Origin of the sequence: Streptomyces sp. NPDC058239 (assembly GCF_042882185.1) — a bacterium.
GTDB lineage: Bacteria > Actinomycetota > Actinomycetes > Streptomycetales > Streptomycetaceae > Streptomyces.
Map to the genome: position 1 here is coordinate 1 of NZ_JBHVWS010000059.1, position 55,447 is coordinate 55,447.

Here is a 55,447-nt window from a genome sequence, read left to right on the forward strand (position 1 = left end):
GGTTCAGGTGTGTAGGTGGACCCGCCACCAACTACTGCGAGCTTCATAATCAGCCCTTCACTCCGGTCAGTGTGACGCCTTCCACGAAGGCCTTTTGTGCGAAGAAGAAAACGATGACGACCGGCGCCATGACGAGGAGCGTCGCGGCCATGGTCAGGTTCCAGTTGACGCTGTGGGCGCTCTTGAAGGACTCCAGGCCATAACTGAGGGTCCAGGATGCCGGGTTCTGCGCGGCGTAGATCTGCGGCCCGAAGTAGTCGTTCCAGCAGTAGAAGAACTGGAACAACGCGATGGCGGCGATGCCCGGTTTCGCCATCGGCACGATGATCGTCAGCAGGGTGCGCAGCTCGCCGCAGCCGTCGACGCGTGCCGACTCGATGTACTCCTTGGGAATGGTCAGCAGGAACTGGCGCAGCAGGAAGATCGAGTAGGCGTCGCCGAACGCCATTGGGATGATCAGCGGCCACAGCGTGCCCGAGAGGTGGAACTGCTGGGCCCACACCAGGTACATGGGGATCACGATGACCTGCGGCGGCAGCATCATCGTCGAGATCACGAGGATCATCAGCGACCGCCTGCCGCGGAAACGGAACTTGGCGAGCGCGTAGGCGACGGGAATGGTCGAGCACACCGTGAAAAGCGTGCCGAGCCCCGCGTACATCAGCGAGTTCTTCCACCAGCCGAGGAAACCCTCGGTCCGGAAGACGGCCGTGTAGTTCTCCCAGTGCCAGGAGTCGGGCCACAGGTCGCCGCTCATGGCCTGGGCGTCGCTCATCACGGACGTCAGGAACACGAAGACGAACGGCAGGATGAACAACAGCGCGACGGCGAGGGCCACGCTGTGCACGGCGATCCAGTTCAGAAGGCGTTTACGGCGGGCGCGCGAGGCCTCCGGGCCGCGCTCGCGCGGGGTGGAGGCGGCCGAGGGTGCGGCCGGGGCCTTGATGGTCGTAGTGGTCACCGGAATCAGTCCTCCGCCGAGAGCAGGCCCGAGCGCTTGCGCATGAGCAGCATGGTTACGGCCATCGCGATGGCGAACAGCACGAGCGACAGGACGCACGCCGCGCCGGTGTTGAAGTTCTGGAAGCCCATCGAGTAGACGAGTTGAGGGACGGTGAGGGTCGAGTGGTCCGGGTAGCCGGGCTGGATGACCGAGCCCGGTCCGATGGAGACACCGGAGGCGAGCTTCCCGGCCACCAGCGCCTGCGTGTAGTACTGCATCGTCTGCACGACACCGGTGACCACCGCGAACATCACAATGGGTGTGATGGACGGCCAGGTGACGTAGCGGAACCTGGCCCAGGCCCCGGCGCCGTCGAGCTCGGCCGCCTCGTACTGCTCCTTCGGTACGTCCAGCAGCGCGGCCATGAAGATCACCATCAGATCGCCGATGCCCCACAGCGAGAGCATGACCAGCGACGGCTTTGCCCAGGCCGGGTCGTTGAACCAGTTCGGACCGTCCAGGCCGACAGCCGAGAGGATGCCGTTGACCGGGCCCGTCGCCGGATTGAGGAGGAAGACGAAGGCGACGGTCGCGGCGACCGGAGGCGCCAGGTACGGCAGGTAGAAGGCGGTGCGGAAGAGGCCCGGCCCCGACTTGATCTTCGTGATCAGCAGCCCGAGAGACAGGCCGAAGACCACCCGCAGAGCCACCATGACGACCACGAGCCACAGCGTGTTCCACAGGGCCGGTCCGAACAGCGGCATCTGCTCGAAGACATAACGCCAGTTCCGCAGGCCCACGAAGGTCGGCCGCTGGATCTGGTTGTAGTGCATGAAGGAGAAGTAGACGGTGGCGATCAGCGGATAGCCGAAGAAGACACTGAAGCCGATCAGCCACGGGGAGAGGAAGCCGAGCGTGCGAAGTCTGCGCCGCGCGGGTGTGGAAAGAGTCATTGCCATGGTGTGCTGCTCCCGCGTCCGTCAGCTCTTCGACTGGAGGGTGTCGGCGTCGATCTGTTCATCCAGCGTGCGCAGGCCCTTGCGCAGGTCATGGGCCCGTCCTGCCTCGGCTGAGTACGCGAAGTCCTGCAGCGAGGTGATGTACATGCCGCCGTTGGTGGACTGAGGCATGGATTGGCTGTACTTGTTCTGCGCGATGTCGATGAACGCCTTGAACGTCGGGTCGGCGTCCAGGTCGGGCGACTTCAAGGCCGCGTAGGTCGAGGGAACGTTGTGGATCGCGTTGGCGAAGGACACCACCTGCCGGGTGTCCGTCGTCAGGAACTTCACCAGCTCCCATGCCGCGTTCTGATGCCTGCTGCTGTGGGCGATGCCGGTGACCGTGCCGGTCAGATAGCCGCGCCCGTAGGTCTCGGCCTGGTCGTCGGGTACCGGGAGCGGCGCGACGCCCCAGTCGAAGCCGGCCTTGGCATCGTTCAGCATCAATCCTCGCCACTCGCCGTCCAGATGCATGGCGAGCTTGCCGGTGAGGAACGCGTTCTGCGCCGACATCTCGTCGCCGAACGAGGTGCGGAACCTCTCCAGTGCGTCGTAACCGCCCTGTGCGTCGGCGAGTTGGCCGGTCACTCGGAAGAAGTCGTATGTGGCCTGCTGCTTCGCGAGGACCGAGTTGCCCTTGCTGTCGAAGTAGGTGGGTCCCCACTGGCCGAACAGCCGGTCCGGACTGTTCTGGTAGAGACGGAAGTTGGGCATGAAGCCGACCCGCTTGTAGGAGCCCTTCCCGGAGCGCACGGTCAGCTTCTTCGCATCGCGCACGAACTCCGACATGGTCCGCGGCGGCCGCGAGATGCCTGCCTCCTCGAAGGCGTCCTTGTTGTAGTACATCCCGAACGCGTCGGCGAGCAGGGGCAGCGCGCACTGCTTGCCCTCGAAACTCGTGTACTGCAGAAGGCTCTTGGGGAAGACCTTCGACTTGTCGACGCCGGTTTTGCGCAGGAACGGATCGAGGTCTGCCCACATCCCGGAGTCGCAGTACTGGCCCACGTTGTTGGTGGTGAACGAAGTGATCACATCGGGGGCGCCGCCACCGCCGGCCCGCAGCGCCTGGTTGATCGTGGCGTCGGTGACATTGCCGGTCGAGGCAACGTGGATGTTCGGGTGGAGCTTCTCGAAACGGGCTATGGAGTCATTGATGGCCTTGACTTCGCCGGGCGCCGACCAGCCGTGCCAGAACTTCAGTGTGACGGGTGCGGTTGCATCGTCCTCGGCACTGCCGACGCCCGGGTTGGCGCAGCCGGACAGGAGCAGTCCGGCCGTGGCGAGCGCCGCGGACACGCAGGTGCGTATGCGCCATCGCTGCATGGCGGCTTCCTTTGCGGTGAACTCCCTCACGGGGGAGTGCGGGACAGGGGCAAGGGGTCAAGCAGAGGTGTCGAAGATGGTGTGGCGCGCCTGAGTGAGGGCGCGGTGCAGGGCTCCGATGAGGATGGGATCGCCATCCAGGTCACTGATGCGGAGCTCGGGACGTGGCAGCGCGAGACCGGTCATCTCCCGCTCCACACGGGCACACAATGTTTCGCCGCCGGCCTGGGCGACCTGGCCCGACAGCACGATGAGGTCGGGGTCGACGACGGCGACGACCGAGGCGAGACCGGTGGCCAGTCGGCGGGCGAGTTCCTTCAGGACTGCCTCGTCGCCGAGTGCCTCCTCCAGTGAGGCGGCACCGCCGGCCAGCCGGCGTACGGCGGATGCGGCGACGAGGGTCTGGAAACCGCCGCCGGTGTCCTTCCCGGCACTGGTGCTGTCCTCGCCGCGCGCGAGGGGTGCACCGGGCAGCGGCATGTAGCCGATTTCGCCCGCACCGCCCGTGGCGCCGCGCAGCAGCGTTCCGCCCAGGACGATGGCGGCACCGACACCCTCGTCGATCCAGGCCAGCACATAGTTGTCCCGGCCCTGCGCGACACCGTCGTGCTGTTCGGCGATCGCGGCGAGGTTGACGTCGTTCTCGATTTCCACCGGGGTGCCCAGCACCTCGGCGAGTTCGGCACGCAGCGTGCGGGAGTGCCAGCCCGGCAGATGCGGGGCGTAGCGGAGCTGTCCGCTGCGGGGGTCGATGGCCCCCGGGGTGCCGATGACAGTGGCCTTGAGGCTGTCATGGCCGAGCCCGGCCTGGTGCAGCGCACCGTCGACGGCCTCGGCGACGAGCTGAGCTGTGCGGTGGCGTACATCTTCGGCGACGGCGCTTGCTGCGAGACGGCAGCGGCCCACTTCGTGCCCGGCGATGTCGGCGACGACTGCCGTGATCCCAGCCGGGTCGGCGGACAGGGCCGCGACATGCCCGGCGGAGGGTTCCACCTCGTAGAGCAGCGCGTTCGGTCCGGGACCGCCGGTCTGCGCGCCGGTCGCCCGCACGAGTCCGGCGCTCTGCAGGCGGTCCAGCATCTGCGAGATGGTCGCCTTGGACAGGCCGGTGAGCTCCCCGATGCGCGCCCGCGTCAGTGAACCGTGCGTCACGAGGAGGTCCAGCGTCGCGCGGTCGTTCATCGCACGCAGGACGCGCGGGGTACCGGGGGTTCCCGTAACCGAAGCGGCCATGGCGTGACTCCTCGTTGAATAGTTCGGATACTTTCCGATCTATTCGGGGAACCTACGTCCGCGTGAGGGAGGCGTCAATGGGCGAACGGGCGCAGAGACCAAAGATTTACAGCGCCTCCCTGAACTCCGCGACGCCCGGCTCACGTGCGACGGGAGCAAGGGCGCGGTCGAGGCGGTCGAGCCGGCTGACGATGCGCGCGGAGCCGGTCTCGGCGGCGATCCCGACCTGGCATCGGAGGGCTGGATCGGCTGTCCGTCCGGGCACGGGCCGAATGGTGTCCAGCCCTCCGCGCGGTGGAGGCGATCGGCGGTACTGCCGGCCTCGGTGTCCCGGATCACCGACTTGAGTCCGGCGTCGGCGGCATGCCCATTCGTGTCCGCTCACGGGCGCAGTTCGGGCATCCTGACGCCGCGAAGCGGGCAGCGCTGTGCAGCCCGGAAGCCGACAAAGGCTGGACAACCAGCATCGATGGCATCCGGGAAACGGGCACGAACGGGCACAGCGCATGCCGTGAAGAAGCTGGTCGAGCGGCCGCTCTTGCTTGTACAAACTACGCAAGGGTCCGAACGGACGTGGGCCCGCAGCGAGTTCGCACCTCAAGCAGGGAAGTGTGCCGTGGACACCGAGGAACGCCGACGGGGAATCCTCGAGACGGCCCGACGGGACGGGGCCGTCGACGTCAACCGGCTTGCCGACCTGTTTCAGGTGGCCAAGGAGACCATCAGGCGGGATCTGCGCGCGATCGAGGAACACGGTCTGGTCCGGCGGACGCACGGCGGGGCGTACCCCGTGGAGAGCGCCGGCTTCGAGACCACGCTCGCGACGCGGACCACCCGCCATGTGCCGCAGAAGTCGCGGATCGCTGCGGCGGCCGCAGATCTTCTCGGTGACGCGGAGACGGTCTTCGTCGATGAGGGCTTCACCCCGCAGCTCATCGCCGAAGCTCTCCCGCAGGACCGGCCCCTGACCGTGGTCACCGCGTCCCTGGCGGTGGCGACCGTCCTCGCGGACGCGGAGAAGATCGTCGTGCTTCTGCTCGGGGGGCGCGTCCGTGGCGGCACCATGGCCACGGTCGACCACTGGGCCACCCGCATGCTCGCGGACTTCGTCATCGATCTGGCGTATGTCGGTGCGAACGGCATCTCCCGCGAGTACGGACTGACCACGCCCGACCCGGCGGTCGGCGACGTCAAGGCGCAGGCCATGCGCAGCGCACGCCGCCGGGTGTTCACCGGTGTCCATACGAAGTTCGGCGCGGTGAGCTTCTGTCGTTTCGCCGACGTCGGCGACTTCGAGGCCATCGTGACCGACACCGGACTCCCTTCGGCCGAGGCCCAGCGTTACTCCCTCCTCGGCCCGCAGGTCATCCGCGTCTGAGCAACTCCTTACGCCCTCTGCCCCAGCCAGGACGGCCAGGAGGCACGGTCGCCATGCCCGGATACACAGAACACACCGCATACGAAACGCCGAAACACGAGCGCAGAGCACTGGACACGAGCCGCTACAACCGATCAGGAGAACCTATGCCCCACCAACAACGACGGCGCGGCATCCGCGTGCGTGCGGTCGCGGGCACGGCAGCGATGACACTCCTCGCAGGGTGCGCCGGAGCCGGCGGCACCTCCTTCGGAGGGGGTGACGCACTGAACGTACTCATGGTGAACAACCCGCAGATGGTCGAGCTGCAGAAACTCACCGCGGAGCACTTCACGAAAGATACCGGCATCGAGGTCAACTTCACCGTGCTCCCGGAGAACGATGTCCGCGACAAGATCAGTCAGGACTTCTCCAACCAGGCGGGCCAGTACGACGTCGCCACCATCAGCAACTTCGAGGTGCCGTTCTTCGCGAAGAACGGCTGGCTGCACGCCCTCGACGAGTACGCGGAGCAGGACCCCGTCTTCGATCAGGACGACATCCTCGAACCCCTGCGGGAATCCCTCACCGCCAAGGGGAAGCTCTACGCCGAGCCGTTCTACGGCGAGTCGTCCTTCCTGATGTACCGCAAGGATGTTTTCGCCGCGAAGGGGCTGAAAATGCCGGCAAAACCCACGTGGCGGCAGGTCGCCGGCCTCGCGGCACAGGCGGACGGCGCCGAGCGTGCGATGAAAGGCATCTGTCTGCGCGGGCTCCCCGGCTGGGGCGAGGTCATCGCCCCACTCACGACCGTCGTCAACACCATGGGCGGCACCTGGTTCACCGAGGACTGGAAGCCACGGCTGACCTCCCCGGAGTTCAAGAAGGCGACCCGGTTCTATGTCGATCTCGTCCGCGAACACGGTGAGTTGGGCGCCCCTCAGTCAGGGTACGCCGAGTGCCTCAACAACATGACGCAGGGCAAGACCGCCATGTGGTACGACGCCACCGCGGGCGCCGGATCGCTGGAGGCGGCAGGGTCCCCGGTGAAGGGAAGGATCGGATACGTCCCCGCGCCGGTGGAGCGGACCAAGAGTTCGGGCTGGCTCTACACCTGGGCCTGGGGCCTGCAGAATGCTTCCAAGAAGCCCGACAAGGCGTGGAAGTTCATCTCCTGGGCCTCGGGCAAGGAGTACGAGGCGCTCGTCGGGGAGAAGAGCGGCTGGGCCAATGTGCCTGCGGGCAAGCGGGCCTCCACCTACGCCAACCCCCACTACCGCGAAGCTGCGGGAGCCTTCGCGGACGTCACCGAGCGGGCCATCGCCGGCGCCGACCCGTTGAATCCGGGCACTCAGCCGCGCCCCACGGCCGGTATCCAGTTCGTCGGCATCCCCGAGTTCACCGATCTCGGCACCAAGGTGGCGCAGGAGATCAGCGCAGCCATCGCCGGCCGCCAGTCCGTCGACAAGGCCTTGGCCGCTTCCCAGAAGCTGGCCGAGAAGGTAGCGAAGGAGTACCGATGAGCACAGTTGTCAGTACCCAGCCACTGTCCCCTCCGACGGCCTCCAAGCCCGCCCGCCGCAAGGGAGGAGCGCGTGCCTGGGCGACCCGGGCCCCGCTCCTGCCCGCCCTGGTCTTCCTGATCGCGGTCACCCAACTGCCGTTCGTGGCGACCCTGGTGATCTCCCTCTTCGACTGGAACTCCCTCAATCCCGACAAGCGCAGCTTCAACGGGCTCGCCAACTACGCCTCCGTCTTCACCGACGCAGCGCTGCGCGACTCGGTCCTCACGACGATCGCGATTACCGCGAGCGTCGTCGTCGCCACGGTGGTGCTCGGGCTGGCACTCGCCCTGCTGCTCGACCGCACGTTCTTCGGCCGGGGCTTGGTGCGCACCCTGCTCATCACCCCGTTCCTGATCGTCCCCGTCTCGGCCGCGCTGCTGTGGAAGCACGCGCTCTACAACCCGGAGTACGGACTGCTCAACGGTGCGCTGACCTGGGTCGGCGAGCTGTTCGGTGATACGTCCCCGAGCCAGCCGGACTGGATCTCGGGGATGCCGCTTCTCGCGGTCGAGGCCGCCCTCGTCTGGCAGTGGACGCCGTTCATGATGCTGATCCTGCTCGCCGGGCTGCAGAGCCGGCCCGCCGAGATCACGGAGGCTGCGCGCCTCGACGGTGCGAGTACGTGGCAGACCTTCCGCCACCTGACACTGCCGCATCTGCGCCGGTACCTCGAACTGGGCGTCCTGCTCGGCTCCGTGTACATCGTGCAGAACTTTGACGCGGTGTTCACGATCACCTCCGGAGGGCTCGGCACCGCCAACCTTCCCTACACGATCTATCAGACCTTCTACCAGGCTCACGAATACGGGCTGGCGTCCGCCGCGGGAGTCGTCGTCGTGATCGGGACCATGGTCATCGCGACGTTCGCGCTCCGGGTCGTCTCGTCCCTCTTCCGTGAGGAGGCGAACCGCGCATGACCGCTCCCACCGTCCCCGCCGCCCCCGCTCCCCGGGCCGCCCGTCCGGGCACTGTTCCGCTCGCTGCGAAACGGGCCGCGCGACGCTCGGCCGCGCTGGGTCTGCTGGCCTGGGTGGCTGGACTCGGCTTCTGTCTGCCCGCCATGTGGATGCTGCTGACCTCCCTGCACTCCGAGGCGGATGCGGCGACCAATCCGCCCTCCCTCACCGCACCGCTGACGCTCGACAGCTATCGGGAGTTCTTCGGCGCGGGCAGCGGCGCGAGCCCCTGGCCACCCCTGATCAACTCGCTCGGCGCTTCGGTCTTCTCCACCCTGCTGGTGCTCGTCCTGGCCCTCCCCGCCGCGTACGCACTCTCCATCCGGCGCGTACGCAAGTGGACGAACGTGATGTTCTTCTTCCTGTCCACCAAGATGCTCCCGGTCGTCGCCGGACTGCTGCCCGTCTACCTGTTCGCCAAGAACGTCGGGATGCTGGACAACATCTGGCTCCTCGTTCTCCTCTACACCTCGATGAATCTTCCGATCGCGGTGTGGATGATGCAGTCCTTCCTCGCGGACGTGCCGGTCTCGATCATCGAGGCCGCCCAGGTGGATGGCGCCCGACTGCCGACCGTCCTCCTTCGGGTGGTCGCGCCGGTGGCCGGCCCCGGAATCGCGGCAACCGCACTGATCTGCTTCATCTTCAGCTGGAACGAGTTGCTCTTCGCACGGGTCCTCACCGGTGTCGTCGCCCAGACCGCACCCGTCTTCCTGACCGGATTCGTCACCAGTCAGGGGCTCTTCCTCGCCCAGCTGTGCGCCGCGTCCGTCGTTGTGTCCCTGCCGGTGCTCGCCGCCGGCTACGCCGCCCAGGACAAGCTTGTCCAGGGCCTCTCCCTTGGAGCTGTGAAGTGAAGGAAGCGATCGTCGAAGCCCCCGGCAAGGTCTCCGTCACGACAGTCCCCGATCCCACCCCGGGACCCCGGGAGGTCGTCGTAGCTGTTGCCTCGTGCGGGCTCTGCGGCACCGATCTGCACATCCTGGAGGGCGAGTTCGCGCCCACCCTGCCGATCGTGCCCGGACATGAATTCGCCGGAGAGATCGTGGGCATCGGCCGTGACGTCACGGAGCTGCAGGTGGGCGACCGGGTCGCCGTCGATCCGTCCCTGCACTGTCACGAGTGCCGTTACTGCCGCAGCGGGCGCGGCAACCTCTGCGACCGGTGGGCCGCCATCGGCGTCACCGTCCCAGGCGGCGCGGCGGAATATGCTGTGGCGCCCGTCGCCAACTGCGTACGCCTGCCCGAGCAGATCGATGTGAAGGACGCGGCGCTGATCGAGCCACTGTCCTGCGCGGTCCGCGGCTACGACGTACTGAGCAGCACCCTCGGTGCCCAGGTCCTGATCTACGGCTCCGGAACAATGGGCCTGATGATGCTGGAGCTTGCCAAACGCACCGGCGCAGCGGGGGTGGACGTCCTCGACGTCAATCCGGAACGCCTCGCCACGGCCGGTCTGCTCGGCTGCTCCCGCTCGGCAGCCAGGGCGGAGGAACTGGACCGCCCGGACGGCTGGGACGTCGTCATCGACGCGACCGGCAACGCGGGCGCCATCCAGGACGGCATCGGCCGGGTCGCGAAGGGAGGCACGTTCCTCCAGTTCGGAGTCGCCGACTACGCGACGACGGCAGTCATCGAGCCCTACCGCATCTACAACCAGGAGATCACCATCACCGGTTCCATGGCGGTGCTGCACAGCTACGAGCGCGCCGCCGCGCTCTTCGCCACCGGGGTGCTCGACCCGTCCGTCTTCATCAGTGACCGGCTGCCGCTGGAGCAGTACCCGCAGGCCATCGACCGGTTCAAGGCGGGCCTGGGGCGCAAGATCGTGGTGGAGCCGTGACAGGCAGTTCGCTCCTGTCTGATCCCAAGGTGCGCCCGCCCACCCCCGTTTGTGCCCTGAAAACTTGTCGCACTCGACGGTGCCACCGAAACACGACGCGACAGCGCCCGTATCCCGGCGATCTGTCCGATGCCCGCCGGAACTTGATCGGGCCCATCCTGCCAGCCTGGCGAACCGAGCGCGGAGGCAAAAGCCTGGACAACGGGCGCTCACCCCAGCATGATCTGCGCCGGATCACGGAGGCCATCCTGTACGTCGACGGACCGGGATCCCGTGGTGCGCTACCTTCAGGTCACGGGTGCATCAGCCCGGTTTGCGGTCGGCAGAGGTAGAACAGCTCGGGGTCGCCCTCATCGAGGCCGTGGAGAAGGCCGACCGGGCTCCAACCGGCTCGTTGGAGCAGTCGCTGCATCGGCTGGTTGGAGACGTTGGTCGAGGTAAAGAGCTTTGGGGCCGTGCACGAAGCGGCCACGGCGTCCAGCAATCGATGACCAACGCCCTTGCCGCGGGCCGATGGGGCAACCATCAGCATCGTGACAAAGCCCTGCTCGAAGAACGTGTACTCGACCACGCAGTAGCCAAGCAGGCCAGACGCGTCCTCCGCTACGACCACCAGGCCCTGCCGGCACCACCTTCGAATGCTCGCCTGTCGCCCGACATCACCTTCGACCGCGACCGTATCGATCCCAACCAGCGCGTCCGACTCTGACTCACTCGCGCGGCGCACAACCAACGCGTCGAGGTCCATTGCATCGTTCATGAGCCCATGCTGTCAGTTCGCACCGGAAGCCCGTCCTGCTCCCGGTCCTCTGTCGCGGATCAGGTCATAAGCGGAGTCGAGCACGGCATGCCCTGATCGCTGCCATCACTTGCGACCACATGCAGTCCCTCTTGGAGGCGACCGGCAGCCTCCGCCGCGATGCTGCCGACGCGCGGGAATGGGAAGAGGTGAAGGCCGGTCAGCAGGCGTACCAGGCGGAGGTGCGGCGCGCGGCAGAGCAGAAGCCCTTGGAGGACTGCGGGCTCTTCACGATGGAACCCCGTCGGGAACGCGACGGCCCCATGTCTCATGAGACATACCGAAGTCTGGAGAATGACGGCTACCGCGCACTGCCGTTCACCCCGGCCCGCCGCCCGCCCGCCGGCCGACGCAGGCGGGCAGATGGCGGCAGTGAGCCGGGCACCCTGCACGACCTGGCCAACTCCCTGGAACCCAACAATCGCCTGACCGTCCGAGTCCGCCGGCTGGGTGACCCGGCTCTCGCAGTTCCTGGGAGAAGCGGTCTGGGCCGAATCAGGTCTCGGACCACCCCCCGACATCGCCAGCTCCAACGCCGCATCACCACGCTGGAGCAGCAGCTCGCAGACAAGCGGGGAGCCCTGGATGAACGAACAGAGGAACTCGACGCATCCCGAGCAGCCAACCGCGAGCTGACCCGGTGCTTGAATCAACTCGGCTGAGAGGGCTGTGGCCTCCGCATACCACCTGGTGAAGGTGTCTGTGGGCCCGATCTTCCTGCGGCTGCGGGCGGCGATGGCGGCCGACTGGGGACAAGCTGCCGACTCATCCGGCACAGTGAGGCGCACATCGCCTGGTCCACGATCGCCCCCATGACCAGACGACTGACCAAGCCCGTCAAACAAGGCACTGCCCTTCCCCCGCCTCCACGTGAACCGGCGCCCCGGACGGTGCGCATCCGCGCCCGATCCGAGGGGATCCGGCTGGCGCCAGAACCGCTTCGCTGACCGTCACCCCGACGGCAGCCGGATCAAATCATGCCCTTCGGATGATCCAGGGGCGTCAGAATGGTGCGATGAACCATCACTTCGTAGGCATCCCAGAGTTGACCGGCGTTCCCCGTGTTGCTGTCGTCATCGACGTCATGCGCGCCTTCACCGTGGCTGCCTGGGCCTTCTCGCGTGGCGTCGAGAGGATCGTCCTGGCCTCAACGGAGAGTGAGGCACTTGCCTTGAAGGAGAGCCACTCGGGTTGGCTGGCTTTGAAGGACGGAGCTCCAGCAGCGGGCTTCGACGCGGTGAACTCACCTGGCTTGCTCAGGTCATGCGATTTCGCCGGCCGCACGCTGGTGCAGAAGACGACGGCAGGCACCGTGGGCGCGCTGGCCGTCGCGAACGCACCGCTGGTCTTGTGCGCGAGCTTCGTGGTGGCCGGCCCGACCGCGCGGTTCCTGCAGACCAAGGATTCCGGCCCGGTGACGTTCGTTGTCACCGGCGAGGGAGGACAGGCCGACGAGGACCTGGCCTGCGCTGAATACATCGGTCAATCCATTGCCGGTGGCGATGTCGAGGCGGCCCCGTATCTCCACCGCGCGAGGACTTCTCGTGCTGCGGCCGATCTTGCCGGTGGGCTGCGGAGCGGATACCACCCAGACGATGTCGATCTCTGCTTGGAAATCGACAGGTTCCCCTTTGCGATGATGGCTCGCCAGGAAGAGTCTCTGACGGTGCTCCGTCCCGTTGCAGTGCCTGACATCCCGTCCGGTATCCGCTGACCTGCTGGCACTTTGGACTTTTCAGGCGGCAGAGCTCACCCGATCAGGGCGGACTCTGCCGCCCGCGCCCCTGGGCCGTCACGCTTGTAGGCCAGCCCAAGGTTTCTGGTCGCGGCACCGCAGCGGGTGGGCGGGATTTCAGGCGGCAGCACGCGCGAACCCGCGCCTCGCTGCGGGCCGGCACCATCAACCCGCTGAAGGACCTGACCGATACGGCAGACTTCACGCGCCGCGGGTCGAGTGCCCCGGGTTCACTGCCACCGGCCCGGGGCGTGAACTCCCCCTCGCCGGCCCCCTGGAAAAGGTCCTCACCGTGCTGAACATCGGCAACCTCCGGCGCGGGGCCGACATCATCGTGCAGCTCGCGACCGGCCCCGAGTTTGCCGGCAGCACCGGTGGCTACTTCGCCGCCGAGACCGCCAAGCCCCTGCAGTGCCCTGAAATCGGGCGAGGCGCAGCTGTTCAGCGTTCTCTGTGGGAGGCCACGGACGAGCTCCTCCGCGACATCCGGCGGCCGCACAGCGCCTGAACGACACCGCTCGCCCCACCCCAGTCACGACCAGCCCGACGCGGTGGCCCTTCAGCTGCCTATTGCCTGAACAACGTCACAGTCAACCGTCTGTCTCAACAAACCGGCTCCATTCCGTTGAGACAGAACAGCCCCACCAACTTTATCCACGGTTCGCGACAGCAGTTGTTCATGACTGCGGGAGGTACCCGCCTGGCGGCGAGGGTGATGTTCATGAGCAGGTTCTGGCACAGGGTTTGTGGAACGGGCTCGGGAGCGCCTGCACATGGCTGCTGGTGGACCCAGTGACCTGCGATGTTCTGGCCCGTCTGCAGGTCGTTCCTCGCTATCACGGCCGAGTCCGCTGAGCAGGCCCGGAGTGCGGTGCCGGGATTGCTCCCGGTCCGTTTCTTCGGACCTCTCGCCGAACCCGCCGTGCGTCTCTCAACGCAACGGGCTCTCCACGGTTTCTGCCGTCAGACGGGGCTTGAACAGGTCATCGAACCGGCGGCCGGGATCGGCCACCGTCCAACGGTGAAGCCTGGTCTGCATCTCCAGTACCCCGCCCCGAGGGCCCGGATCCCCACCATTCGGCGGGGCATCTTCCGGCATTGCAGCATCCTTCATACGTCCCGGCGTTGTCAGGGCCGCTCTCGCCCCCGGCATCACCCGGATCAGGCTGCCCTCAGCTTCAACCCCACTGCTGCGACAGCGGGTTGGGGCAGGTCTTCCACCTCCACTCGAACCAACAGCGCCTCACGGCGCAAACAGAACTTGAGTCAGAGCCTGACCGCGGGAGTCATTTCGATGTGACTGCGGGAGCCACTGGCTGAGCGAGTTTGCGATGTCAGTTTGTTCTGATGTCACCACAGGGCTTGCGACGTTCGCCTCCCGTCCGCGTGACCGCTTTCGGGTCGTCTGTCCCGGCCGCCGTCCGTGGGCCGTACGGGTCATTGAGTGCCGCCGTTCGATGGATGCGGCGGTCGGGCCCGATGCGATTGTCGTCCGGCTGGGACACCTTCCTTGCGGGCGTGCCGGGGGATACGCCCCGCCTCGAAGAGGAACCCGGTGTCGTGCGGGTTCCGAACCGCTTGCCCGTTGTTCACCTGGGTGGTTGCAGGAAGGACCCTCGACGTGTCTGATCCCGTTGTCCTTATCACGGGCGCGCTTACCGGTATCGGCCGCGCCACCGCTTTCGCTTACGCGCGTCAAGGCGCGAACCTTGTGGTTTCCGGCCGTCAGGAGGACGTGGGTGAGCAGTTCGCCGGGGAGCTCTCCGATCTCGGCGCCGCGGCCGAGTTCGTGCGTGCCGACGTCCGCTTCGACGCCGATGTGAAGGACCTCGTCGACCGTGCGGTAGCACGGTTCGGGCGGATTGACGTCGCCTTCAACAACGCCGGTACCGAGGGAACACCCGGCCCTGTCACCGAGGTGACCGACGAGGGCTATCAGGCAACCTTCGATACCAACGTCAAGGGAACGCTGCTGTGCCTGAAGCACGAGTTCCGGGTCATGAGGGAACAGGGCGGCGGCAGCATCGTCAACGTCAGCTCCACCTTCGGCCTGATGGGTTATCCCGGGGCGACCTTGTACGTCGGGAGCAAGCACGCCGTCGTCGGCATCACCAAGGCGGCCGCACTCGAAGGCGCCGCTCACGGTATCCGGGTCAACGCGGTCGCGCCCGGCTACACCCGGACTGCTATGTACGAGCGGTTCACCGGTGATGACACGGCTCGTGCCGCGGTCGATTCGGTGCTGCCCATGCACCGGGCGGGTACCCCGGAGGAGATCGCCGAGGCCGTCCAGTTCCTGGGTTCGGACAAGGCGAGCTACGTCACCGGGCACATCCTCCTTGTGGACGGCGGCCTCATGGCGGGCGGGCCTCTGTTTCCGAGCTCGTGAGTCGCGAGGTCGGCGCAGGCCATGTCGGCCTCGGCGGCGCGTGCCCGCCTGAACGGGACGTTCCGGTTCTCATCCTGCCCAAGCGGGCGGCCCCACAGCACACGAGCGACATCAAAAGTCAGGTTCTGGCTCAACTTTTGTGGTATCGCCGCTATGTGTGTCGTTGCTGGTCCGGTGCGGGGAGGTTCGTTGAACTCATGACCGTGGCGAAGGAGCGTTGCTTAGAACTCGCGCGAATAGGCGACGCGGGCTCTGACCCAGGGGTTCGCGGTCAAACGCGGTTGCGGTCGGCTGTCATACCCGGTTGCTAGTCTCGCCGAGCGCGTCTGCCGATCCGGGACGGTGAATACCAGCAAAGTGGTATGAGCGCTACTGCTCGCCGGGACGGGGAGGGAAGCCATTGTGCGAGCGCCGGCAAAGAGTGGCAGTCCGACAGCATCGGCAGACGCGCGCATAGGCAGCACGGGGAACCCCGACTGCAAGGTGGGCACCGGCCTGGGGGATCATGGAGTTGCGACGCTCTGTGATCATTGGTGAGAACTGTGCCCGTCCTTCCGTCCTGGCTGACCGCCCCGCTCTGGGACCAATTCGCGGCGCTGTTGCCCGAGCGCCCCATGGTCGATCCTGCCCACCCGCTGCGTTGCCACCGCCGCCGTATCAGCGACAGGTTCGTATTCGACAAGCTGTTGCAGCTCCTGCGGTTCGGCTGCTCCTACCAGGCGCGCCGACACGACTTGCTCGGCGACCACCATCCGGAACCGCCGCGACGAGTGGATCCGGCTCGGCCTCTTCGCCCGGCTCAAGCAGATCGCGCTGGAATCCTACGACCGGATCGTCGGGCTCGTGCTCGACCAGGTCGCGATCGACGGCTCCAGCACCAAAGCCCCCGGCGGCGGAGAAGTTGCCGGGCGCTTCACCGGTCGACTGCGGCAAACAGGGCCTGAAACGCTCCAGCATGACGGATGGTTATGGGATCCGCTCGGCAGGGTCCTCGCCGGAGCGAACCGCCACGATTCTCCGCTGCCGGATCCGACCCGGGACCTGCTGGTGGACCTGGGGCCGCTGCCCGAGGACATCACCGTGCACCTGGACGCCGGCTACGACTCGGACAAGACCCACGCCCAGCTCGCCGCGCGCGGTCTGCACGGCCAAATTTCACACAAGGGCGAGAAGGCGCCGATCCAGGCCAGCCAGCGGTGGCACATCGAGAGAACCCACGCCTGGCAGAACGCCTTCCACCGGCTCGCCCGCTGCTACGAACGCCGCGCCATGGTCATAGACGCCTTCTTCGACCTCGCCGATGCGATCATCATCGTCCGCAGCCCGCGCCGCCGGGCCTGGACGACCCACTGCTGGGACAACCGCCCGAACCGCCGCCCATGAGCACACGCCTATCCGCGCGAGTTTTAAGTGAGACAAGACCTTCACCGACCCCGCCTGTACGACGGCGTGCCGGCTGCCGCACGGACGGCGATGGCCGCGATGTCGTCGTCGAGACGGCCGTGGCTGAAGCGGACCAGGTCGCTGTGCAACTGCCCGAGCAGCCGGGACGGGGAGTCCGCGTCCCACTGTCCCGCGTGCTGCACCAGCGGGAAGAACGCGCCGGTGTGGTCGCGGGTCTCGGTGACGCCGTCAGTGTAGAGCAGCAGCTGATCCTCGACGGCGAAGGAGAAGGTGTCGATGCGGTAGTCCTCCCCGACCAGCGCACCCATGTTGATGGGTGGCGAGGGAACCGTGGGGGTGACCTCGCGGACCATTCCCGCGCTGAGTAGCAGCGGAGGGGGGTGTCCCAAGTTGACAATGCCGACGGCCGATCCGTCGTCGGGGATCTCGACGAGCACGGCCGTGGCGAAGTACTCCATCCGGTCGCCGGGCAGCAGTGCGGTGTAGCGGCTCGTGCTGACGTCCAGTCGGCGTGCCAGCCGTGCCAGGTCCGGCTCGTCGTACGCGGCTTCGCGGAAGCAGCCGAGGATCGCTGAGGCCATGCCGACCGCAGGGAGGCCCTTGCCGCGCACGTCTCCGATGATCATGCGGACGCCGTGGACTGTCTCCAGTGCCTCGTAGAAGTCGCCGCCTACGCGGGCCTGGGCCGCGGCGGCCAGGTACAGAGCCTCGATGTCCAGCCGGCCGAGGTGGTGCGGCATGGGGCGCAGCAGGACTTTCTGGGTCGTCTCGGCGACGGATCGAACGTCGGCGAGGGTCTGCTCCCGCTGCTGGCGCACATGGCTGGCGCAGGCAGCCGCGGCGGTGGCGCCCGCGATCACCGCGAGGGTGAACAGGTGTGTGCGCTCCTCACTCACACTACCGATGGTCACGGCGATCAGTACGTCGATGGCCGCGGCGAGCACACCTACGGCCACCGTTCCGACCACTGGCCACACCGAGGCAGCGAAAGCGGGGGCGAGAGAGAGAAAGCGACTGAAGTGGAGGTTGCTCGGAGTGACAAAGGAAACCACAGTGATGATGGCGATCAGTGCCAGGGGCGCCAGACGCACCACCTGCTCCCCGAGGCTGCTGCCCGCACTGCGCCAGAATCGACCCGACCAGTTCACATAAGCAGCATATAGGGGCGATTACATCGAACCGGTCAGGCGCAGAGCCGGTAGCCCGCCAGGCCCAAGACAACCGGGAACGGCTCGGGCGCCGAAGGTGGTTCATCGAGCGCACCATCAGCGCTTTCTTCGATCTCGCCGACACCATCATCACCGTCCGTAGCCTGATCCGCCGAGCCTGGACCACCCACCGCTGGGATACCCGTCCCCGACGCCGCGCATGACTGATCACCATGACTGATCACCAGGGCACGGGCGTTCCGTCCCAGGAGAAGAAGCCACCGGTGGGGCCGTCGTCCGCCAGCAGGGCCAGGCGGAGGGCACCCTGCGCGGCCTCGGCCGGGTCGCCACCGGCAGCGGCGGCCCGGGGGTCGAGATCGGTGGCCCGCAGGCCGGGGGCGAGCGCGTTGACCTTGAAGCCCTCCTCGGCCAGCGTCTGGGCGTAAAGGACAGTGAGGGCGTTGAGGGCGGCCTTGGACGACCGGTAGGCGGCGACGCCGCCGCTTCCCGGGGTGAACTGGGGGTTGGGGGTGGTGCTCCAGGTCAGCGACGCGGTGCCACTGGAGATGTTGACGATGCGCGGGCACGGGGACCGGCGCAGGGCGGGCAGGAAGGCATTGGTCACCGCCACTACCCCGAACACGTTGGTCTCGTGTGCGCGTCGGTACTCCTCGACGCCGGTGTCGGTCGGCAGGGCGGGTGACGGCGCGATGCCGGCGTTGTTGATCAGTACGTCCAAGCGGTCCACCTGAGCCGCGGCCCGTGCGATGCCGTCGGGATCTGTCACGTCGAGGACCAGCAGACGGGCCCCGTCACCGATCTCCTCGACGGCCCGCTGCCCGCGCCCGGGGTCACGGGAGCCCACGTACACGGTGTGGCCCTCGGCGGCCAGCAGCCGGGCGATATCCTTGCCGATGCCCTTGTTGGCAACGGTGACCAAAGCTGTGCGTTCGTTCATGGCAACCACACTTCCCGAGCTGGCCCGCTACCTGCGGGACCGCCGGGCGGCCCTGCGGCCGCACGAGATCGGCCTGGCGGCGACGGGCACCGACCGCCGCACACCAGGTCTGCGCCGCGAAGAGGTGGCGGAGCTCGCCCACATGTCGGTCGACTACTACACGCGGTTGGAGCAGGCCCGGGGGCCGCGGCCATCGGCCCGGATCCTGGACGCGCCGGCCCGCGCGCTACGGCTCACGCCGGCCGAGCGCAGCCATCTGTTCCGCCTGGCGGGTTCGAGCGCGCCGCCCGACATCAGCGCCGTGCGGCGGGTGCGCCCGCACGTTGCCCGGATGCTGGAGCGGCTGCCGGAGACCGGTGCCATCGTCACTGACGCGGCGTACGACGTCGTCTCCTGGAACCCCCTGGCCCGGGCACTGCTCGGCGCCGACCTCGGAGGCGGGACGACGAACCTGGCCCGACGCCGCTTCCTGGGCCAGGGGCGGATGTACGAGAGCTCCAGCGCCGAGGAATTCGAGCACATCGTGGTGGCGCGGCTGCGCAGGGCCGCGGACCGCTACCCGCATGACCCGCAACTGGCCGCGCTGCTGGCCGAGTTGCACGTCGGCAGTGAGGAGGTCCGGCAGATCTGGGAGGCGCGTCCCGTCCACGCTCCCGGGCACCGCACCAAGACCCTGGACCATTCGGAGGCCGGTGTGCTGCGGTTGAACTGCGACATCCTGCTCGTGCCCGAGGATGACCAGGAGGTTGTCCTGATGACGGCCGACCTCGGATCACCTGCCGTGCGGGCCCTGCGCAGGCTGGCCACGCAGGCGACCTGAAACGACGGATGCGCACACGTCTCGCCAGCGGTCACAGAGCGTCGCAACTCAATATTCACTGGGGCATGTGCCCCCTGATATCGAGGCTTTCCACGCCGCCTATCTGCGTGGGCTCTCAGGCCTCAGGGTGCGGAGGAATCGCCAACACATGTCGATCGGCCGTGCGTTATCAGCTCGTTCAGGCGTCCTGGGCTGCGTTGGCCTTGAGTAGACGGCGGAGGCGGCGGATCTCGGCGATCAGGCGAGGGATGTCCTGGCGGGCGTTGGCGATGAACTGGGCGTTCTCGTCCCAGCGTCCGTCTGCGACATCGACATAGCGCGGCTGCTGGACGAGGGTGGCGGCAACGATCTGGTGGTGGTCGAAGTCCGGCCAGCGTTCACCGCGTCCGGTGTCGGGAACGGTGCCGACGGCGACGAGGTTCATGGCCCAGTCATCGTCGAGTATCCGGACGTGCCAGGGGCCAGGGGTCGTAGCCTCCGTGCGTTCCTCGATATCGGCGAGTTCTTCGTCGGTCAGTGGTTCGGGCGTGCTCATCAGGCCTGCCAACTCCTCGCGTTCGATCAAGTGTCCCTCCGCGGACCGCGCGCCAGCGGGCCTGGGCCGACTCGATGAGTTCGAGGACCATGGCCATGCCGACCGCAACCGAGCGCAGGTGGGATGGGGCCGACCGGATTCGAACCGGAGTCCTCCCACATGTGGTGAAGGCGCGACAACCACTGCGCTACAAGGTCCGTCCCGCTCGCGATCGTATAAGCCACCTGTGCTCCGTCGCTTTCTGATTATCGAAAACGACGGCGGATCACTCGGCGTGACGCCACAACAGCTGAGCCAGAACCGGGCTGGATCTGGCGCAGACTTCGTGGCGGATGTGTTCGAGTCGTTCGCGCGTGCGGATCAGCGTCGGGGGAGCGGCCTGGCCCGGCCGTTGACCGGGGCCAGGTCGCTGGCGGCGAGGGCGGCGCGGGCGCGACCACCGCAGGCGAGCAACCACAGCGGTGGCGGGCGACCGTAAGCGACCTCACCCGTCGCCTGTTCGCGGTCACACGTCCCAGGTGACCGGGAGGCTCTTGACCCCGTAGATGTCCGCGGTCTCCGGGCGCAGGCCAACTTCTTCAGCCGGTACGGCCAGGCGCAGCGTGGGGAAGCGGTTGATCAGCGCGGAGAACGCGACCCGCATCTCGACGCGGGCCAGCTGCTGACCCAGGCACAGGTGGATGCCGTGGCCGAAGGCCAGGTGCGCGCCGTCCTGCCGGTGGAGGTCGAGTACGTGGGGATCGATGAAGCGCTCGGGGTCACGGTTGGCGGTGTTGTACGACAGGACGACCGTCGTGCCGGCCTCGATGGTCTGGCCGCCCACCTCGACGTCCACCAGCGCCGTCCTCATGAACGACTTGGCGACACTCAGATACCGCAGCAGTTCCTCCACGGCCTGGTCGGTGAGCGCGGGGTCGGCGCGCAGTGCGGCCAGTTGCGCCGGGTTCTGCAGCAGCGCGAAGGTGCCGAGGGACAGCATGTTCGCGGTGGTGTCGAACCCGGCCGCCAGCAGGATCAGGCTGATCCCCTGAAGCTCTTCATCGGTCAGGTCGCTGTCGGTGAGTTCGCTGAGCACGTCGTCGGTGGGGTTCGCGCGCTTGGCGGCCACCAGCTGTGCGAGGTAGTTCTGGGTCGCGGTGTAGGCCGCTATCAGGTCCTCGTCGCTCGTCTCCCCGTTCATGAACTTGTCGATCTGTTCCTGGAAGGAGTCCCGGTCCTGATACGGCACCCCCAGCAGCTCACAGATGATGATGGTGGGGATGGGCTTGGCGAACGCGGTCACCAGGTCCGCCGGTGGCCCGGTCTCCTCCATGGCGTCCAGGCAGTCGGTGGTGATCTGCTCGATGCGTTCGGTGAGCACTCGCATCCGCCGTGCGGTGAACTTGCCCACCAGCGGTTTCCGGTAACGCCCGTGCTGTGGTTCGTCCATGAGGAGGAACTCGCCGGGCGGCGCCGGAGGGATCTCGAAGTCGACCACGTTCAGGAGTTCTTTGCGCGAGCTGAACCGTGAGTCGGCCAGGACCGACCTGACCAGGTCGTATCCGGTGATCAGCCAGCCGGGCTTTCCGCCGGGGTGGGTGTAGCGGCTGATGGGGCCGTGCCGGCGGGCGTCGATCAGCTCTGTCGGCGGGTCGAAGGGGCAGCCGGGCTGACGCTCCGTCGGCAGCGTCGTGACGGTGTGAAGGGATTCGCTCACGGCCATTCCTCATCTCGCGACATTACGTGTTTGACGCACGTCGAAAGCTACGTTGCATTCGGAATACCGTCAATCGTTCGAAAGGTGTTTGCGCAGGTAGATGGCAGTAAATTGATGCAATGACGCTGGGTTCGAATGCAATGCTTCGTTGCAACGAATGGAGGCGAAGGCAATACTGGCGGCATGCCAGGAGGACGGTTGACCCAGCAGGACCGCCAGCGCATCGCGGCCGGACTCGCCGATGGGCTCTCCTACGCCGAGATCGCCACGCGGCTCGGCCGGCCGACCTCGACGATCAGCCGGGAGGTCGCACGCAACGGCGGCCCCGGCGGCTACCGGCCCCAGCAGGCGCACCGCGCGACGGCCCAGCGGGCGCAGCGCGGCACACCGGCACCGCCACGCGCGGCCGGGGTGCCGGGCGGCACGATGGAAGAGGAGATCATCGAGCTGGCGGTCAGGTCGGGGATGCCGAAGATGACAGCGCGTGTGCACGTCGACCTGTTGCTGTCCGAGGACGGCAGGCGCACCGCAGCCGAGCTGACCCACAGGCTGAAGGTCAGCCCGGCTTCTGTCTCCGTGGCCGCGAACTTCCTGGTCCAGCAGGGGTATGTCCGGCGAGAGCGCGATCCGCAGCGGCGTCGCGACATCTACGTGGTCGACGACGACGCCTGGTACCACTCGATCGTGATCAGCTCGCGGCAGACGCTCGAGTCGGCGCAGGCCGCGATGGCCGCGGCCGAGACGCTCGGGCCGGACACGCCCGTGGGGCAGCGGCTGGCCAAGGTGGGGACGTTCCTGGAGCGAGTCGTCGGGGACATGATGGAGTCGGCCGACCGCTGGCGCACCCTCCTTGCGTGATGGGTCTCGTGGCCCTCCTCCTGGAGCCGGCGCACGATCTCCGCGATGTCCAGGGCGTTGGGGAAGATCACCGCGGTCGTGGCAGAGCATTGAAATTCGCGGTGGGGTCAGCTGCAGGATCCGATGGTCCAGCCACCCCGGGGGACGGCCGCAAGGCGGGCGGCAACCGGCGTGTCCGCGTCGTGCCGGGGGCTGCGCAGGCGGGTGATCTCCTCGTGCTGCGCGGCGATGCGAGACAGCGCGAGGGTTTTGAGCGCGGTCAGGTCCTCGATCGTCGCATTCTGGCGGGCTGAGCGGGCCCTGAGCGTGTCGTTCTCGAACTGCGGGCGGGCGATCTGGGCGGTCTCGGGGATCCGGGAGTGTCCCTGGCCTCCTGGAACGCCTTCAAGCGTCCGAAAGGACCGAGCGCGGTTCTCAGACGGTGACCTGGGGCTCGTCCTGGCAGAGGTAGTACACGGCGGTCTGTTCGGAGTGAGGGGCAAGCAGCCCCTGCAGCTCCAGTGCTGCGGCCTTCAGGAGGTGGCCGTCACGGGTGGCGTGGAGGGTTTCGAGGACGAAGGCGACGTGGGTGGAGTCTTCGGTGACGCGGGTGCGGTGGGCGTCGCGGTGGTTCCAGTGGCGGGTCAGGACGCCGGTGGTGTCCGTGTAGATGATCTCGCCGGGCTCGGGGCTCTCGACGGTGTCGGGTTCGCCGAGCGGGGTGAACTCTTCGCAGCCGTCCGCGTACCGGATGTCGACGTCACCGGTGACGTGGTCCAGGTCGAAGGCGCCGGCGGGCAGCCCGTGGCGGGCGGAGACCGCGTTGTAGGAGTCGACGGCTGGGTTGATGCGCGGCAGGGTGCCCTTCTTCGTGAAGCGGCGGCCGAGCGCGTCGACGCTGGGGCGGATGCGGCGGGGGTTGGTACCGAAGGACCGGTAGGCGGTGTGCCATGCCTCGATCCTCGGGTCGGTCTCGTCGGCGGGCTGCCAGGTGCCGTCGGCGAGCTGCTGCTCCAGGTCCTGAAGGGCGGTGGTGGTGTCGGGCCAGGGTTCACGGCCGCCCAGGCCGGTGGCGGTGACCACGGCGATGAGGGTGTTGGGGAAGGCGTCGGCGATGGCGGGGGCGATACGGAAGGCGGTCACGGGCCGGGCTCCGTTCCTCGGTGCGCGTGTGCATGCGGGGGTGGGGGTCAGGGCTTCCAGGGGCCGATGTGGTCCAGGCGGCGCCGCTGCTGCTGTGCGGCGGGCACGTCGAGGCCTTGCCCGCGTTCGGTGAGGCGGTCGGCGACGTCGGCGCGCTGGTCGACGGGCTTGTGGTCGTCGTATTTGAACTTCGCCCGTACGTCGGTGACCTGGAGGCGCAGGCCGCGGATGCCGGACAGCATCCGGCCGTAGGGCGGCTGGTCGACGGCGACCGGGGCGTGGTCGCCGTCGGGCTGGAAGTGGGCGAGCTGGCGGCGCAGCAGTTCGGCCTTGGCCTCGGGGTCGTCGACCAGGTGGGCGTGGCAGGTGAACTGCACGGCCGCGTAGTAGCTGGTGGGGATGCCGTCGGTGGGCGGGGTGTCGGGCTTGGCGCGCCAGGGGCCGGGGATGAAGGCGTAGTCGCCGGTGACGGTGAAGGTGACGTTCGGGTCGTGCTCGATCGCTTGCCAGATCGGGTTGGGCCGGGCGAGGTGGATCAGCAGGGCGCCGTCGTCGGTGGTGAAGTGGGTGGGGACGACGGCGGGCGGCCGGCCGGGCGGGCCGTTGACGCTCAGCTGGCCGAAGTCGTGGCCTGCGGCGATCCAGGTCTGCCATTCGGCCTCGTCCAGGTCGGCGTCCCAGGGCTGGATGAACATGCTGTTCTCCGTGTGTGGTCGATGGGGGTGGGTGGCGGGCTTGGTTCAGGTCAGGGCGAGGAGGCTGACGGCGACGGCGGCGGTGCCGAGCCCGACGAGCTGGCCGCGGTGGATGCGTTCGGCGAGCACGCCGCGGGCGAGCAGAACCGTGCCCGCCGGGTAGAGGGCGGTGATGACGGCGACGACGGCGAGGTCCCCGCTGCGGGCGGCCATGAGGAACAGCAGGTTCGCCACCGAGTCCAGCACGCCCGCCGTCGCCGACACCGCGTAGGCGGGCCGCTCGGTGCCCAGCCTGCGGAACATCAGCCCGGCCGCGGCCAGGGTGACGGCCGAGGAGACCGCCCGGCCCACGATCAGCGGGGCCACCCCGCTGTCGGAGGGTGCCTGGTGCAAGAAGATCAGCTGGAGGGAGATGGCGGCGCCGGCGCCGAGGGCCAGCAGCAGCGCCGTACGGGAGGGCCGCGCCGATCCTGCGCCGTGACCGGCACTGACCATCACCACCGCGGCGAGCGCGAGCGGCAGACCCACCAGTCCGGCGACGCCCAGGTGCTCGCCCTGCAGCAGGCCCACGCCGACGGGAAGCATGGCGGACACCAGCGCCGTCACGGGCGAGAGCACGTTCATCGGGCCGATCGCCAGGGTGCGGTAGAGCAGGGCGAACGCGGCGGCCGAGGCGACCCCGGACGCGGCACCCCAGCCGAGGGCGCCGGCACTGAACGACGCGCCGAGTACGGGCCACAGCATCAGCTCGACCACGAGAGAAGCCGGGGCCGCGATCAGTACGGTGCGCAGTACATGGGCCTTGCGGGCGCCGAGGCCGCCGAGGAAGTCGGCGCACCCGTAGGCGAGTGAGCTGCCCAGGGCCAGCAGCAGAGCGATCACGGCACATCCCTTACTATTCAATAGAACGACTGAACCGTACAACGGACCGACCGTTGCGTGTCAACCAACCGACCGCACGGTGCATTCCAGTGGTCCATCAGCAAGGATGGTGATCGGATGGCCGAGACGGATGCAGCCCTGCGGCAGCTCGCGCGCAACGTCAGGGCGGCCCGCACCCGCGCCGGCCTGTCCCTGGACGAACTCGGTCGGCGCGCCAAGGTCAGCAAGGGTGCCCTGGTCGCACTGGAGAAGGCGCAGGGAAACCCGAACTTCGCGACCCTGGTCCGGCTGGCCGACACCCTCGGCGTATCCGTGTCCGCTCTCATGGAAGGGCGGACCGAGGGTCGTGTCCGCGTCGTGTCCGCCGACACGGTGATGCCGCTGTGGACGGGCGAGCAGGGTGGCGAAGCCCGGCTCATGCTGACAACATCGGGCCCGGCCCCCACCGAGGTCTGGCGCTGGCAACTCCAGCCGGGCGAGGAATACCCAAGCCACCCCCACCAGGCCGGGGTCGTCGAAACGGTCAGCGTCACCGCCGGCCGGATGGCCCTTGTCGTCGAGGGCACCGAGCACCCCGTCGAAGCCGGACAGACCGCCACCTTCGACGGCGACGCACCCCACACCTACCGCGGCACCGGCACCGAAACCTGCCACCTGATCATGACCGTCCACCTGCCGCCCGGCCCCGCCTCCACGACCTGACCCCCGCAGCGCGGGCCGGTCGGTAGTAGCGCGAACGGCCCCGGCCTTTGCGGATCACCTGAACCGGCGATAGCGCTATACCCGTTGCGCTTGCTGCATTCGCCCAAAATCGCGCTGAGCTGCGAAAAGTCGTTCTGACTCGCCTCGCGCCACAGCGGCTCCCCCGGAGAACCGGGGGAATCGAAGGCGGTGGTCATGGGTACACGCCAATGCTGCGCACGTTCGAATATCGGATGGGAATGACGCGCCGAACCACCCCATAACAGGTCACCCACCCCAGAAACCCTGCCCAGAACCGACCGCCCCTGCCAAACTGGACCCGGCCTCGCCGCACCCCCGTCGGTGGGACCACCATCCGGAGGACCCCATGACGTGCGGAAACTGCGGCGCAGCAGCCACCCAGGGCCCCGACGGGACGTGGATCTGCTCCAACCAGTGCGGTTGGTCCTCCACCACCCCGGCCACGGCAACCCCAGAAATCACCACTACGCGCTGCCGCGGCTGCGACGCTGAAGTCCATGGCCTCGACGGCCGGTACGCCTGCGGGCTCTGCGGATGGTCGAACCACTGGGACGAAGGACACCAACCGCTTCCCGCCGCAGGCAAGACCTCCGGGGGAACCAACAACCTGCGGTGAACTCACAGAGACGGCAAGGCCGGTGGGCTGCTCGACGGCCACCGCCAGGGCGAGGCGGTCGGGCACAGCGGGGCGCCCCGGGCGGCGTTCGGGCAGGCAGAAGCCCCGGTCCGGACAATCACCGGGCCGGGGAGAAGCGCGTCGGATCAGTGGGCCGCGGCGAGGTCCTGCTGCCGTGCGAGTTCCGCCCGCCGCCGCTGTTGTTCAGCGGGTGTGGTGCGGCGGCTGCTGGTGGGTTTCAGCGCGGCGTTCCAGAAGCCTGGCCCTCTGCGATTCTTCGGGTGAGTTGTCGTCTTGAGAGGAGGGACCGGGACGGGGACTGGGTGCCTTCGAGTACGGGCGCTACCTCTTCCACCGGAGCAATCGACTGACGACGGCGACGGCGATGGCGTACGGCGTGGGGCGGCCGGCCCGCACATGGAGGGTGTTCAGAGCGTTGAGAAGAAGCCGGGCGCCTGCTGGAAGCGAGGCGTCTTCTGGAAGGCTGATCGGTTCCTTCTCACGCAGGCGCTCGTCAGCCGTGCTGGTGCTGGATGAGCGCGGGCGGTGTCCTGCTCATGTACCAACCCTCGACGCGGGGTCCGAGAAGGTCGGACGGCCAGCCTGCTGTCTCGACGGCGGCATCGTAGACGGCGTCACCGAACGCCACAATGGCCTGGTGCGGGTCCGCTGTCTCCCTGAGCTTGGCCCACGGCAGATGAACCAGACCGGCGTCGGGATGCCAGGCGGCGCCTTCGACACCCCAGGACCGGCCCTCGAGACCGTCCGGCTGGGGCCAGATGTACGCGTACATGCCGACGTTCGGCGCCTTGGCGTCCCCGAAGGAGAATCCCACCGACACGTACGCGTCGAGCTGGGCGTTCTGCATGAACGGCGGCTGGTGGGGCGGCGGCACGGTGGGCTGCGCCCGGTAACGCGTGGCGGACAGGTCGAAGCCGCCCCACATCACACCGACCCGGGGGCGGTGTCCCAGGAAAGGGGCCTGCCACGCCTCGAGCCCGTCGGCGGCGAGGTTCAACGCTGTCCAGATCAGCCGGGCCGCGTGGCCATCCCAGGTGCGTTCGACGTGATCGTCCTCGAAGCGCGGCGGGGCATCCGGAATCTCGCAGATCAACGAGCTGCGCGGTCGGTGTATGCCGAGCTCGTCCGCCGCATCGCAGAAGGACGCATAGAACATGGCGACTGATCCCTTGGACAATGGCACCGTCCGCGAGCCGTTGTCGGCCTCGATGACCACGCCACCGTCGAGCAAGCTGTAGTGCACCGTGAAGGTCACGCCTCGCTGTCGAAGGGTTGGCGTACTGAGCCCCCGGGGGGTGACATCGAGGACGGTGTTTCCCCAGCCGACTTCGAAGGGCTCGTCGAGGGTGTACTTGCCTGCGACCTGTACCACCCGGTTCACGTAGTCAACCATGGGCGCCAGGTCCTCATAGACCAGCGGCGGCCACTCATTGAGACGTTCGCTCACAGCGAGCCTCCCAGCGTGTCGATGGGATCAGCGGGAGGCGACGTCAGGTGCCGCGCCCGCTCCCGCCCATGCAGCGACGGGCGGGCCTGGGACACCGAACTGCGATCCAGTACCCAATTCTCACACGCAGGTCAGGGTCCTGCCCGCGCGGTGGCGCCGGGCGTCCGACGTGCTGGGCGGGCAGCCAGTTTGCGGTGGGTGACCGAAAACCCCGCCCTCTTCGGCCCGCACGGCTTCGTCCGGCGGGCGGGTCATCTCCTGCGAGGCGTACTTCGGGTTCACCGCGAACGGGTCCTCCGACGACGGCAGGCTCCGCTTCGTCCTTGAGCCAGTGGGCGGGCTCCATGTGCGCCTGCCAAAGCCTCCGCTACGTCTCCGACGACCGCGCGCCTCGCCGTCACCGCCTACAACTGTGCCCGGGTCACCCACGGAGAATCGCGATTCCCCCCATGTTCTTCCGAAGCCCGACACGATCCCGAGCACGAGGCGTCGGCCTGCCACTGCGAGAGCGCGCATCGGTGGGATGACCGATGTGCGGGGGGTGGGGGCGTGGCCATAGTCGTCGGGAGATCGTTCGCGGGTGGCCGCGGTGCGCCCGGTATTCGAAAGGACCCTTCAGTGGACACGTATGCGGATCTGGTGTTTCTCGGTGGGCGGGTGGTCACGGTCGATGCGGAGTTCTCCGTCGCCTCGGCCCTGGCAGTGACCGGTGGGGTCATCAGTGTGGTCGGCGGGCGGGACGACGTCACGCCGCTCGTCGGACCCGACACCCGCGTCGTCGACCTGCGGGGGGCGACGCTGCTTCCCGGTATCAACGATTCCCATCTGCACGGATGCGCCTTCGGCATGTCGACACCGCCGCTCTCCCTCGACCTCAGCCATCCCGCCGTGTCCTCCCTCGCGGACGTGGCCGAGGCGGTACGGGAGGCCGTCGGGCGGGTTCCGGGAGGGCAGTGGATCACGGGGCACGGCTGGGACACCGGTTACCTCGACGAGTGCGTCTCCGATCCGTCGCGACTGCCCTCGCGGCGCGACCTCGACGCCGTGAGCCCGGACCACCCCGCCGTCCTGTACTCCTTCTCCGGGCACGCCACCTGGGTCAACTCCAAGGCACTGGAGCTCATCGGGATCGACCGGCACACCGTCGCGCCGCCTGGCGGGGCCATCGTCGTGGACGAAGACGGGGAGCCGACAGGGCTGCTCCACGAGGGGGCCCAGGCCCTCATCCAGAACGCGCTGCCGCCGCTCAGCCGGCAGGAGCGGACCGACGCGATCAGGTCCAACCTCGCCACACTCGCCCGGCTCGGCATCACCAGCTACACCGAGCCCGGACTCGGCCCCGGCGGCGACGGCATCATGCGGGGCGCGCTCGGTGCGGAAACCCTCGACGTCTACCGCCGGCTGCTGGCCGACGGTGAACTGACCGCCCGTCTCGGCGTCCTGCTCCTGCCCACCGGTATGGCCAGCACCGCCGAGGAGTTCGCCCGCACCCTCGCCGCCCTCGGCGAGTCCGGAGACGCCGATCCTCGCCGCATCGCGATCCACGGGGTCAAGATCTTCGCCGACGGCATCGTCCCCAACAAGACGTCCTGGATGCACGAGCCGTACGTCGGCGGCGGCTGCGGCTCCCTGTGCGTCGGCGGTGAGACCGACGCCGAGCGGATCGCCGAGATCGATGCCATCATCCGGCACGCCCACGCCGCCGGGCACCAGCTGGGCGTCCACGTCACCGGCGACCGGGCATGCGACACCGTTGCGGACGCCTTCGCCGCTGCCATGGCCGAGCACCCGCGGCCCGACGCCCGCCACTACGTCATCCACGGCGACCTGCTCACCGAGCACAGCATGAAGGTGCTGGCCGCGCACGGCTTCGGCGTCAACATGAACCCCACCATCAAGTGGACCGTCGCCGACATGGAGGAGGACTTCGTCGGAGCTGAACGGGCCGCGTACGCATGGCCCTACCGCGATGCCATCGACGCCGGAGTACGGGTCGCGAGCGGGTCCGACGCCCCCGTCACGTACCCGGACTGGCGCCAGGGCGTCGCCACCATGATCCTGCGCGAGTCCAAGGCCACAGGCCGGGTCAGCGGCCCGGAGCAGCGCATCGGTCTGGTCGAGGCGATCCGTACGTACACGATCGACGCGGCCTGGCAGGACTTCGCCGACGACTGGAAGGGCTCCCTGGAGCCGGGCAAGGTCGCCGATCTCTGCGTGCTCGACGGGGACCTGCTCACCGCCGACCCCCACGACATCCCGGAGATGCCCGTCGTCCTCACCGTCGTGGACGGGCAGGTCGTGCACGACACCCTTCGCGATTGACGTACTCCGGGTACATGATCATCCTTGGATGATGGCAGCGGAGCGGAGCACGGCAGACATCCTGGACGCGGCCGTCCACGTCCGTGAGGCCGCCAGGAGCGTCACGATCGGCGCGACCGGCGTCGACACGGTCCTGGCGGCGCTGTCGGAGGTGATGGAGTACGACCACGCCTCCCTGACCCGGTGGGATCCGCTGCACAGTTGCCACACCACGCTGGCCGGGAGCTACCCGGACGACGCCACGGCTTACATCGAGACCCGCCTCCACCACGACCCGGTGTTCCCCGTGCTCCACAGCCCGGCCCGAGGCGGTCTCTGGTTCAGGGACGTCCCCGGCCAGCTCCTGGCGGCATCCCCGGGCTTCCAGGAGGTGCTGTCTCCCCTCGGCATCGAGGACGGCGTGGCCCAGTGCCTGTTCGCCGCCGACGGCCGGTACGTCGGCATGCTGAACGTCAGCACCCGCCGACCGCGGCGCGCGCCCGATCCGGCGCGCGCCGCGGTCACCCTGCTCACCGAGGCCCTGGCCGCGGCCGTCGACCCCGGCACAGGCCCGCCGCCCGAGGAGATCGCCGCGGCCGGCCCCGCCACGGACGTGCGGCACCCGGACGCGCGACGGCCCGGCGGCCTCTCGCCACGGGAGCTCCAGGTGCTGGCCGAACTGACCGCCGGCCGCACCAACCGGGAGATCGCCGAGCGGCTGTACATCACGCCGCGCACCGTAGGGACCCACGTCGAGCACATCCTCGCCAAGCTCGACCTCCCCAACCGCGCGGCCGCCGCTGCCCGAGCCGCCTCCTGGGGAATCGAACCCTCCCGTTGACGCGAGCCCGGCGCAAAACGCTTGGACCGCGGGCGTGCCCCTGCAGGACGCTCCGTTTCCTAGCCCCGGACCTCGCCCTGGTCGTCATCTCCGTCGAGCCGAACGTCGGCGACCGGCTCCCCGGCGATACCCCGGCCCCCAGCTGCGCCAGTACACCGACGAAGTCGAGTCCGTCCTGTAGCTTCCCGGTTGCGGTGTCCAACGGCATAGCTGTGACCCGCAGGGCTTCGGCATTGCGCGCTCGTGTCCTCCGAACGCGTTCCGGAGAACTGTGTCCAATCCTCGCCGGTCGGGCATTTTTTGTGACGCCGTCGGCGATGAGTGGCGTGGTTCGGGGCGCGTCTCGAAGGCGAGCCTGAGGTGCTCCACGCTGGTGTCCAGCTCACGTGCGTCCAGGCCCTTCAGCTGGGCGCGGGTGTGGGTCTCCGGACGCGCCGGAGCAGGGGCCGCGGCGAATGATCCGAAGCCCTCCTTCTTCGTCAAGGTGAGGTTGTCCAGGCGCAGCTTGCGCCACTGCGGGTCCTCGGATGCGGCCGCTGTCCGTCCGCGGGGACTCACAAGTCCTCCAGGGCGTCGGCGTAGAAGGCATCCTCGTCGAGGTCGGTGCCGCCGTCGAAGTCCTCGAAGTCGGCCGCGTCGTCGCCGGGCTCTTGCGCGGGCGGTCTTGAATCCTCAGCCACGGGCTGGTCGTCCTCGATATGGATCGCGAACGCCGCCTGATCGCGGGCCATGCGTAACGCCATCCGCCGCTCGGCCGGCGTCTGACCGAAGCCCAGATTCCAGCGCTCGAACAAGTCGGCCGTCACCAGGCGGTCGTTGGGGTGCCGGTACTGCTGCGCGGCGAGTTTGCGTCCGTATCGCAGCGCGTCCCTACTCATCGGCATGTTCAGGACCGGGGCGTGCTCCCGGTGCAGGACGCGCCAGCGCCGGTCCTGGTCCCGGAAATAGGCGCGGGTGATGTCGTCCCGGTTGACCTGGAACGGCCACAGCCCGTTCGGGCAAGGGCTCGGCCGCCCGTCCTTCGCCCGCGGGTCGATCAGGACCGACCGCGGGATTCCGTGCTCGGGCCAGACCGCCTGGGCCGGGCAGCTCGGCAGCACCGGAAGCGGCCGGGTGCGGACCCGCGGGGGAGGTCCGGCCTTCCGTTGCCGTAGCCGCGCTCCCCGCGCGAACGAACTCGGTCGCGCCGCCTTGCTGTGGCCAATTATGCTCACTCGCGTGCGTCGGAGGTCCCTGGCAGGGGATCTACCCGCGTTCAGCCCAACGTCCTGGCAGGGGGTTCGTCCATGATCACCGCAACCGTGCGCGAGTGGTACGAAGAGGAAGGCTGGGGAGTGCTCGACTCGGCTGAAACGCCCGGTGGTTGCTTCGTGCACTTCAGCAACATCGAGATGGCCGGCTTCCGCACCCTCGACCCGGGGCGGCGGGTCCAGCTCGAATGGGAGGCCCCCGGTTTCCAGCAGGACGGCTACGACTTTCGCGCCCGCCGAGTGGTTCTCTGAAACCTCTGCCGCTGGTGGTCGCAACACGACCACCAGCCCATCGCCTCACAAACCGACCGTGACAGGTGCAGTGAGAACGAGGCCAGCGAAGTGAGATCAGACCCCACGATCGAAGGCAAAACCTCCGCTCCGGCCGCGAGCCACTGAGAAGCCGAAACATCGCTTGAGGCTTCGTGAGAATCCGCCAGCTTCAATGCGGCAGGACACCAGGGGTTCCACGCCCGCGCCCTCGTTCTTGTTCTCCACGGCCAGTTCCTCGCCCCTCTTGCCGAGCACCACCAGCCGCTTGCCGTCGGCGAATACCGCGTTGACCGCGGTCCGGGGAACGCTCTGGCCGGAGTGGCCACGAGCCGTTGTGACCTGGTCGTCCTCGATGGTGACGGTCACGTAGCCGTGCTCGGCCATGAGGACGATTACGCCTCCGGCCAGGGCCCCGATCACCATGAGCACAATCGTCACCGTGGGTTCGGGGGCGTTGTTGATGAGCTCGACCGGGCCTTCCCATGGAATCCAGGGCCAGGAAGCCGCCCAGTTCGCCAGGAGCTTCAGCAGCCATCCGGCCACCGCCCCCAGGGCGGGAAATCCGGCCGCCACCAGAATTCTGTCCAACATTTTCTGCCGAACCACGGTCGTCATTTCCATGCCGGACATGCCAATGCACCTTTCCTCTTGAAGTGGGTCAAGGAATTGAAAGCAAGAGAGTTATGGCCGGGGTGGCCGAGTTCCGCCCTGTGGGTGCCACGGCGGTATCGACAGCGTGGTCCAGGCGCGCAGCAGCCACTCCAGCGGGCCGTAGGTGCGGTGTCGCAGCCACCATCGGCTGGCCACCGCCTGTGCCGCGAACAAGGTCAGGGCGATCGCTGCGACGCCGACGGGTGCGATGCGACCGACCAGAGCGGCCCCGAACCCGGTGAAGAGCAGGGCGCAGACCAATGACTGGCCGAGGTAGTTGGTCAGCGACATCCGTCCCGCCGGCGCGAGCGTGGTGACCACGGCCCGGCGGTAGCGGCCGCGGGCGAGGCGGAGCACGGTCGCCGCGTAGGCGGCTGCAAGCAGCGGGGCGGTGATCACGTCGAGGCCCATGGCGAAGAGCTGGTAGGCGGTCTCGGGGTGGTTCAGGCTCGCGTCCGCGTACACGATGCCGCCGAGCAGCCCGACCGTGAAGCCGGCCCACTGGAGCCTGCGCAGAAGCTTCAGGTGCCGGTCGATGTCTGCGAGGGCTCGTCGACGCCCGGCTGCCAGGCCCAGCAGGAAGGCGGCGAGCGCGGACGGCGCCTGGAAGAAGGTCAGCAGGAAGGCCACATCCGGCAGTTCCTGTAGGTGCGCGCCCATGACGGATGCCGGTCCGCCGCGCAGGGCCTCGGTTGCCTGTGCAGCGGCGGAGGCCGTGGACTGGGGGATCGTGCCGCCCCCGCCCGCGTGGCCGACGGCGAGCGCGAGGAGCGCGTATCCGACGGCGGTGACCGCCAGCAACGCGACAGCGATCCGAACCGCTGTGCGGGGCTGAATGCGGCGCAGCGCGAGCAGGATCAGGCCCAGGACGGCGTACAGGGTGAGGATGTCGCCGGGAAAGAGCACGACGGCGTGTACGGCGCCGATCACGAACAGGCCGGTCAGGCGCCGCAGGAAGCGTGGTGCGAACTGGGCGCCGCGCCGCTCGGCCGAGTCGATTTGCAGCGTGAAGCTGTAGCCGAACAGGAACGAGAACAGCAGGAAGAACTTGGCCTCGAAGAGGACTGCCACCAGCCGGCGGACGGCCTCGCTCAGCGGGCCGCCGAGACCCGGGTCCTCCAGGCCGGTGCCGTGGTAGGCGGAGGCCATGTAGGTGATGTTGACCATCAGGATGCCGAACAGCGCGAAGCCGCGCAGCGCGTCGACCTGCGCCAGCCGGGCGCCACCGCTTTGCCGCCGCTCCGCTGCCGTGGGGAGGAGGTGCGGGGGGCTCTCCGTACGCGACCGGGCTCTCATGAATCTCCAAGCTATCGAAATCCAAACGATCATTTTCAATACGATCGTATTATAGTCAACGGTAGAGGTTGGATACGTGGAGGCGCACGACGGCCTTCGCCGAGAGAGGGAGGATCGTGGGCGCACCACAGGAGTCGACAGGCCGGGGCGGCAGCGGCGCCCCCCGCCTGCACCGGGAGATCCCCCTGGGAGCCGAACAGCAGGTGGCCGCCCTTTACTGGGAGGCGTTCGGCCGCAAGCTCGGCGCCGCACTCGGTCCGCCCCGGAAGGGCCGGGCGTTCCTCGCGTCCCACCTGCACCATGACCGTGGCATCACCGCACTCGACAGCGAGGGCCGGGTCGTCGGCGTTGCCGGATACGATCTTGCGGGCCGCGCCCTGACCGGCGGCTCGGCGCGTGACGTCCTGTCCGGCTACGGTCTGCTCCGAGGGGTGCCACGGCTGGCCCTCCTCGCCGTGCTCACGCGGAAGCCCGCCGAGGGCGAACTCGTGATGGACGGCATCTGCGTGGCAGCGTCGCACCGCGGCTTCGGCATCGGCAGCCTGCTGCTGCGGGAGGTCGCCGCCGTGGCCGCCGAGCACGCCTGCTCCCGGATCCGGCTCGATGTCGTCGACGTCAACCCGCGCGCCAAGGCCCTGTACGTACGCCACGGCTTCACCGCTGTGCGCACGCAGCAGACCCCTTTTCTGCGGACGCTGATGGGCTTCGGCGCGGTGACGACCATGCACCGTCCCGTGACTCCGGGCGACCTGGACGGGGGAAGCACTCGATGAATCACAGGGACACACCGGAGACGGACCGCCCGGAGATCCCGGCGCGGCTGCTGGTGCACGCCCTGGTCCGCGAGGACGGCACCGTTGATACCGGTGAGCTCTACGCCGTCGCCGGACTCCTGACCATGACCGACCAGCAGGTCCGGCTGTGCGTCAAACGCCTTGTCACCGAGGGCCGGTTCACCCAGGAAGGCCGGGGAGGCAAAGCCGTACTGCGGGCTACGGCCGCCGATGTGACCGGGGCCATCGCCCCTGACACGGACCATGTCCGCCACGCCTACCGTCAGGACCACGGACTCGCACCCTGGGACAGCACCTGGCACCTGTTCGCCTTCGCCGTCCCGGAGTCTCGCCGCACCGCCCGCGACGCCCTGCGGGGAACTCTGCTGCACCTGGGCGCGGCGCCCGTCCAGGGCGGCCTGTACGTCAGCGCCAACCCCATTGCCGAGCTGGTCGAGGCCCGGGCCCGACACCTCGGCGTACTCGACACGGTCACCTTCCTCACCAGCACCGACCTACGCATCGGTGACACCGACGATCCCCGCCGCCTGGCAGCCGCCATATGGCCCTTGGACGAGATCGCCGCCCGACACGAACGCCTCGCCGCCATCGCCCGGGCATCCGCCGACCAACTGTCACAGGGAGGGAGCCCGTCCGGGATCGAGCGGCTCACCCTGGCCGTGGAGCTCGCCGCGGAATTCACCCGCGCCATGACCCCCGACCCGCTCCTGCCCCCGGAACTGCTGCCCCAGCCCTGGCCCGGCAGCCGCGCCCGTCGGCTCGCCCAGGAATGCTGGACCGCCCTTCGCTCCCTCCCCACCGCTCCGGACACTCCCATGTCGCCGCCTCGCCTGTTCCGCATCTACGGCGACGCAATCACCCAGCCTGACGGGCAGTAATACGTGACGAAAAGCCCGAGGACGGCCCCACCCGCGCGAGAACGTCACCGTGCTGCGTGAGCCCAAGGCGAAGGACGAGGACGAACCCGGCGGCTACGTCCGGCCCCCGTCATCCCGCCCGGCCACTGGCTGATCTGCGCGCAGCCCCTGCCCGATTCCACCCGGCAACCCCGGGAGTACTGCTCGCGATGGCGCACCGCACGCGTCCCGACCCTCCGCAATCCGGGTCGGCTCCCGACCCGGACCACGGCAACCCTGGACAACGCGACCGGGGCCAAGGTTGCACCGGGCGGACAGGGAAAGGCTGGGGCATGGACCTCAACGAACTCCAGCGCCGCGCCCTGCACATCCATGACCTCTACGACGAGCTGAATCTGAGAGAACGCGGCCGGACGTGGACACGCGAGGAATTCATGCTCGGCTTCGTCGGGGACGTCGGTGATCTCGCAAAGATCGTCATGGCACAGGAGGGCGCCCGCGACATGCCGGGCGGCCGTCCCGCCCTGGAGCATGAACTCGCGGACTGCCTGTGGTCCGTGCTGATCCTCGCGCACCGGTACGACGTCGATCTGAACGCTGCGTTCCTGCGCACGATGGATGGACTCGACCAGTCGATCACTGCGCGGGGCAGACGCGATGCCGACCAACGTGAATGTGGCCAGGACGACTCTGCCTGAGAGGAATTCTGATCGTCACGCCCTGGCCGCCGAGGACACTCAGGCCACGTGCGGGCTGCCAGGGCGACGCTCGCGGAATCGCCACGCAGCCTGAAGTACGACGACACCGTCCTCCGGCCGGCTGCCTCCCGCTGCTGTGAGGCTCACACGACGTCTCTGCCGCATCCCGACAAAAGCAGCGGATCAGAGCCGTAATGGGAAGCAGGCGACAGCTCCTGAGCGCGTGCGCCTCAGTGGCCCTGTTTCTGGCTTCCCGCCCGGACCGCGTCCGTGCCCCAGCTCGCGAGGAGGTGCAGGGCTTCCGCTGACGCGGAGCCGGGCTCCGCGTGGTAGACGCACAGGAACTGTTCGTGGTCGTCCGGGAGATGCATCGTCTCGTACGCAAGAGTGAGGTCGCCGACCAGCGGATGCCGCATCCGCTTCACGCCGTGGCCCTTCTCCTTCACGTCGTGCGTGGCCCACAGCCGCCTGAACTCCTCGCTCTTGACAGAGAGTTCACCCACGAGCGCCGAGAGGTCCGGGTCCTCCGGGTGCTGGCCCGCGTACAGCCGCAGATAGCTGACCATGTCGGACGCCTTGGAGTCCCAGTCCAGGAACAGCTCGCGGTAGTCGGGGGAGAGGAAGGTCAGCCGCGCCCAGTTGCGCTCCGCGGGCGGCAGCTTGCCCCAGTCGCCGAACAGCGCCGCCGCCATTCGGTTCCAGGCGAGGATCTCCGAGCGTGCCCCGCCGATGTACGCGGGCACGCCCTCCATCGACTCGAGCAGCTGCTGCAGCGCCACCCGCACCTGCTGCCGCTTGGGCGCCCGGTACTTCCTGCGCTGCTGCTTCGGCTTGGCGAGGTGGGTGAGGTGTGCATGCTCGGCGTCGGTCAGGCGCAGGGCGCGCGCGATCGAGTCGAGCACTTCCGCCGACACATTGCGCCCGTTGCCCTGCTCAAGGCGTGTGTAGTACGCCACCGAGACACCGGCCAGCTGCGCCAGCTCCTCGCGCCGCAGCCCCGGCACCCGCCTGTGTCGCCCGTGCGAGGGGAGTCCCACGTCCTCCGGCTTGAGCCGAGCCCGCCGGGTGCGCAGAAATTCGCTGAGCTCGGCCCGGCGGTCGAGGCCGTCGGGGCGGGCTGCCTGTCCGTCGTCCGTGGCGGGGATGTTGTCCATGACCCCAAGTATTCCCGGTCGTACGGCCAGGAGCCTGACCCCGTCAGTAGTAGGACCACTGGACGTACGCAAAGCGGTGACCTGGGTGAACAGGCTGTGAGAAGGCACTCTGGAGAACATGACCACGACTGTTGCTGCATACGCCGCCCCCAGCGCCAAGGCCCCGCTGGAGCGCACCACCATCGAACGCCGCACGGTCGGCGAGTTCGACGTCCTGATCGACATCAAGTTCGCCGGCATCTGCCACTCCGACATCCACCAGGCCCGCGAGGGCTGGGGCGAGGCCATCTTCCCGATGGTGCCCGGTCACGAGATCGCCGGCGTCGTCGCCGAGGCCGGCTCCGGCGTGACTAGGTTCAAGGTCGGCGACCGGGTCGGCGTCGGCTGCATGGTCGACTCCTGCCGCGAGTGCGAGAACTGCAAGGCCGGGCAGGAGCAGCACTGCGTGCGCGGGAACGTCGGCACGTACAACGCCATCGGCCGCGACGGCGAGCCCACCTACGGCGGCTACTCACAGAAGGTCGTCGTCGACGAGAACTTCACCGTCCGCATCCCGGACGGGCTGTCTCTGGACGTGGCCGCGCCGCTGCTCTGCGCCGGCATCACCACGTACTCCCCGCTCAAGCACTGGGGCGCGGCCCCCGGCAAGAAGGTCGCCGTGGTCGGCCTGGGCGGCCTCGGCCACATGGCTGTCAAGATCGCGCACGCCCTCGGCGCCGAGGTCACTGTCCTCTCCCAGTCGCTGCGCAAGAAGGACGACGGCCTGAAGCTGGGCGCCGACCACTACTACGCCACCAGCGACCCGGCCACCTTCGAGAACCTGGCCGGCACCTTCGACATCATCCTCTCCACGGTGTCGGCGCCCCTGGACTTCGGCGCGTACCTGAGCCTGCTGAAGACGGGCGGCGCCCTGGTGAACGTCGGCGCCCCTGAGGAGCCCGTCGCCCTGAACTTGTTCTCCTTGATCGGCGGCAACAAGACCCTCGCCGGTTCGGCGATCGGCGGCATCGCCGAGACCCAGGAGATGCTCGACTTCTGCGCCGAGCACGGCCTCGGTGCCGAGATCGAACTGATCGAGGCGAGCCGGATCAACGAGGCGTACGAGCGTGTGCTCGCCTCGGACGTGCGCTACCGCTTCGTGATCGACACGGCGACGATCTGAGCCGCGCGGCTTTACCCAGCGGGCACGGCACGCGATGGCCGAGAGCGTGAGCCAGGGCCTGGATGTCGGCGTTGGTCGGGTTCAGGGTCTCGAAGCCGGCCGGGGCGTTGGTCTCTGGCCGGCGGACGATTCTGGCCCAGGCTGCTGCGACCTCGTGTATGTGGAGCATGGGATGTTCCTGCTTTTTCGCTCTGGGCAAGAGGCCCCGCGCTGTGGCGCGGGGCCTCTGCGTCAGGTCCCGGGTGAGAACACTTTCATCTCAGGCAACCACCCCGACCGGGGCGAAGAACCTGATTCTGATCACGACCGGAGACAGGGCCCAGTGCTGCTCCGCCTGGTAGGGGTGCAGGGCGACGCTCTCTGATCCGACGCTGATCTGCACCCAAGAGCCATCCAGGCTGCTGGGGACGGGTCGCGCCAGATCGAACAGCACGGACCAGTGGCCCATCTGGAGATGGGCGGCGCCGTCATCGGTCAGGTGCAGGAGACCGCTCATGATCACCCAGTCGCCCTCCTGCCGGAGCTCCGGCCCGGCGGGCGAGGCCGCCCGGGTGTTCTGGCCCCAGTGCATGTTCTCGTCGCCAGTCCATTCAATGAGGTGCCGGCCATCGGCTTCTCGCGGATCACCGCCCCAGCGCACCATGGCGGACCCGATGGGGGTGTGAACCCGAACTGGCATGTGCTGCTGCGGGGTCTGCGGCAGGCTCTCCGTGCGGACGAACATCGGGCAGGAGTTCGAGTACCGGCGTCACGGCACCGCCTCTCTGATCGCGGCCCTCGACGTCCGCTCCGGCGAGATACTCACCGAGGTGATCACCCGCAACGACGCGGCAACCTTCACCGCCTTTCTGGACCAGCTCGATGAGGCGATCGCCTCCAGCAAGCAGATCCATGTCGTGCTCGACAACGGTTCCTCACCTACCGCCAGGCACACCAAGGCCTGGCCGGCCGCACATCCGCGCCGGCACGCCCGCTGGGCCCCGCCGCACGCCCCCTGGCTCAACCACGTCGTGGGTGGCGCCGTGACGGAGGTGGACGACGGGGACCAACAGCCGGCCGACGAACCGGCTGGTGCTTCGCTCCGGCGCCCACGGCTCGCTTCCGAGGGCGGGAAGCAAGCCGTTCCTGGTGCCGCTCGTGCCACAACGGGCCATCTCAGCGACGAGTTCGGCGATGACCACGACGACCCCGTGATCCGCCGGCGGGTGCCGGGGACACGGGGGACACCGCGACGGGCTCCTCCGGCACGTCGCGGCGCACCGCCTGCCGGGCCTCGCCGGGCGCGGTGACGCCCGGAAGTCAGCGATCGCCGTAGCCGGTGTCCGCGACCGGTACCGCGGGTCGCAGTCCGACGGCGGCCAGTTCGTCGAGCATGTCCAGCGCGAGCTGCCACTTCGGCCGGTGCCGTTCCCCGTCGGGGACCCGGCAGCGGGCTCGACGGGTCGTCGGCCCGGCCGACGTCGCCGCTCTGGCCGTCCACTTCCGCAGTCGCACAGCTTTCGGCCGATGGCCTGACGTTCCCGTGACCGGCGAGGTGACGGCTGCCGGACAGGGTAGGGGGATTCGTGCGTTCACCGTTGATGCAACTCGACTGCCGGGCGGCCGCGGTTTCACGGGAAGTATGGAGATGATCAGCAGGCGAACCTTCGGAAAGGTCGTCGGTACGGGAGCGGTCGCGGCCTCGGCGGTCGGCCTTTCCCTCGCATGCTCGACTGCCATGCCCGGCGAAGACAATCATTTTCCGCCGACGGACGAGCAGGTAAAGGAAAACTCAGGGACGGGGTCGTCTTTCGGCTCATTGAAGCAGGTCAGGGCCGGTGTCCTGAATGTGGGATACGCCGAATCGGGCCCGGCCCATGGCCCGGTGGTCGTTCTTCTGCACGGCTGGCCCTATGACATTCACAGTTACGTCGCTGTCGCGCCTTTGCTGGCGGAAAAGGGGTACCGGGTCATCGTTCCGTATTTTCGCGGCCATGGCACGACGCGCTTCCTTTCGGGCGGGACGTTCCGGAACGCGCAGCAGTCGGTATTTGCTCTCGACATCATCGCTTTGATGGATGCGCTGAGGATCGACAAGGCGATCCTCGCAGGCTACGACTGGGGATCGCGGACGGCGGACATCATCGCGGCGCTCTGGCCGGAGCGGGTCAAGGGCTTGGTCTCCGTGACCGGCTATCTGATCACGAACCTGGAAGCCAACAAGAAGCCGCTGCCGCCGAAGCTCGAGTGGGCGTGGTGGTATCAGTTCTACTTCGCCACGGAGAGAGGCCGGCTCGGCCTCGAACAGAACCGGCATGATCTGGCGAAGCTGATCTGGAAGTTCAACTCCCCGTCATGGACCTTTGATGACGCCACGTTCGATCGCACCGCGGCAGCGTTCCGCAATCCTGATTACGTCAGCATCGTGATCCACAATTATCGCTGGCGGCTGAGCCTGGCCAAGGGTGACCCCCGTTACGACGGACTCGAAAAGCGGCTCGCCGCAAGTCCCGTCATCACCGTGCCCACGATCACCCTCGACGGCGAGGCCGATCCCTTCACGCCTGCGGGCGGCGGCTCTTCTTATCGCGACAAATTCACCGGTCACTATGCGCACCGAACCCTGAAGGGTATCGGTCACAATCTGCCCCAGGAAGCGCCCCGCCACTTCGCGCAGGCCGTCGTGGACGTCGACCATTTTTCCGCAGCCGGGCGGACGCCGTCTCCATGACGGCGGGGTCGCGGGCCCGCCTCGGCCAGGGGGCGAGCACGGAGGCGGAATTCCTCCGCAGTGGTCAGCAGGGCGTCTCCCGCGAAGCGAAGCGCAGTCGGTGAACGCTCGGCGGCATCCCCGTTGCCGCCGCCACGGCCATCGGTGACGACGACCGGGACATGGCCCAGGTCCGCCGCATGGCGGACGGTGGGTTCGATACCGATCTCGAGGGCGACACCCATGACGACGACGGTGGCCGGAAGCGGCAGTAGCTGCGAGGATGCTGAGCCGCTACGGGGCCTGGTTCACCATTTCCTGCAAACATCGCTCTGCCGACCATCCAGTCACCCCCTGCGTCGGTGCTTCTACTTGTAGGCGCGCACGGCGACGACGTGCGCCGACGCCGCGCCGTTGGTGGCTTCGACGACGACCCGGATCGCCGATGTGGTGACCGGCTCCGCCGGCGTGTGCGCCTGGCGTCGCCGCCGATTCTGCGCCGCACGGGCGATGACGCGCCAGGTGCCGTCAGGATCCAGCGCCTCGACGCGGTAGTCGCGAAGGAGGGTGGGGAGGGTGTCGAAGGGCGTGCGGTGGTGGTGCAAGTTGATCAGGTCCTCGTTGACGTCGTCGTCGGCGATGACCTCGATCCGGCCCAGGGCGACCGGTTCGGGCCAGGCCAACTCGAGCCAGGGGGACGGGACGTCCGCCAGTGGTGCGGAGACCCACATGTGCGGTCCCGCGTACGGGCGGGCATAGCCGTCGGTGGCCTTGGCGGGGGAGTAGGCCGCGGTCTCTCCCGTACGGAAGCAGAATGTGCGGCGCAGCAGGCCCCTGTCCGTCCACTCGCGCAGCAGCTGCGGCGATTCGTCCGACGGGCGCGGCGGGACGCGCGTGAAGCACAGGACGCCGGGGGTCGGGCGGTCGGAGCGGTGCAGGGCGATGGCGTCGTTGGCGCGGACGACCAGGAAGGCGTTGCGCGGGGTTTCGGGAGACCAGTTCAGGCCCGTCTTGAGCCACTGCCGGGCACCGGCGGTGACGGGCAGGGTGGTCGAGGTGACGAGGCGGCGCGGGACGTAGTTCTGGCCGAGTTCGGGGTCGTACAGATCGATCACGATCCTGGTGTCGCGGTCGGCGTCGACGAGCAGTTCCACCTCGGAGAGGTCCGGGTCCGCGGGGAGGACGAGTCCGGCGTCCGCCGCTAGCGGCCATCGCTCGTCGGAGTCCTCGACTGCCAAGCTGCTCAAGGTGGACGAGGCCGTGGCCGTCGCCCGCAGGGCCAGGTCCTCCGGGTCCGTCGAGGCGAGGCCGATGAGCGAAGCATCCTGGCGCAGCAGCGCCCTGTGCAGCTCGGGTACGGGGAGTTCGCGCGGGGTGACATCGCCGGCGGCGCAGAGTGCCGCCGCCGTGCCGGCCGCCTGGCCCATCGTGGCGCAGGTCGCCATGACGCGGGTCGAGCCGAAGGCGACATGGCTGGCGGAGATGTTGCGCCCGGCGAAGAGCAGGTTCGCGGTGTTCACCGAGTAGAGGCTGCGGTACGGAATGTGGTAAATGCCGTCCGCGTAGAGCTGTCTGGCGCCTGCCTCGGTCGCGAACATGCCCTGCGGCGGATGCAGGTCGATCGACCAGCCGCCGAAAGCGACCCGGTCGGCGAATTCGGTCTGGCCGAGGATGTCGCCCTGGTGCAGGACGTAGTCGCCGAGGAAGCGCCGGTACTCCCGTTTGCCGGGGACCGAGCCCACCCACTCCAGGGTCATGTTCGCCGCGTCGAACTCGCCGGAGTTCTTGATGTGGTCCCAGATGCCGTGGATCACCGACCACAGCTCGTCGCGGATGCGTTCGTTGTCGTGGACGGTGTCGAGCTCGCCGCCGAACTCGATCCACCAGTACGCGCAGCCGTTGTCGCCCGCCTTGATGATGCGGCGCTGCGGGATGGAGGTCTGGGTGATGTCCTTGGCGAAGTTCGGCGGCACGAATTTGACCGGGTGGCCGGCATCCTTCGTATAGAAGAGGAGAGTTGAGCCCAGGGTGATGTCGTCGGCCGTCTCCGGAGCCCATGCCTCATCGTACTCGGCGCGGGATTCCCGGCCGATGCGGTGGTGGGCGCCTGCCAGGTGGCCGATCAGGCCGTCTCCCGTGCAGTCGAGGAAGAGGGAGCTCTCGAAACGTATCCGCCGCTCCGAGCCCATCATCCAGCCGGTGACCGAGGTGATCCGCCGAGCCTCGTCCGGACCTTCGGCGTCGACCTCGCGCACGTCGGTGTTGAGGTAGAGCGTGATGCCGGGCTCGGCGCGCACGGCGTCCAGGACCACGGCGTCCCAGTAGTAGGGGTTCCCGTCCGGGTTGCGGAACTGGTTCTCCACGAGCAACTCGCCCATGATGCCGCCCTCACGGGCATGGTGATTCTTGCCGTGGCCGGTCGCGCCGCACACCCAGACCCGGACTTCGCTGCTCGCGTTGCCGCCGAGCACCGGCCTGTTGTTGATCAGCGCGACGCTCCGGCCGAGCCGGGCCGCGGCGATCGCCGCGCTGACCCCGGCCAGGCCGCCGCCGACGACGGTGATGTCGTGCCGTGCGGTTTCATTCCTCATGTCGTATGTCACTTACTTCCAGTCGGGATTGGCGGCGAGACCGTAGTAGATGCGTGGGGCGCCGTCGAGGGTGAGGGTGATCCTGCCGCCGGAGGCTTTCAGGGAGCGCTCCTGGCCGATGCAGTTCAGCTCCCGCACCCTGCCGTTGACCGTCCCCGAATGGGCCACGACCTTGGTCCTGGTCGTCCAGGTGTCGATCCATGGCTCGGGCGACGCGTACCAGGGATCCTCGCCGTGCTCGGGGTTGAGGACGTACCCGTCCTTGCGGCTCCAGATGATCGACACCGGTCCGTCGGGAGTGGTGAAGAGGAGCCCCTTGATGTCCTGGTCCGCGAAGGCGAGATGCCGGACGAACTCGGCCTCGTCCAGGACCCGGGCGGCGGTCGCGAAGGCGAGGAGCGAGGGCTTGGCGCTGGTGTCGCGGTTCATCAGGCCGTAGTGGTACTCGGGGTTGGCCGGGTCGGCCTCCTGGGGGTGGTGGATCACCGAGTCGTGCAGCTGGTACCAGTTGACGGCGCGTACCTTCTCGGACTTGGCGAGAGCGAGCGTGAGCAGCGTGTTCTCGGCGGCGTGCCGGTAGGTGTCGCTCCACCACGCGTTGGGCCGGGTCGGTGCGTACGCCTCGGTGAGCCACAGCTCCTTGTCGCCGCCGTACTCCTCCAGGACCTGGTTCGCCTTGCGCAGTGCGCCGAGGAAGTTCCAGTACGAGCCGGACGACCCCTGCGTCCACTCCTCGGGCGGCGGTGCGAAGTCGGGCGTGAAGTTGCCGCGGCCGGGGTGGAAGGCGAAGGCGTCGATGAGGTCCCAGCCGCCCGCGTCATGGAAGTTCTTGGTCCATACGTAGTCCATGCCGCCGAGGCCGGCGTTCATGATCTTCATCCGCGAGCCCGCCGCGTCGAGGCGCGTGGTGACCTGGCGCAGCCCGTCCCGGACGTAGGCGTCGGCGCCGCGGCCCGACATCCAGGGCTGATTGACCTCGTTGCTCACCTCGAAGTACGCGGCCTCGGCGTCCAGGGCCTTGGCGACATTCGTGTCGGCCCAGGCCGCGATCTGCTCCGCGCTGCCGCCCACGGGGATGCCGCTCAGCTCCACGTTGTGCCCGATGCCGTTCGCGTCCAGGGTCTCGGTGTCGATGCCCGGGGCGCCTGCGTAGGCGATGCGGATCCACTTGATGCCGAGCGTCCTGACCAGCCCGAGTACTGCCTCCTTGCCGGGCTTGAGCAGCCAGGGGTAGTTGGCGAGGCCGAACATCGACTCCTTGCCCGCCTTGTACGTGAACTCCGGGAGCACGCTCAGATTCGTGCGGGCCAGCGCCTTGTCACTGCCGCTGACCGCCTCCACCTCGGTGAACACGATGTTCTGCGACGGCGAGGTCAGGGGAAAAGAGGCATTCCAGGCGGCGCCCGCCGCGAGGCTCTTGCAGAGCGTTCCACCGGCGATCCTCTTGCCGCCGAAGTCCCGCGCCCACCAGGTGAGCGTCACCGTCCTGGCCGCGGCGGAGCCGTTGACGACCTGCGCCTTGAGCGTCATCGTCTGCCCGGCGGCCTTGTAGAGGTTGAACGGCTGGTCGGTCCACACCTCCACGCCGAGGGGCCTCTTCGCGGCAAGGGCTCCCGCCCCGCGCGGCCGCAGATCGCCGAGGACCAGATCGGCCTCGGTGACCGCGGTGCCCGCGCCGGTCGAGGTGCCGGGGGAGTGGACCCATGTGGCGTTCGTGTTCACGGGGTTGGTGGACGAGAGGCAGAAGAAGCCCTTCGATCCCGCCCACGTCTCCACGTAAGCGCCGCCCGCGTTCACCTCGTACGGGATGCCGCCCCGGGCGTCCCGCTCCCAGACGGTCAGCGCTTCGTACGACTCCGCCGCGCTCGCTCCGTACACCGCGCGGGAGAACATGAAGCCGGCCGGTGTGAGCGTGCTGGAACCGCCGACCTCCCACTTCATGTGTGCCTTGTGAGGGGTGACGTCGAAGGTGCCGCGTACCGTGACTCCGGACACACCGCTCGCCATCGTGTACGTGACCTGAATCGCGGACCGTCCGTCGGGGAGCGTGATCCGGGCGGGCGTACCGCCGAAGGTGCGCTGCTGGCCGAGCGCGGTGTCCTTGATCATGAAGTGGCTGAGCAGGACGCGGTCGGCGCCGGCACCGTCCTGCACGAGGACGCTGCCGTCGCTCCGGCCGACCAGGGTGATGCCGTCGGCCTCGATGGTGACCGGGTCCGCGGCATGCGCGGGAACGGTCGGCAGCAGTGCGGCGCCGGTGGCGACGGCCGTGCCCTGGATGAATCTGCGGCGGGCGACTGACATGGAGGTGCCCTTCTCTTGTTCGGGGTGTTCCGGATGTTCCGAAGCGGAACGTGCGGTGGGGGAGCCGAGGGCTCGACCGTCGGCTCCGGTGGGACTCAGCCCTTGACTCCGGTGAAGCCGAGCCCGGCGACGATGTACTTCTGGCAGACGACGAAGACAAGCACTGGCGGGGCGACGGCGAGCACCATCGCGGCGATCAGCTGGTCCTGCGGAGCCTGCGTGGCGAGCTGGGCGAGAGCGACGCTGATCGGCTGCTTCTCGGGGTCGGTGATGGCCACCAGCGGCCAGATGAAGTCCTTCCAGGAGTGCATCACCGCGAGCAGACTGATCACGGCGAGCACCGGCCTGCTCATGGGCAGCACGATTTTGGTGAGCAGTTGCCAGGTACTCGCCCCGTCGACCCGCGCCGCGTCGAACAGCTCCTTCGGCAGAGCGTCGAAGAACTGCTTGGCGAGTAGCACGGTGAAGGCGTTCGTGCCGGCCGGCAGCCAGATCGCCCAGTAGGTGTCGCCCAGGTTGAGGTGCAGGAACGGCACATCGATCACGGTCATGAAGAGGCTGACCATGTTCACCGTGTACGGCACGAACATCGTGGCGAGGATCGCCCCGTAGACGGCCTTGCCGAACCTCGGCCTGAGCACCGAAAGGGCGAAGCCCGCCGTGGCCGAGACGAAGAGCTGCACGAACCACGATCCGCCGACCACCAGGAAGGTGTTCATCAGATAGCGGCCGACACTCAGATCGGTGTACGCCGTCGAGAAGTTGCCCAGGGCCGGCCGGTCCGGCCAGAGGGCCAGGGGCTGAGTGGTGAGCTCGGTGGGCGGTGAGACCGCGCCCTTGACCATCCAGTACAGCGGTCCGATGCCGATGAGCAGCAGCAGGATCAGGGTGAACACCTGGATGGAGCGTACTGCGGCGCGCACGCCGGGACGCTGGCGGTCGCTGGTGGAGACGAAGGTGGTGAGCGTGGTCATGACGTGCTCCAGCTGCGGGTGGCCCGCAGATACACCGCGGAGAGCAGGGCGAGGATGAGCACCATCAGGAAGGAGAGCGCGGCGGCCTGGCCGTACTCGCCGTCCTGGAAGGCGTACCGGAAGATCAGCAGCAGGACCGTGAGGGTGGAATTCTCGGGCCCGCCGCCGGTGAAGACGTACGGCTCGGTGAAGACCTGCACCGTGTTGATCAGTTGGACGAGCAACAACAGTCCGATGACGGAACGCAGTTGGGGCAGCATCACATGCCAGATCCGCCGCCAGATCCCGGCGCCGTCCACCTCGGCGGCCTCATAGAGTTCGCCGGGGATGCCGACCATCGCCGCGAGGTAGATCAGGACGGCGCCGCCCATGCCCGCCCAGGTGGCCTCCAGGACCAGCGAGAGCATGGCGCTGTCGGAGGACTCCAGCCACGAGTACGGGCCGAGCCCGACCTTGCCGAGGACGTTGTTGAAGAGCCCGCTCCCGGGATCGTAGAACCACTTCCAGAGCAGGATCGCCACCACTGGCGGGATGACCACCGGCAGATACACCAGGAAGCGGTAGACACCCGCGCCGCGCCGCACCGTCGACATGATCGCGGCCAGGATCAGCGGCGCCGGGAAGCCGATCAGCAGGCCGAGGCACACGAAGAACAGAGTGTTCCCGACGGCGGTGCCGAGCAGTGGATCGTCGAACAGCGTACGGAAGTTGTCCAGGCCGACCCAGACTGCGGGCTCGACCAGGTTGGTCTTCTGGAAGCTGATCAGCAGGCCGCGCACGATCGGCCACCAGGCGAAGAGCCCGAAGATCAGCAGCGCGGGAACGAGGAACAGCCAGGCCGTGAGCTGTTTGCGGGCGCCGGTGCCACGCCGCTGCTGTGGCCGGGTTGGCAGCGCGGGCTCCTTGGACACAGCGGCCGGGCGCCGGGACGGAGTGAGAAGGGCCATGGAGCGGCTACTTCTGGTCTGCGGCGAGCTTGGCATTGACGTCCCTCTCGGCCGAGGCCAGCAGGGAGTCGATGTCGGCGTCGCGCTTGGTGAGCACAGCCTGGACCACCGGGTCGAGCACGGTGTACAGCTTCTGCGCCTGGTACGGCGGCTCCGGCTTCAGCTTCAGCGTGGAGAGACCGTCGATGTACGGCTTGAAGTTCTGCAGCTTCACATTGACGTACGGCTTGATCGCAGCGTCGATCTCGGTCTGCCGTTTCTTGTCGAAGACCGGCAGCGTCGGCACGCCCACCGCGGACTTCGGGTCGGCAGAGAGCGCCTTGGCCTGCTCGGCGGCGATGTCGGTGCTGTACTGCGGCTTGGCGTAGGCGAAGGTCAGCCACTCGACGGCCGCTGCCGCGTGCTCCTTGTCGGCGGACTTCGGGACCATGTAGATGTCGCCGCCGGTGAGTGTCGCGTCGCCGCCGGACTGCGGCATCGGGGCCACTCCGAAGGCGTCGGTGTTCTCCATGCCGAACTGCATCTTCGCCAGTCGGTACGTCCCCGGGCTTCCCATGAACATGCCCACCTGCCCGGCCGCGAACTGCTTGATCACGTCGTTCTGATTGTTGAGCAGGGTTCTGCCGAGCGAATCGTCCTTCCAGCGCATGTCCTTGAGCAGCCGCAACCCATTCTTCGTCGGCTCCCCGGTGAGCGTGGCGGTGTACTTGCCACCCTCCTCCTTCTCCAGCTCGCCGCCGAAGGCGTACGACAGCATCGTCAGCTGCCAGCCGCCCTGATTGTCCTTGGACTCGTGGACGAAGCCCGCCTTGCCGGTCCTGTCGCTGATCCGCTTGGCGGCGGTGCGCACTTCCGCCCAGGTGGTCGGCGGCTTGTCGGGGTCGAGGCCGGCCTTCTCGAAGAGTTCGCGGTTGTAGACCAGGCCCTGGGCGTACGGATTCTGGGGTACGCCGTACACGTCGCCGGCGCTGTCGGTCAGCGGCTGGAGCACCTGCGGGTTGAACTCCTTGAAGTGCTTCCACTCCTTGAGCTGCCCGGTGATCGGCTGCACCTGCTTCTGCTGGATGAGCCGCTGCGGCTCGGTCAGCGGCACCTTGATGACGTCCTCGACATTGCCGCCGGACAGCTTCGCGGAGAACGTCAGCGGGTCGAAGACCGTGGTCGAACCCTTGACCTTGATCCCCGGGTTGGCCTTCTCGAAGTCGGCCACCTGCTTCTTGAACAGGGCGATCCCCGGCTTGTCGGTGGCCGGCGGCATGCCCTGCACCCGCAGCACGAGATCGCCGTCCCCGCCGGCGCTGCTCGGGGTGAGGGAGGAACAGCCCGCGAGGGTCGCGGTCAGCGCCATGCAGCCAAGTATGGCTGCACAGCGGGAGTTTCTGGGCATAACGGCTCCAAGAGGGGCAGGGGTGGGCTCGGTGCGGTGCCTTGCCGGCGGTGGTTGTGCGTGGTGGATCAGTGGGCGGGTGCGGGGCCCGTCGAGGCGCGGGGGATCAGGCGGGAGCCGATCTCCACGAAGAGGGAACCTGCCTCAACACCCCGTCCAGCACGGCCTGTTGTGTTCGCGATCGTCTCGATCAGGAGGTCCCCCGCACGTGTGGCGATCTCCTCGGGGTCGATCCTGATCGTGGTGAGACTGGGGGTGGAGACGGAGGCCAGCAGCGTGTCGTCGATGCCGATGACGCTGACGTCGCGCGGCACGCTCACGCCGAGGTTGGCCATCTGATGCAGCACGCCGAGGGCGACCAGGTCGTTGTGGGCGATCACGGCTGTCGCATCGTGAGCGGCGACGAGGGTCGCGGCGTGCACGCCCGTCTCGAACCGCGGCTCGTAGGGGCCGAGTTCGGACAGGGAGAGGCCGAGTGCTTCGAAGGACTCCTGAATGGACTTGCCGCGGCTCGGCTCGGCGCGGGACGCGTTGACGAAGACGCAGCGCCGATGGCCGTACGCCTTCAGCTGCTCGGCGGCCTGCGCGATGCCGGCGGACAGTGAGATCCGGACCTCGGGGATGCCCGGCACATGACGGTTCACCACCACCAGCGGCATCTGGCCCGCGAGTTCATGGAGCCGGTTCTCGGTGAGGGTGGAGGCCCACAGGATCAGGCCGTCGACCCGCTTCGATACGGCCGCGATGGTGGCCAGTTCGTCCGCCTCGCGCTCGTCGCTGTCGGCGACCAGGACCGTGTAGCCCAGGCGCCGGGCGCGGGCCTGCATCGCCTTGATGATCGGCGGGAAGAACGGGTTGGCGATGTCCGGGACGATCAGGCCGAGCGTTCCGGTGCCGCCGCCGCGCAGCGAACGGGCCGCCGGGTTGGGCGAGTAGCCGAGCTTGGCCGCGGCGTCGAGGATGCGTTGCCGGGTCGTCGGCTGCACTTGATCGGGCGCGGTGAACGCACGGGACACCGTCGACACCGAGACGCCCGCAGCGCTCGCCACCTCCCGGATCGTGACTGCCACGTACGGCCTCCTCGTCGTCTTGAGCCGGGGGACCCGGTCGTCTCGCACTGGATCCTGCGAATGCGGTTGATGTTTGCGAACGTTCCCATGGCATGTCAAGACGTGTGTCAGGACTATTTCATCGAGGAAAACCTTCTGCATGCACGGGCCTTGCGCTTCTGTCCGACTGCTGCCGATGATGTGATCTCAAGAACGGCACTGAAATCGCGGGAACGTTTTCATAGGGGAGTGGAATGAAGATCACCGGCCTGGAAGTGCTGACTCTTCCCGACCACGGCGACAGCATGATGCTGGTCGTGGTCGACACCGACGAGGGCATCCACGGTCTGGGCGAGGTCGGCATCAGGTCGCGCCAACGGGCGGTCGCGGGCGGTCTCGAGCACCTCGCGGAGCTGATCGTCGGCGAGGACCCGCGGCGGATCGAACACCTCTGGCAGGTGATGTTCCGGCGCGGGTTCTTCCCCGCCGACCGCATCCTCGGCGCTGCCATCGCAGCGGTGGACGTGGCCCTTTGGGACATCCGCGGCAAGGCGCTCGGCGTGCCGGTGCATGAACTCCTCGGCGGCCGGGTGCGTGATCACGTACCCGCCTATGTGCATGTCGGCGACGGCTACCACGACCGTGCGTGGTTCCTGGACCGCTGCCGCGACCTGGTCGCCCAGGGCTGGCGTCATCTGCGGTTCGCCTCGCCGCACGACGCCGATGGCACGCTCGACGCCCGCCGCTGCCTGCGCGACTCGGTCGGCCTCTTCCACCAGGTGCGGGACGCGGTCGGCGACGAGGTGGAGCTGATCCTCGACGTCCATACGCGCCTGGATCCGCCGGAGGCGCTGACCCTGTGCCGGGAGATCGAGGCGGCCCGCCCGTACTTCGTCGAGGACCCGCTGCGCTGTGAGAACCCGGACAGCTATCGCATGTTGCGGGCCCGCACCGGTGTTCCGCTGGCCGCAGGTGAACAGTACGGCTCCAAATGGGAGTTCAGGACACTCATCGAGGGCGATCTCATCGATTACGCGCGTGTGGACGTCGGGGTGGCCGCGGGCCTGACCGAGGCGAAGAAGATCGCGGCGATGGCGGAGACCCACCACATCAAGCTCGCCACCCACAACCCGCTCGGCCCGGTCACCGCCGCCTCCTCGCTCCAACTCAACCTGGCCTGCCCCAATGTGGCGATCCAGGAGCACCAGACCGACCCCGAGCCGGCCATCGCCGCCCTCTTCACCGCGCGGCCGACGGTCCTGCCGGGGCGGGTGGAGCTGAGCGAACTGCCGGGCATCGGCGTCGACATCGACCGGGAGGCGGCGCGCCGGTATCAGGCCACGGCGGCCGAGCGCCCGCACCTGCGTACGGCGGACGGGGCGCTCACCAACTGGTAGCCGGGCAGGGCCGGCCACGGCCCGCGTATGCACACCGAGCACGATTTCCCACTTCAGGAAGTGAGGCGAGTTCCGTCATGTCGTTCACAGGAGCCGCGAGGCCGGTCCGGATGGGCCTTGCCGGCATAGCGTTCATGGGCGTGCTGGTAGGCGCGTCGGCGACGCCGGCCGGCAGCCAGGAACGCGAGAAGCTGCAGGTGACGGCCGTGTCGTCGCGGCCCGGCGTGGTGTCGGGAGACGACGCCCTGATACGTGTCGGGGTGCCCGCGTCCATAGCGGCCGACAGCATCCGGGTCGAGGTGGACGGCCGGGACGTGACCTCGAGCTTCCGGCCCTTTGGCGGCGATGCGCTGATGGGCGTGGTGAAGGAGCTGTCCAAGGGCGACAACAGGCTCACGGCCAGGGCTCAGGGCGCGGACACCGGACAGCTGACCCTGAAGAACCACCCCATCACGGGGCCGGTGTTCGCCGGGCCGCACGAGCAGCCGTTCATCTGTGACACCGCCGAGTTCAAGACTGTCACCGGCGGCACCCTCGGGCAGCCGATCGACAAGGACTGCTCGGTCAAGACCCGTGTCGATTACATGTATCGCACCACGGCCGGCAAGTTCGTTCCGTTGCCCGACGAGAACGTCCTTCCCGCCGACCTGGCGACCGCCACGACGAGCGCGGGCAAGAAGGTGCCGTACATCGTCCGCGTCGAGACCGGCACCATCAACCGCGGCATCTACGAGACGGCCGTGCTGCACGACCCGAAGTCCGGCACCCCCGACCCGCTGCAGCGTGGGCCGGGCTGGAACGGGCGCCTCGTGTACGGCTTCGGCGGGGGCTGTAACGGCGGCTGGTACGTCCAGGGCCGCAACACCGTCGGCATCATGAACGACACGTATCTGAGCAAGGGCTACGGCGTCGCATCGTCCACGCTGAACGTCTTCGGCAACAACTGCAACGACCTGCTGGCCGCCGAGACCATGAGCATGGTCAAGGAACGCTTCGTGGAGACGTACGGCGACCCGGCCTTCACCATCGGAAACGGCTGCTCCGGCGGCTCGTACCAGACCCACCAGATCGCCGACAACTACCCGGGTCTGCTGGACGGCATCCTCTCCGGCTGCAGCTTCCCCGACGTCGGCTTCGGGACGATTCAGACGCTCAGCGACGCCCAGCTCCTGGACCACTACTTCAAGGAAGTCGCGCCGGACGCGTTCACCAAGGAGCAGCAGAGGGCGGTCTCCGGGTTCGGCAAGTGGGAGAGCATCGGCAGCTTGGCCAGGGCGAGCGGCCGTATCGACCCTACGGTGTTCTGCCCGCCCCAGCTGCCCGAGGGGCAGCGCTACGACCCCGACACCAACCCGGACGGTGCCCGCTGTGACGTCTACAGCCACACCGTGAACGTCTACGGCGAGGTACCGGAGACCGGGAAGGCGCGCAGGCCGCTCGACAACACCGGTATCCAGTACGGACTTGAGGCCCTGAACAACGGGACCATCGACATGGACCAGTTCATCGACCTGAACCGGCGCATCGGCGGCCTCGACGACGACGCCAAGCCCGCCGCGGAGCGCACCGTCGCCGATCTCAAGGCGGTACGGACGGCCTACCGCACGGGCCGCATGCTGAACGGCGGTGCCGGCCTCGCCGACGTTCCGATCATCGACTACCGCGACTACACGGACGACGCGTCGGCCGGCGACATGCACATGCGCTTCCACTCCTTCTCCACCCGGGCGCGCTTGGACAAGGCCAACGGCACCCACGCCAACCAGGTCATGCTCACCCGCTCCAACGGGCACGGATTCACTCTCGCCGGGATGGTGTCCGACATGGACCAGTGGCTCACGGGCATCAAGGGAGACTCCGGCAACGACGCCCCCATCGAGAAGATCGTCCGCAACCGGCCGCAGGGACTCACGGACGCCTGCTGGACCCGTGGCATCGGGGCGAAGAAGATCTCGGAGCCCCAGGTGGAGGGCATCGGCAACACCGAGTGCAACACCCTCTACCCGGTGTGGACTTCGCCGCGGATGGTCGCCGGAGCCGATGTGGCCAACGACGTCGTCAAGTGCCGCAAGCGTCCCGTGGTCCGCTCCGACTACCGAGTGCCGGTGACCGACGCCCAGCTCAAGGATCTGACGGCGGTCTTCCGGGACGGTGTCTGCGACTGGTCCAGGCCCGGGGCGGGTCAGCAGGACCTCGCCGGTACATGGCTCTCGTTCGACCAGATGTGACAGTATCGCGGCAGGTGAGCCAGAACTGGGGGCAGGCGCGACCTCTCGCCTCAGTGCCAGTGGTGGTGAGTTCCCGCGTTCACCCAGTTCAGCACCTGTTTCCGGGCCGCTGAAGCGTCGTCACACCCCGCTTGTCCCCTCACTGTTGTCAGTGGGGGGACGAGAGTATCGGAGCGCGGGGCGGCCTGGCGGCTTTCCCAGCCCCGGCGGGCCGTGTCCAGCGCCCGCCGGGGACCGGTCGCGGCGGACGGTGGGAGCGCGGGTCCGATGGACGGAAAGCGCAAGAGCAACGGGTCGGGATCCTCGGACGAGTTCATCCGCTGCTCCGAGCCGGGTACCGGAGACGGCCCGCAGTGCGTGTTCTCGACTCCGGGTGGCCGCAGGACGTCAAGTGGCCCTACCCGCTATGTCCTGGCGTGGTTTCTTCTCCGAGGGCCTAGCCCCAATACCGGTGTTTTAGGGCTTCACTCGTGGGGTTGGGACTGTTTTGGTGGGCTCGGCGAGGGTGACGACGGGGGTGTCCGGGCGAGGCGGGTTG

The 55,447-nt window shown here is 68.2% G+C and carries 51 protein-coding genes, 1 tRNA gene and 2 pseudogenes; 26 read left to right on the forward strand and 28 right to left on the reverse strand.

Annotation, left to right across the window (positions count from 1 at the left end):
* Positions 1 to 49 precede the first annotated feature (49 nt).
* From ACFVYE_RS39125 to ACFVYE_RS39145, 5 genes are all read right to left on the reverse strand, one after another.
* A complete protein-coding gene (locus tag ACFVYE_RS39125; protein WP_383975538.1) occupies positions 50 to 961 on the reverse strand; it encodes a carbohydrate ABC transporter permease in 912 nt (303 codons plus the stop codon).
* Positions 962 to 966: 5 nt separating this feature from the next.
* Complete coding sequence (locus ACFVYE_RS39130; protein ID WP_383975535.1) at positions 967 to 1,902, reverse strand: carbohydrate ABC transporter permease; 936 nt, start codon at positions 1,900 to 1,902, stop codon at positions 967 to 969.
* A gap of 21 nt (positions 1,903 to 1,923) precedes the next feature.
* Positions 1,924 to 3,264, reverse strand: a complete 1,341-nt coding sequence (locus tag ACFVYE_RS39135) for an extracellular solute-binding protein (RefSeq protein ID WP_389608560.1) — start codon at positions 3,262 to 3,264, stop codon at positions 1,924 to 1,926.
* A 57-nt stretch (positions 3,265 to 3,321) separates the two neighbouring features.
* Positions 3,322 to 4,497, reverse strand: coding sequence for an ROK family protein (locus ACFVYE_RS39140; protein WP_383975530.1), 1,176 nt, complete (start codon positions 4,495 to 4,497; stop codon positions 3,322 to 3,324).
* 106 nt (positions 4,498 to 4,603) lie between these two features.
* On the reverse strand, positions 4,604 to 4,762 hold the full coding sequence (locus tag ACFVYE_RS39145; RefSeq protein ID WP_383975527.1) for a hypothetical protein: 159 nt from the start codon (positions 4,760 to 4,762) through the stop codon (positions 4,604 to 4,606).
* Positions 4,763 to 5,113: 351 nt separating this feature from the next.
* On the opposite strand from ACFVYE_RS39145, the gene ACFVYE_RS39150 reads away from it, so the two are divergent.
* From ACFVYE_RS39150 to ACFVYE_RS39175, 6 genes and pseudogenes are all read left to right on the forward strand, one after another.
* The gene (locus ACFVYE_RS39150; RefSeq protein WP_389608561.1) at positions 5,114 to 5,875 is read left to right on the forward strand and encodes a DeoR/GlpR family DNA-binding transcription regulator; all 762 of its coding nucleotides are present in this window, start codon (positions 5,114 to 5,116) and stop codon (positions 5,873 to 5,875) included.
* Positions 5,876 to 6,021: 146 nt separating this feature from the next.
* Entirely contained in the window at positions 6,022 to 7,377 is a 1,356-nt protein-coding gene (locus tag ACFVYE_RS39155) for an ABC transporter substrate-binding protein (RefSeq protein WP_383975521.1), read from the forward strand.
* On the forward strand, positions 7,374 to 8,336 hold the full coding sequence (locus tag ACFVYE_RS39160; protein WP_383975518.1) for a carbohydrate ABC transporter permease: 963 nt from the start codon (positions 7,374 to 7,376) through the stop codon (positions 8,334 to 8,336). The genes ACFVYE_RS39155 and ACFVYE_RS39160 overlap by 4 nt, the downstream gene beginning before the upstream one ends.
* The gene (locus tag ACFVYE_RS39165) at positions 8,333 to 9,232 is read left to right on the forward strand and encodes a carbohydrate ABC transporter permease (protein ID WP_389608562.1); all 900 of its coding nucleotides are present in this window, start codon (positions 8,333 to 8,335) and stop codon (positions 9,230 to 9,232) included. Before ACFVYE_RS39160 ends, ACFVYE_RS39165 begins: the two co-directional genes overlap by 4 nt.
* Positions 9,229 to 10,218, forward strand: coding sequence for a zinc-dependent alcohol dehydrogenase family protein (locus ACFVYE_RS39170; protein ID WP_383975512.1), 990 nt, complete (start codon positions 9,229 to 9,231; stop codon positions 10,216 to 10,218). The genes ACFVYE_RS39165 and ACFVYE_RS39170 overlap by 4 nt, the downstream gene beginning before the upstream one ends.
* 56 nt (positions 10,219 to 10,274) lie before the next feature.
* Positions 10,275 to 10,495, forward strand: a pseudogene (locus ACFVYE_RS39175) (transposase); the annotation flags it as partial.
* 15 nt (positions 10,496 to 10,510) lie between these two features.
* On the opposite strand, the gene ACFVYE_RS39180 reads toward ACFVYE_RS39175, so the two are convergent.
* Positions 10,511 to 10,978: a GNAT family N-acetyltransferase gene (locus ACFVYE_RS39180; RefSeq protein WP_383975509.1), complete on the reverse strand. Its 468-nt coding sequence runs from the start codon at positions 10,976 to 10,978 to the stop codon at positions 10,511 to 10,513.
* A gap of 119 nt (positions 10,979 to 11,097) precedes the next feature.
* Here ACFVYE_RS39180 and ACFVYE_RS39185 point away from each other — a divergent pair, with 119 nt between their 5' ends.
* The 5 genes from ACFVYE_RS39185 (at position 11,098) to ACFVYE_RS39205 (ending at position 16,524) form a co-directional block, all read left to right on the forward strand.
* A complete protein-coding gene (locus ACFVYE_RS39185) occupies positions 11,098 to 11,679 on the forward strand; it encodes a hypothetical protein (RefSeq protein ID WP_389608563.1) in 582 nt (193 codons plus the stop codon).
* Positions 11,680 to 12,032: 353 nt separating this feature from the next.
* Positions 12,033 to 12,731, forward strand: coding sequence for a 2-phosphosulfolactate phosphatase (locus ACFVYE_RS39190; RefSeq protein ID WP_383975506.1), 699 nt, complete (start codon positions 12,033 to 12,035; stop codon positions 12,729 to 12,731).
* A 313-nt stretch (positions 12,732 to 13,044) separates the two neighbouring features.
* On the forward strand, positions 13,045 to 13,260 hold the full coding sequence (locus tag ACFVYE_RS39195; protein ID WP_383975504.1) for a hypothetical protein: 216 nt from the start codon (positions 13,045 to 13,047) through the stop codon (positions 13,258 to 13,260).
* Between the two features lie 1,077 nt (positions 13,261 to 14,337).
* Positions 14,338 to 15,141 (forward strand): SDR family NAD(P)-dependent oxidoreductase, encoded by an 804-nt coding sequence (locus tag ACFVYE_RS39200; protein ID WP_389608564.1) that lies wholly within the window; start codon positions 14,338 to 14,340, stop codon positions 15,139 to 15,141.
* An 843-nt stretch (positions 15,142 to 15,984) separates the two neighbouring features.
* Complete coding sequence (locus tag ACFVYE_RS39205; RefSeq protein WP_389608565.1) at positions 15,985 to 16,524, forward strand: transposase; 540 nt, start codon at positions 15,985 to 15,987, stop codon at positions 16,522 to 16,524.
* A 41-nt stretch (positions 16,525 to 16,565) separates the two neighbouring features.
* Here ACFVYE_RS39205 and ACFVYE_RS39210 read toward each other — a convergent pair whose 3' ends face one another.
* Positions 16,566 to 17,693 (reverse strand): PP2C family protein-serine/threonine phosphatase, encoded by a 1,128-nt coding sequence (locus tag ACFVYE_RS39210; protein ID WP_383975426.1) that lies wholly within the window; start codon positions 17,691 to 17,693, stop codon positions 16,566 to 16,568.
* A 95-nt stretch (positions 17,694 to 17,788) separates the two neighbouring features.
* Here ACFVYE_RS39210 and ACFVYE_RS39215 point away from each other — a divergent pair.
* Positions 17,789 to 17,917 (forward strand): annotated as a pseudogene (locus ACFVYE_RS39215) (IS5/IS1182 family transposase); the annotation flags it as partial.
* 17 nt (positions 17,918 to 17,934) lie between these two features.
* On the opposite strand, the gene ACFVYE_RS39220 reads toward ACFVYE_RS39215, so the two are convergent.
* Positions 17,935 to 18,651, reverse strand: coding sequence for an SDR family oxidoreductase (locus tag ACFVYE_RS39220; protein WP_383975423.1), 717 nt, complete (start codon positions 18,649 to 18,651; stop codon positions 17,935 to 17,937).
* On the opposite strand from ACFVYE_RS39220, the gene ACFVYE_RS39225 reads away from it, so the two are divergent.
* Positions 18,650 to 19,471 carry a helix-turn-helix transcriptional regulator gene (locus ACFVYE_RS39225; RefSeq protein WP_389608566.1) on the forward strand — a complete coding sequence of 274 codons (822 nt, stop codon included), beginning with the start codon at positions 18,650 to 18,652 and terminating at the stop codon, positions 19,469 to 19,471. The genes ACFVYE_RS39220 and ACFVYE_RS39225 overlap by 2 nt on opposite strands.
* A 178-nt stretch (positions 19,472 to 19,649) precedes the next feature.
* On the opposite strand, the gene ACFVYE_RS39230 is transcribed toward ACFVYE_RS39225, so the two are convergent.
* The 3 genes from ACFVYE_RS39230 to ACFVYE_RS39240 form a co-directional block, all read right to left on the reverse strand.
* The gene (locus tag ACFVYE_RS39230) at positions 19,650 to 20,006 is read right to left on the reverse strand and encodes a hypothetical protein (RefSeq protein ID WP_389608567.1); all 357 of its coding nucleotides are present in this window, start codon (positions 20,004 to 20,006) and stop codon (positions 19,650 to 19,652) included.
* Positions 20,007 to 20,130: 124 nt separating this feature from the next.
* Positions 20,131 to 20,197 (reverse strand) — tRNA-Val (locus ACFVYE_RS39235).
* Positions 20,198 to 20,511: 314 nt separating this feature from the next.
* Entirely contained in the window at positions 20,512 to 21,702 is a 1,191-nt protein-coding gene (locus tag ACFVYE_RS39240) for a cytochrome P450 (RefSeq protein WP_389608568.1), read from the reverse strand.
* A 183-nt stretch (positions 21,703 to 21,885) separates the two neighbouring features.
* On the opposite strand from ACFVYE_RS39240, the gene ACFVYE_RS39245 reads away from it, so the two are divergent.
* Positions 21,886 to 22,560 carry a helix-turn-helix domain-containing protein gene (locus ACFVYE_RS39245; protein WP_389608569.1) on the forward strand — a complete coding sequence of 225 codons (675 nt, stop codon included), beginning with the start codon at positions 21,886 to 21,888 and terminating at the stop codon, positions 22,558 to 22,560.
* A 414-nt stretch (positions 22,561 to 22,974) separates the two neighbouring features.
* Here the strand turns inward: ACFVYE_RS39245 and ACFVYE_RS39250 are convergent, their stop codons facing one another.
* Genes ACFVYE_RS39250 through ACFVYE_RS39260 form a run of 3 tightly spaced genes read right to left on the reverse strand, consistent with a single transcriptional unit; the run spans position 22,975 to position 25,259 of the window.
* The gene (locus tag ACFVYE_RS39250; RefSeq protein ID WP_383975412.1) at positions 22,975 to 23,682 is read right to left on the reverse strand and encodes a B3/4 domain-containing protein; all 708 of its coding nucleotides are present in this window, start codon (positions 23,680 to 23,682) and stop codon (positions 22,975 to 22,977) included.
* 47 nt (positions 23,683 to 23,729) lie between these two features.
* A complete protein-coding gene (locus tag ACFVYE_RS39255) occupies positions 23,730 to 24,377 on the reverse strand; it encodes an FMN-binding negative transcriptional regulator (protein WP_389608570.1) in 648 nt (215 codons plus the stop codon).
* A 45-nt stretch (positions 24,378 to 24,422) separates the two neighbouring features.
* On the reverse strand, positions 24,423 to 25,259 hold the full coding sequence (locus ACFVYE_RS39260; RefSeq protein WP_383975407.1) for an EamA family transporter: 837 nt from the start codon (positions 25,257 to 25,259) through the stop codon (positions 24,423 to 24,425).
* 117 nt (positions 25,260 to 25,376) lie between these two features.
* Between ACFVYE_RS39260 and ACFVYE_RS39265 the strand changes: the two genes are divergently transcribed.
* On the forward strand, positions 25,377 to 25,961 hold the full coding sequence (locus ACFVYE_RS39265) for a helix-turn-helix domain-containing protein (RefSeq protein ID WP_389608571.1): 585 nt from the start codon (positions 25,377 to 25,379) through the stop codon (positions 25,959 to 25,961).
* Positions 25,962 to 27,112: 1,151 nt separating this feature from the next.
* On the opposite strand, the gene ACFVYE_RS39270 is transcribed toward ACFVYE_RS39265, so the two are convergent.
* Positions 27,113 to 28,066 (reverse strand): DUF5996 family protein, encoded by a 954-nt coding sequence (locus ACFVYE_RS39270; RefSeq protein WP_389608572.1) that lies wholly within the window; start codon positions 28,064 to 28,066, stop codon positions 27,113 to 27,115.
* Between the two features lie 618 nt (positions 28,067 to 28,684).
* Here ACFVYE_RS39270 and ACFVYE_RS39275 point away from each other — a divergent pair.
* On the forward strand, positions 28,685 to 30,388 hold the full coding sequence (locus ACFVYE_RS39275; RefSeq protein WP_383975398.1) for an amidohydrolase: 1,704 nt from the start codon (positions 28,685 to 28,687) through the stop codon (positions 30,386 to 30,388).
* A 28-nt stretch (positions 30,389 to 30,416) separates the two neighbouring features.
* Positions 30,417 to 31,208, forward strand: coding sequence for a LuxR C-terminal-related transcriptional regulator (locus tag ACFVYE_RS39280; RefSeq protein ID WP_389608573.1), 792 nt, complete (start codon positions 30,417 to 30,419; stop codon positions 31,206 to 31,208).
* Between the two features lie 554 nt (positions 31,209 to 31,762).
* On the opposite strand, the gene ACFVYE_RS39285 is transcribed toward ACFVYE_RS39280, so the two are convergent.
* A complete protein-coding gene (locus ACFVYE_RS39285; RefSeq protein ID WP_383977669.1) occupies positions 31,763 to 32,308 on the reverse strand; it encodes a hypothetical protein in 546 nt (181 codons plus the stop codon).
* A gap of 186 nt (positions 32,309 to 32,494) precedes the next feature.
* Between ACFVYE_RS39285 and ACFVYE_RS39290 the strand changes: the two genes are divergently transcribed.
* Positions 32,495 to 32,710 carry a cold-shock protein gene (locus tag ACFVYE_RS39290; RefSeq protein ID WP_383977672.1) on the forward strand — a complete coding sequence of 72 codons (216 nt, stop codon included), beginning with the start codon at positions 32,495 to 32,497 and terminating at the stop codon, positions 32,708 to 32,710.
* Between the two features lie 96 nt (positions 32,711 to 32,806).
* On the opposite strand, the gene ACFVYE_RS39295 is transcribed toward ACFVYE_RS39290, so the two are convergent.
* Positions 32,807 to 33,361 carry a hypothetical protein gene (locus ACFVYE_RS39295; protein ID WP_389608574.1) on the reverse strand — a complete coding sequence of 185 codons (555 nt, stop codon included), beginning with the start codon at positions 33,359 to 33,361 and terminating at the stop codon, positions 32,807 to 32,809.
* Positions 33,362 to 33,412: 51 nt separating this feature from the next.
* The gene (locus ACFVYE_RS39300; protein WP_389608575.1) at positions 33,413 to 34,678 is read right to left on the reverse strand and encodes a DUF418 domain-containing protein; all 1,266 of its coding nucleotides are present in this window, start codon (positions 34,676 to 34,678) and stop codon (positions 33,413 to 33,415) included.
* Positions 34,679 to 34,794: 116 nt separating this feature from the next.
* Here ACFVYE_RS39300 and ACFVYE_RS39305 point away from each other — a divergent pair, with 116 nt between their 5' ends.
* The 3 genes from ACFVYE_RS39305 to ACFVYE_RS39315 all read left to right on the forward strand — a co-directional run bounded on the left by ACFVYE_RS39305 (position 34,795) and on the right by ACFVYE_RS39315 (position 37,027).
* Positions 34,795 to 35,451 carry a GNAT family N-acetyltransferase gene (locus tag ACFVYE_RS39305; RefSeq protein ID WP_383977679.1) on the forward strand — a complete coding sequence of 219 codons (657 nt, stop codon included), beginning with the start codon at positions 34,795 to 34,797 and terminating at the stop codon, positions 35,449 to 35,451.
* Positions 35,448 to 36,350 (forward strand): PaaX family transcriptional regulator C-terminal domain-containing protein, encoded by a 903-nt coding sequence (locus ACFVYE_RS39310; RefSeq protein WP_389608576.1) that lies wholly within the window; start codon positions 35,448 to 35,450, stop codon positions 36,348 to 36,350. Before ACFVYE_RS39305 ends, ACFVYE_RS39310 begins: the two co-directional genes overlap by 4 nt.
* A gap of 311 nt (positions 36,351 to 36,661) precedes the next feature.
* Entirely contained in the window at positions 36,662 to 37,027 is a 366-nt protein-coding gene (locus ACFVYE_RS39315) for a nucleotide pyrophosphohydrolase (protein ID WP_383977685.1), read from the forward strand.
* A 230-nt stretch (positions 37,028 to 37,257) separates the two neighbouring features.
* Here the strand turns inward: ACFVYE_RS39315 and ACFVYE_RS39320 are convergent, their stop codons facing one another.
* Complete coding sequence (locus ACFVYE_RS39320) at positions 37,258 to 38,181, reverse strand: helix-turn-helix domain-containing protein (protein WP_383977688.1); 924 nt, start codon at positions 38,179 to 38,181, stop codon at positions 37,258 to 37,260.
* A gap of 118 nt (positions 38,182 to 38,299) precedes the next feature.
* Between ACFVYE_RS39320 and ACFVYE_RS39325 the strand changes: the two genes are divergently transcribed.
* Entirely contained in the window at positions 38,300 to 39,343 is a 1,044-nt protein-coding gene (locus ACFVYE_RS39325) for an NAD(P)-dependent alcohol dehydrogenase (RefSeq protein WP_389608577.1), read from the forward strand.
* Between the two features lie 259 nt (positions 39,344 to 39,602).
* Here the strand turns inward: ACFVYE_RS39325 and ACFVYE_RS39330 are convergent, their stop codons facing one another.
* On the reverse strand, positions 39,603 to 39,914 hold the full coding sequence (locus tag ACFVYE_RS39330) for a hypothetical protein (protein ID WP_383970060.1): 312 nt from the start codon (positions 39,912 to 39,914) through the stop codon (positions 39,603 to 39,605).
* A 139-nt stretch (positions 39,915 to 40,053) separates the two neighbouring features.
* On the opposite strand from ACFVYE_RS39330, the gene ACFVYE_RS39335 reads away from it, so the two are divergent.
* The gene (locus tag ACFVYE_RS39335) at positions 40,054 to 40,632 is read left to right on the forward strand and encodes a transposase (protein ID WP_383970063.1); all 579 of its coding nucleotides are present in this window, start codon (positions 40,054 to 40,056) and stop codon (positions 40,630 to 40,632) included.
* A 10-nt stretch (positions 40,633 to 40,642) separates the two neighbouring features.
* On the opposite strand, the gene ACFVYE_RS39340 is transcribed toward ACFVYE_RS39335, so the two are convergent.
* Entirely contained in the window at positions 40,643 to 41,062 is a 420-nt protein-coding gene (locus ACFVYE_RS39340) for a transposase (RefSeq protein ID WP_383970066.1), read from the reverse strand.
* On the opposite strand from ACFVYE_RS39340, the gene ACFVYE_RS39345 reads away from it, so the two are divergent.
* The gene (locus ACFVYE_RS39345; RefSeq protein WP_383970069.1) at positions 40,971 to 42,053 is read left to right on the forward strand and encodes an alpha/beta fold hydrolase; all 1,083 of its coding nucleotides are present in this window, start codon (positions 40,971 to 40,973) and stop codon (positions 42,051 to 42,053) included. The two genes, ACFVYE_RS39340 and ACFVYE_RS39345, sit on opposite strands and share 92 nt — an antisense overlap.
* Here the strand turns inward: ACFVYE_RS39345 and ACFVYE_RS39350 are convergent.
* The 7 genes from ACFVYE_RS39350 to ACFVYE_RS39380 all read right to left on the reverse strand — a co-directional run bounded on the left by ACFVYE_RS39350 (position 41,960) and on the right by ACFVYE_RS39380 (position 51,305).
* Positions 41,960 to 42,277 carry a hypothetical protein gene (locus tag ACFVYE_RS39350; protein WP_389608578.1) on the reverse strand — a complete coding sequence of 106 codons (318 nt, stop codon included), beginning with the start codon at positions 42,275 to 42,277 and terminating at the stop codon, positions 41,960 to 41,962. The genes ACFVYE_RS39345 and ACFVYE_RS39350 overlap by 94 nt on opposite strands.
* Before the next feature lie 123 nt (positions 42,278 to 42,400).
* Positions 42,401 to 44,623, reverse strand: a complete 2,223-nt coding sequence (locus ACFVYE_RS39355; RefSeq protein ID WP_383970072.1) for an FAD-dependent oxidoreductase — start codon at positions 44,621 to 44,623, stop codon at positions 42,401 to 42,403.
* Between the two features lie 12 nt (positions 44,624 to 44,635).
* Positions 44,636 to 46,927: a hypothetical protein gene (locus ACFVYE_RS39360; protein ID WP_383970074.1), complete on the reverse strand. Its 2,292-nt coding sequence runs from the start codon at positions 46,925 to 46,927 to the stop codon at positions 44,636 to 44,638.
* Between the two features lie 95 nt (positions 46,928 to 47,022).
* Complete coding sequence (locus tag ACFVYE_RS39365; RefSeq protein ID WP_383970077.1) at positions 47,023 to 47,901, reverse strand: carbohydrate ABC transporter permease; 879 nt, start codon at positions 47,899 to 47,901, stop codon at positions 47,023 to 47,025.
* On the reverse strand, positions 47,898 to 48,848 hold the full coding sequence (locus ACFVYE_RS39370) for a carbohydrate ABC transporter permease (protein ID WP_383970080.1): 951 nt from the start codon (positions 48,846 to 48,848) through the stop codon (positions 47,898 to 47,900). The genes ACFVYE_RS39365 and ACFVYE_RS39370 overlap by 4 nt, the downstream gene beginning before the upstream one ends.
* Before the next feature lie 7 nt (positions 48,849 to 48,855).
* Positions 48,856 to 50,196, reverse strand: coding sequence for an ABC transporter substrate-binding protein (locus ACFVYE_RS39375; protein WP_389608579.1), 1,341 nt, complete (start codon positions 50,194 to 50,196; stop codon positions 48,856 to 48,858).
* Positions 50,197 to 50,303: 107 nt separating this feature from the next.
* Positions 50,304 to 51,305, reverse strand: a complete 1,002-nt coding sequence (locus ACFVYE_RS39380; RefSeq protein WP_389608580.1) for a LacI family DNA-binding transcriptional regulator — start codon at positions 51,303 to 51,305, stop codon at positions 50,304 to 50,306.
* A gap of 233 nt (positions 51,306 to 51,538) precedes the next feature.
* On the opposite strand from ACFVYE_RS39380, the gene ACFVYE_RS39385 reads away from it, so the two are divergent.
* Complete coding sequence (locus tag ACFVYE_RS39385) at positions 51,539 to 52,681, forward strand: mandelate racemase/muconate lactonizing enzyme family protein (protein ID WP_389608581.1); 1,143 nt, start codon at positions 51,539 to 51,541, stop codon at positions 52,679 to 52,681.
* Between the two features lie 77 nt (positions 52,682 to 52,758).
* Positions 52,759 to 54,909, forward strand: coding sequence for a DUF6351 family protein (locus ACFVYE_RS39390; RefSeq protein WP_389608582.1), 2,151 nt, complete (start codon positions 52,759 to 52,761; stop codon positions 54,907 to 54,909).
* Positions 54,910 to 55,447: the final 538 nt, after the last annotated feature.

Excerpts from the sequence above, each read along its gene's own strand:
- ACFVYE_RS39345 (WP_383970069.1), top strand. The coding sequence starts at position 40,971 with ATGATCAGCAGGCGAACCTTCGGAAAGGTCGTCGGTACGGGAGCGGTC.
- ACFVYE_RS39230 (WP_389608567.1), bottom strand. The coding sequence starts at position 20,006 with ATGAGCACGCCCGAACCACTGACCGACGAAGAACTCGCCGATATCGAG.
- ACFVYE_RS39385 (WP_389608581.1), top strand. The coding sequence starts at position 51,539 with ATGAAGATCACCGGCCTGGAAGTGCTGACTCTTCCCGACCACGGCGAC.
- ACFVYE_RS39330 (WP_383970060.1), bottom strand. The coding sequence starts at position 39,914 with ATGCACTGGGGCCAGAACACCCGGGCGGCCTCGCCCGCCGGGCCGGAG.
- ACFVYE_RS39180 (WP_383975509.1), bottom strand. The coding sequence starts at position 10,978 with ATGAACGATGCAATGGACCTCGACGCGTTGGTTGTGCGCCGCGCGAGT.
- ACFVYE_RS39265 (WP_389608571.1), top strand. The coding sequence starts at position 25,377 with ATGGCCGAGACGGATGCAGCCCTGCGGCAGCTCGCGCGCAACGTCAGG.
- ACFVYE_RS39290 (WP_383977672.1), top strand. The coding sequence starts at position 32,495 with ATGATCACCGCAACCGTGCGCGAGTGGTACGAAGAGGAAGGCTGGGGA.
- ACFVYE_RS39360 (WP_383970074.1), bottom strand. The coding sequence starts at position 46,927 with ATGTCAGTCGCCCGCCGCAGATTCATCCAGGGCACGGCCGTCGCCACC.
- ACFVYE_RS39325 (WP_389608577.1), top strand. The coding sequence starts at position 38,300 with ATGACCACGACTGTTGCTGCATACGCCGCCCCCAGCGCCAAGGCCCCG.
- ACFVYE_RS39185 (WP_389608563.1), top strand. The coding sequence starts at position 11,098 with ATGCAGTCCCTCTTGGAGGCGACCGGCAGCCTCCGCCGCGATGCTGCC.
- ACFVYE_RS39370 (WP_383970080.1), bottom strand. The coding sequence starts at position 48,848 with ATGGCCCTTCTCACTCCGTCCCGGCGCCCGGCCGCTGTGTCCAAGGAG.
- ACFVYE_RS39130 (WP_383975535.1), bottom strand. The coding sequence starts at position 1,902 with ATGGCAATGACTCTTTCCACACCCGCGCGGCGCAGACTTCGCACGCTC.
- ACFVYE_RS39140 (WP_383975530.1), bottom strand. The coding sequence starts at position 4,497 with ATGGCCGCTTCGGTTACGGGAACCCCCGGTACCCCGCGCGTCCTGCGT.
- ACFVYE_RS39135 (WP_389608560.1), bottom strand. The coding sequence starts at position 3,264 with ATGCAGCGATGGCGCATACGCACCTGCGTGTCCGCGGCGCTCGCCACG.
- ACFVYE_RS39300 (WP_389608575.1), bottom strand. The coding sequence starts at position 34,678 with ATGAGAGCCCGGTCGCGTACGGAGAGCCCCCCGCACCTCCTCCCCACG.
- ACFVYE_RS39225 (WP_389608566.1), top strand. The coding sequence starts at position 18,650 with ATGGCAACCACACTTCCCGAGCTGGCCCGCTACCTGCGGGACCGCCGG.
- ACFVYE_RS39390 (WP_389608582.1), top strand. The coding sequence starts at position 52,759 with ATGTCGTTCACAGGAGCCGCGAGGCCGGTCCGGATGGGCCTTGCCGGC.
- ACFVYE_RS39295 (WP_389608574.1), bottom strand. The coding sequence starts at position 33,361 with ATGTCCGGCATGGAAATGACGACCGTGGTTCGGCAGAAAATGTTGGAC.
- ACFVYE_RS39280 (WP_389608573.1), top strand. The coding sequence starts at position 30,417 with ATGATGGCAGCGGAGCGGAGCACGGCAGACATCCTGGACGCGGCCGTC.
- ACFVYE_RS39355 (WP_383970072.1), bottom strand. The coding sequence starts at position 44,623 with ATGAGGAATGAAACCGCACGGCACGACATCACCGTCGTCGGCGGCGGC.
- ACFVYE_RS39320 (WP_383977688.1), bottom strand. The coding sequence starts at position 38,181 with ATGGACAACATCCCCGCCACGGACGACGGACAGGCAGCCCGCCCCGAC.
- ACFVYE_RS39155 (WP_383975521.1), top strand. The coding sequence starts at position 6,022 with ATGCCCCACCAACAACGACGGCGCGGCATCCGCGTGCGTGCGGTCGCG.
- ACFVYE_RS39245 (WP_389608569.1), top strand. The coding sequence starts at position 21,886 with ATGCCAGGAGGACGGTTGACCCAGCAGGACCGCCAGCGCATCGCGGCC.
- ACFVYE_RS39350 (WP_389608578.1), bottom strand. The coding sequence starts at position 42,277 with ATGGGTGTCGCCCTCGAGATCGGTATCGAACCCACCGTCCGCCATGCG.
- ACFVYE_RS39365 (WP_383970077.1), bottom strand. The coding sequence starts at position 47,901 with ATGACCACGCTCACCACCTTCGTCTCCACCAGCGACCGCCAGCGTCCC.
- ACFVYE_RS39160 (WP_383975518.1), top strand. The coding sequence starts at position 7,374 with ATGAGCACAGTTGTCAGTACCCAGCCACTGTCCCCTCCGACGGCCTCC.
- ACFVYE_RS39340 (WP_383970066.1), bottom strand. The coding sequence starts at position 41,062 with ATGGCAGTCGAGCATGCGAGGGAAAGGCCGACCGCCGAGGCCGCGACC.
- ACFVYE_RS39220 (WP_383975423.1), bottom strand. The coding sequence starts at position 18,651 with ATGAACGAACGCACAGCTTTGGTCACCGTTGCCAACAAGGGCATCGGC.
- ACFVYE_RS39255 (WP_389608570.1), bottom strand. The coding sequence starts at position 24,377 with ATGTTCATCCAGCCCTGGGACGCCGACCTGGACGAGGCCGAATGGCAG.
- ACFVYE_RS39190 (WP_383975506.1), top strand. The coding sequence starts at position 12,033 with ATGAACCATCACTTCGTAGGCATCCCAGAGTTGACCGGCGTTCCCCGT.
- ACFVYE_RS39310 (WP_389608576.1), top strand. The coding sequence starts at position 35,448 with ATGAATCACAGGGACACACCGGAGACGGACCGCCCGGAGATCCCGGCG.
- ACFVYE_RS39165 (WP_389608562.1), top strand. The coding sequence starts at position 8,333 with ATGACCGCTCCCACCGTCCCCGCCGCCCCCGCTCCCCGGGCCGCCCGT.
- ACFVYE_RS39375 (WP_389608579.1), bottom strand. The coding sequence starts at position 50,196 with ATGGCGCTGACCGCGACCCTCGCGGGCTGTTCCTCCCTCACCCCGAGC.
- ACFVYE_RS39315 (WP_383977685.1), top strand. The coding sequence starts at position 36,662 with ATGGACCTCAACGAACTCCAGCGCCGCGCCCTGCACATCCATGACCTC.